Here is a 56246-nt window from a genome sequence, read left to right as displayed (position 1 = left end):
GGCCCACCCGGTGGGGGTTTCGCCCAGGACCGACGGAACCATGAGGCGGAGCCGCCCCCGTTGCTCCGGGTCGTCGTTGTCGGTCACGAACCCGCGGTACTTGCCGTAGTAGCGGTTGCGGTACTGCCGCGCCAGTTCCAGGAGCAGGTCGTCCATCTATCCCCCCAACACGCCGGCCAGAACGCCGCCGGCGCCGCTTCCCAGGTTGTCGCCGTAGGCGTTGCGCAGCAGGTTGAAGCTCTGGCGGTATCCCTCGGTGCTGAACCGGTGATTGACGGTATCCACGAACCAGATGCCGCCGTAGCGATCCCCCACGCCGTCCACCCCAACCGGCTCCCCCACCCGGAGCACGTGGCCGTAGAGGGAACCGTCCAGTTCCCCCTCCCCCTTCACCCGTAGGGAGAGGTCGTTGGCCCGGCGCTGGGCCCGGGCCCGCCACTCGTCTTCACTCATCTCCCCCTGGCGGCTCATACGCCAGGCGAAATCGGGGAGCCCGCTCCCAGCCCCCGTGGCCGCCTCGTTCCCCAAAAGGGGGAGGTCCGGATCGACCGTTTCGGAGACGGTGCCGCTCCCGGCGGTCTCGGCCCGGTCGAAGGCGACCCGGTCGGCCTGGTGCCCATCGTCCCTGACCGAGAAGCGGTAGGCACTGGTCGCCTCGCCGGCGTAGACCATGATGGTCTCCTGGGGTTCCGCGTCGAGGCGCATGGGGCCGAAGTAGACCATCCCCCCCCGGAAGAGGAGGTCGTAGCCGTTGGCCTCGGCCCGGCTGCGGAGAAACTCGATGTCGGTCCCGTCCTGGTTGATGACGAGCCCCGTCTGTCCGCTGCCGTTGGCCGGGTCCGGTGAGAGCCCGTACTTGCCGAGGATCGCCGGGACGATCACCATGTCGGTGGTGGGGGCGTCCCCTCCCCAGACCTCCCGCACATGCTCCCGATCCAGGGCCAGGGAGTCGTCACGGCACTCCACGATCACCCGGGCGCTCCCGGCATCCTCGGGGTAGTCGGCCCGGACCTCCCGGATGTACCCCCGCATCACCTCCTCGGTGGCGGAGCCGAAGGCCGCCTCGATGACTATGGGCTCCCAGGGGGCGAGGCGGCCGTCGTCCTGAACGAGCCACCGACCCTGCTCGTCGCGGCGGCTCTCGAAGGTGATGGTCGCCACCGTCGGCTCGGCCCGGCCGGCATCCACCGTCACCTCCGTGAGGAAGGGGTAGAGGTCGGTGATCTCAAGCCCGGCGCTACCCACGAGGATGATGCACTCGGCCGGTTCGCGGCGTTTTGATGTCAGAAAATCGAGGATCATCCCCTATTCCTTCGCCTTCGGTATCAGGATCACCATCCCCTCCATCTCTTCCAGCACCATGTCGCCGCCGTAGAGGAAGTCGGGGTTGGCATCGACGATCCGCCACCAGAGGCGGTCGTCGTTGTAGTAGTGGCGCGCCAGGAGGTCGAGGCGGTCGCCGGCCTTCACCACGTGCTCCACCACCCCGGTGGCGGGGCCGATGGCCCGGGGACGGATACCAGCGAAGACCGTGGTCCCGTCGGCGGACGGCGCGAATCTGTCGGTTTTCTCGTAGCGGCTCCCCTTCTGGAACATGTCAGAAAATCCCTCCGATCACGGTGCGACCCGTGTTGAGGGCGGCACCCACCACCTGCCGCACCTTCTCCACCTGGTAGAAGGGGTTGTTCCCCTCGATGACCTGCATGGTGAGGCTCGCCCGGGCCCGGTAGGGGACCAGGGACGGGAGGTGGGCCTCCTCGGTGACGCGGATGCTCGTGAGGAATACGGGGAGGATGTGGGTACCCCAGACCAGGAGAAGCACCGACGCGGACTCGCTCCGCTGGAACGCCCGCTGGCCGCCGAGGCCGAGGCTTGCGAGGGTCTGGAGGCCACCGGGCCCCTGGGCCTTGGGCTCCACCATGGTGCGCAGCGTATCCAGCTCCGGTTCGATGCCGAACTGGGTGGCGATGGGGTCACCGTCGTTCATCCGGTCGGTGGCGTCCAGAAGGATCTCGATGGTGAAGCTCTCGGGCTGCACCGTGACCCCCTGGGCCACCCGGGCCGTCTCGGTGGGGAGGGCGAAGTCGTATCCCCCCCGGGTGCCGGGAGCGCTGCCGGTCCGCAGGGTGATGGTGCGGGAGCGGGTCAGGGACTGGGGGTTGAAGTCGAAGGCCAGCACCAGCGGTGGGAGCGACAGGGCGTATTCGATGAGCATCCCCTTGACGGTGTTGAGCATGATGTTACCTCGTTTCGTTCCGTATCCCGGTATGGACCGACTGGGCCACGGCCCGGGCCACGTCGCGGTCGGTTGCCTGGGGGTGCACCTCCACCGGCGGCACCGCCAGTCGGTCGAGATGGAAATCGCTGGCCATGGGGACCGTTGCCAACTCCTCCGCGACCAGTTGGGCGATCTCCCCGGCCCGGTCCCGGAAGGCGGGGGGCAATTGAAGGCGCAGGCGATCAATAGTCAGCATGGGGCCTCCCTGGGAAGGAACGGAGCCAGGGGCCCCAGGTCGAGTGGGGAAAGTTCCCTCCCGTCCTTCCCCAGTTCCCGCCAGACCGCCAGGGCCAAGTGGCCGAGCCCCAGGGGCTTCCCGGCGCCGGCGGCCAGGTAGGCGGCGTGGAGAGCGGCATTGCGGATGCTCCCGCCGGTCAGGTTGACGGCGGCCCCGAGGAAGGCAGGGTCCACTCCCGGCTCTAAGGGTGCCCGGGGGGGGAGGAGCCGCTGCCAGAGCCGTGTGCGGGCATCGGCATCGGGGCGGGGAAAGTCCACCACCACCTGGAAGCGGCGGGCAAAGGCCGGGTCCAGGTGCTTGCGGAGATTGGTGGTGAGGATCACCGGCCCCTGGTGGGACTCGATGCGTGCCAGGAGGTGGCTCACCTCCATGTTGGCGTAGCGGTCCCGGGCCTCCCGCACCTCCCCCCGCTTGCTGAAGAGGCTGTCGGCCTCGTCGAACTGGAGGATCATGGGCTGGCCGTGGGCCGCGTCGAAGAGGCGGTTCAGGTTCTTTTCCGTCTCGCCGATGTACTTGCTCACGAGCCGCCCCAGGTCCACCCGGTAGAGGGGCCACCCCAGTTCCGCGGCCAGGACCGCCGCGGCGAAGGTCTTGCCAGTCCCCGACGGCCCGGCGAAGAGCCCTACCGGCCCACCGCAGTCGCCGCCTCCCCACTCGCCGACCACCGTGGCCTTGTGGGTGATCCAGAGGAGAAACTCCCGGAGCATGGCGACCCGATCCAGGGGGAGCACCAGATCGTCCCAGCGGGCCGGGGTTTTCACCAATACCGCCCCTGGGAGATCGCCGGTGACGGCGGGACGCCCCAGGAGCCTCGCCGTTACGCCGGGTACCGGTTTCACCGGTTGGAACGGATCCCCCCCCTCCACCTCGATGAGGCCGCCGATGCGCAGGGGGGATGACTCGGTGAGGGCACCGTAGAGGAGCGGCGTCTCCTCCGGGGCCATGGCCAGAAGCTCCTGGAGTAGCGCCGGCGTCGGGTAGGGGGTGGGGGTGCCGGGCTGAAGAGTCTGGAAGAGCCACCCAAGTCGGGGCTCCGCCTCGGGGGCCACGACGCAGGCGAGGACGTCGAACTCGATGGGAGAGAGCCCCGCCGGTGCCACCACACGCCAGCCCCCCTCTTGCCGGCGGGACGCCTCCACCTGCTGCTGGAGCGTCCGGAGCCGCTCCAGCTCCCCCGTTGACGCCTCCCGCCCCTGGCGGGACCCGGCCAGGATCTGGGCCAGGAGGCCGATCCGCTCCCACTCGGGGGAGAAGGTATCCTCTGTCATGGTCCGTGCGGCGGCTTCCATCACGCTCCCCCATGGACGGTGACGAGGAGGGGATTGCTCCGCACAGTCACTGTCACCCCGTCCGCACCCCGCACGAAGCTCCGCTCGGCGTAGAGAACCGCCTGACCGCCGTCGGAAACCAGTTCCTCCGGAAGAGCAACCTCAACGGAATCCGCATCGCCCGCTGCGGCGGGATCCAGCACAAGGTCCGTAGCCATGGTGGCCGTCGGGTCCGCCACATCCTCCCAGCCGCCGGTGCTCGTCCAGCGCTGCCAGGCAAGGGTCACGGGGGCGGCGGGCTCCCCGGCCACCCAGACCTGGGGCGTGAAATCCGCCAGTTCCTGGCTTCCGTGGGCAAAGAGGAGGCTTTGGGCGCACGTTCCGCCATCGAGCACGAAGCTGATGACCGGCGGCCAGTCGGGGCGCGAGGCATCCACCGTCGTGCGGGGAACCGGCGGCGCGGCGGCAGCGCCGCCGAAGGGGGAGGTGCGGGCGGCGGGAACGGCCCGAACCTCGGTACCGATCCGCCCCACCAGGGGGCTTTCGGGACGGCGCTCCGCGGGGAGCACCGGCGCCAGGGCCATCTCGTAGGCGATGGAGGGACGGTAGCTCACATCCCCCTGGGTGGACCAGATGTGGTTCAACTCGTCAGCCCCCAGGGGGTGAAAGACCACCTGGAGCCGGAACGTCTCGTCATCCACCGTCAGGGCCGACTGCACCGGCGTCTCGTGAAAGAGGCGCATCACCTCCCCCAGGAGGCGCAGATCGTTCTCGCCGGCGCTTATCTGCTCCTCGTCGAGGCCGAAGCCGGTGACGAGGCAGTGGAGCCTCACCCACCAGGGGTCGCCGGGGGTGTCGCCGGTGAAGAATCCGGCCGGCTCGACCCGGTAGAAGAAGAGGTTCACCCGGTGATTCGTATCGGCAGTTGCCGGCGCGGCGCTGGCCGGAGAGCCGATCATCACCTGGATCGAGTTGGCGCTGGCGTCGAGCCCCACGCTGACGAAGTCGGCGATGGCCCGGCAGACCTGGGAGAGTGATGAGCGCGGAAGGGCCATGTCAGAAATTCCTCAAGTAGTGGCGGCTGGACAGATCGGGGCGGGAGCGCTCCTCGCTCCGGGACGGGCGCTCCGCCGGCGCCGGGGTCACCACCACGACCTCGATGGTGCCGATCCTCACCTGGGGCTCTGGAGGAGCCACCTGACGTTCGGAATGACGCGGGAACTGCTCGCCGACGGCAGTTACAGGGGGCTGACGGAGCGTCACAGTGGCCGGTAATGCCCCGGAAGATGGAGCGGGATTCGTCTCCTCCACGGATTCCCTTCCCGGCGGGACGGCAGACCGTCCGGTCTTTTCCGGCACATCACCTTGCTGTAGCGACTGATCCGCCTGCGTTGCCGGCATTGGCGGATTCCCCGGCAACTGGAGGGCCGGGAACACCTCAACGTCGGCCCGGAGAGGCTCTTCCGGCAACCCCAAGGCCGGGTTTTCTACTGTTTCGCTGCCCATTAGTCCGGGAGGGGTGGTGGAGCCCGCACGGGTTTCCCCCGCTTGCTGTCTCCCCTGAGTTTCCACAGACACTTTCACAGCTTGTAACGCCGCATATCCGGACGAAGATTCCCGTACGAATGAATCGCTCGCGCCCACTGGAACCAGAGGAACATCGATAGAACCACCGTCGTGAAATGACCCCATCTGCTCAACGCGGAAATCGCCACCTGCCGTTCGGTCGCTTTCGCTTCCAGCCTGCTCTCGTTTCACAGGATCGGGAAGGGTTACCCCTTTAACCATCGCCTCCGGAATTCCCGCAACCGGGGTGTGTTCCGAAAGCGAAGGGCCCACCACCTGTCGGGCGACGGCTCCAGCCTGCGTAAGTCTCTGCCCCGCAGTAACCGGCGTACCGCCCCCCTCCTCCCGAAGTCGTATCACCGACGCATCGCTCCCCGTGACTGCGGCGGGCGCAACAGGAGCGCCTTCCGCCGCCACCGGCGCATCGGACGGAACCTCCTCGCCGCCACGGGGCACACGGGCCTCAGGGGCACGGACTGCCAGCCCCTCCCTGCGACTGTCGCGTATGACGTCGGCGAAAAATCCCATACAAAAATTCCTTATCCTACCGCGCCATCCCCCGCGCCCGGTCGATCAGCTCCAGGTAGCGCCGGCGCCGTTCCTGGGGAAGGGCCAGGATCTCCTCCTCGCTCCAGTGGTAGGTGGCGGCGAGGATGTGAATTTCCTGCAACAGTTCCCAGCCCGAATAGCGAAACAGGGCCCGGTAGGGGTCAACCTCGATGACGTGGGTTGCGCCGCAGGCCGGGCAGGCGGCCTGGACCGACACCGCCACTTCCGGCGCCACTGTCTCCAGGGCCGCCTCGATCCGGGCGAGATCAGCAGGGGTGAAGTCGCCGCCGGCCCCGCATTCGCCGGGACGGGCCATCAGGCACCGCCCCACCAGGAGCCGCACCGCCTCCCCGTCATCCATCTCCGCAATGGCCTGCTGGTCGGCACCGGTGGGAACCCGGAAGCGACACGGCCCGAGGCTCGTTTCCACCTCGGCGAAGGGATATCCCTCCCCTGCCTCCTTCACCGGCAGGTCCGAGTGATGTACGGAGAAATCGAACCGTTCGCCGCACCGGGCGCAGTCGGCCGAGAGCCAGCTCTCCCCCAGCCCGAGTCCCATGGCGAGCTGCCCCATGAGGACCTGGCGATCGGCCACCGAAAGCTCCGCCACCGTCGCAGGAAGGGGAGACTCACCCCCCACATGCTCCAGGGTTGCGGCCAGGGCCGCCGTCACCTTGGCCGGCAAGGAGGCGCCGGTCCCGGCCGCCTCGGCCAGGGCCAACTCCACCACGCCGGTCAGGGGACGAAAGGCGAAGTCCCGGAGCCGGGCGCCGTCGTGCAGGATGCCGCCGGGGAGCCGCATCAGGTCTCAGCCGGCTCGGCGACGCTGGTGTCGCGCTCCCACCCCTCATGCTGCAGGGTTATGGTCTGGATGCCGATGGTGTTCATGTTGCCGGCGTCCAGGTCCGGGAGCGCCTGGTAGTCGGAGACCCAGGCCCGGTAGAGCTTGTAGGAAATGGCCACCTTCCCCTGGAGGTTCAGGACGTTGATGATAATGTCCTTGCGGTAGTTCTTCAGGGACATGCCGGCATCCCCCTGGATGTTGTTCACCAGGTTCGCCCAGGTCTCGAAGACCGGGTCGTGAGTAAGCCCCTGCTCAAGGGTAACCGGGTCGTAGCTTGTGCCCCCCGGCATGACCCGCTCGTGGGACGGATCATTGGAGGCGCGCCACTTCACCGGCGTCGTCTTCTTCTTGAGGGCTCCCATTTTCTTCAGCCCCGCCACCACCTTGCCGTCGATGACGACCTGGAACTTGAAGGTGCGGTAGGGATCGTGACGATGGGTGTTTACAGGAAAGAGCGGTGCAGCCATCAGTATCCTCCTTTATTGTTCAGCAACCTTCTGCTGGATGCGGACAATGACGAACTCGGCCGGTTTCAGGGGAGCGAAGCCGACGATGACGATGACCTGGCCCCGGTCGATGTCACCCTGGGTCATGGTGTCACCCAGGCCGCAGCGGACGAAGTAGGCGTCGTTGGCCTTTTCCCCCTGGAAGGCGCCGGCCCGGAAGAGCCCGTCCATGAAGGAGCCGATGTTGGCCCGCAGCGAGGCCCAGAGGTTGTGGTTGTTGGGCTCGAAGACCGCCCACTGGATGCCGTTGTAGATGCTCTGCTCGATCATGATGGCGGTGCGCCGGATGGGGACGTAGCGCCACTCGGGGTCGGCCTTGGTGGCCAGGGTGCGGCTCCCCCAGATGACCGGCCCGAAGCCCGGCATCTTCCGGAGGCAGTTGACACCGAGGGGGTTGAGGGAGTCCTGCTCCCCATCCTCCACCGGGTACTGGAGGCCGGCCACGCCGAGGAGCGACGTCTCGACCCCCGCCGGGGCCTTCCAGACGCCGCGCCGGCCGTCGATCTTGGCCCACATCCCCGCCGCAAAGCCGCTGGGGGGCACGAGAAGCGTTGAGGGGACGCCGGGGTTCCTCTCGGCGTTGTAGAAGGGGTTGGCCACTTTGGCCCAGGGGTAGTAGACCACCGAGTAGGTCTTGGGCTTGAACCCCAGGTCGTTGACCGCTTTCTCGGTCCTGAGTTCGGTCCCCTCGGGGGGGTCGATGATGACCATGCGGCTCCGCATCTTCTCGGCATGGGCCACGGCGGCATCGATGATCGACTGCTCGGTAGTGGAATCCCAGGCCTGGCCCGGTAGGCAGAGGATGCTGATGTCGCGCACCTTCTCGAAGGCTGCGAAGATATCGTCGTAGGCGTTCTTGTCGGGTTCGCTGCCGTTGGTCCCTCCGGCAAGGGAGACCTGGCCGGCGATCCCCGAGAGCATGGCGTCCAGGGACTGCTGGCCGGTCCGCTCGGTACCGTCGTTGGCGAGCCCCAGCAAGAGTGTGGTGGAGGCGTCGGTGGCGTCGCCCGGCCCGGTAACCACCGCCGATGAAGTGGTAAGACGTGTGCCGGAGGTAAGGACGAGCTGGTTGCCGTCCACCGCACAGGTAAAGTCGCGCACCGCAGGGTTGGCCACCACTGCACCCCGCACCTGGGCCTGAATAATCCCGGCCACGTCGGCCAGAGTGCTAGTGGCGCTGAACTCGGTGGCGCCAAAGGTCACCGCCCGTGCGGTGCCGTCCACGGTGACGGTCATGGTCAGGTCGTTGAGCACGCTGAAGTCGGCCACGGCCGACAGGTCCTGGCTGATGCTCACCCCCAGGAGGTACTGGCTGATCGCCTGCATCTCCACGCTGATCAGCGTCGAGGCATCGTTCACCTTGCTCTCGATGAAGTCAGGAGCACCGTCGTCGGCCACGGTCAGGTCGTTGAACCGCTCCCGCTCCTTGAACTCGGTCCCGTCCATGACGCCAGCCCGCAGGGTGTAATAGCCGGGGGCATCCGCCTTGGCCTCGAACCTGATCCGCAGCTCATTCCCCCATTCACCCGGATTGGCTGCCGCGAAGCGGATAATCTGGGTGGCATCGTCGGGATTCACGAGGAACCCTTCAGCAGTGTCGGCGCTCCCCTCCGTGATGGCCCGCACGATGTAGGCGGCGGTCCCCCCGTTCTGAAAAAAGCTGTAGACCGCGAACCCCATGGGGTCGCCCGTGGCCGATTTCCCCAGATCGCGGATACCGCCGAACTGCTCCTCGTAGTCGCTCCACTTGAACAGCAGCGTCGGTTCGGCCACCGGCCCCTTCGTGGTGTAGCCGACAAACGCCGCGGTGGACGTCCCGACCCCTTCGATGGGGCGGGAACCGCTCGGGATCTCCTCCACATACACACCCGGGTGAAGATACGTAGGCATCGTCTGAACTCCTTTCGTCAGTGTTTACATACGGCAATACGGTGTAACTGCTTCTGGCATCATCGTTTTATCGCGGGGAACAGCCTCGGAAGGCGAATCGGAAAAGCCCTGTGATTCCGGATTGTTTTAAACCAAATAACAGAGTTTTATCCCGTGTCAATAAGGCTGTGCTCATTTTCCTTGTTCCTCCCCTTTACAGCTTGTCCGCGGCGGCAGACCATGCTACACAACCTACCATGCGACTCCCCACCCCCCTCTACCCCGGCACCCTCGTCCGCCGCTACCAACGCTTCCTGGCCGACGTGCAACTGGCCGACGGCACCATTGTCACCGCCCACTGCCCCAACTCGGGAAGCATGAAAGGGTGCAACCTTCCCGGCAGCCTGGTCTGGCTCTCGAAAAGCACAAATCCGGCCCGCAAGCTGGCCTACACCTGGGAACTGGTCATGGCCGACGGCTTCTGGGCCGGGATCAACACGGGGCTGCCGAACCGGCTCGTGCGAGAGGCCATCGAGGACGGCACCGTGACGGAGCTTCAGGGATACGGGAGCATCCGCCCCGAGGTGCGCTACGGGGAAGAAAGGAGCCGGATCGATCTGCTGCTGGAAGGTGAGCCGGGGCGCTGCTGGGTGGAGGTGAAGAACGTGACGCTGGTGGAAGGAGAACGGGCCCTCTTCCCCGACGCCGTGACGGAACGGGGGCAGAAGCACCTGCGGGAGCTGATGGAGATGGTGCGGCGGGGAGATCGCGGGGTGATTTTCTACGTGGTGCAGCGGGGGGACGGCGAGGCTGTTTCACCGGCCGACGCCATTGACCCGAAATATGGACAGCTCCTCCGGCTGGCCGTGGCGAACGGCGTCGAGGCCCTCGCCTACCGGGCACTGGTGACGCCGGAGGAGATCCGGCTTACGGAGCGGCTACCGGTGATTCTGTAGTCAGGGAGCCAGCCAGCGTCCGCCCTAAAACCCTAACCGACTGATTTTAATGTAAAATATTGCACATTGCGTTTTGGCTTTGCGTCGAGCCGCGTTACAATTGAGCTCCAACATACTGGCGGAGGCACCACCAATGAAAAGGGAGATGGCGACCCATCTCCCTTTTTTACCAGCCGGTAGTAGATTAAATTACCCCAGTTGGCGTACCAGGCCGAGAGGAGCGACTGTTCTCCCGTAGACCTCGTTGATGACCTGGGCCAGTCCGGCATATATGGCGGACAGACCGCAGAAAATCCCTTCATAACCGGCGATGATCTTGATGGCGTGGTTTCCGGTTGCATCACCAGCCGCGAGGAGGAAGAACAAGACCGTCAACGAGCCGAACACGACCTGGAGCGCCTTGTTCATCCTCAAGGTTCCCACAAAGAGCACACCGGTAAAAAGCCCCCACATGACGAGGTACGCGGTCATGGCAGAATTGTCGGGCGCCTGGATGAAGCCGGTGTTCGGAAGGATGATCAGCGCCACCAGGGTGAGCCAGAAGAGGCCATAGGATGTGAAGGCGGTCGCTCCGAACGTATTGTTTTTTCTCCATTCCATGATGCCGACGATGATTTGCCCCAGGCCGCCATAGAAAATTCCCATGCTCAGTATCATGGCATCCATGGGAAACATCCCGGCATTGTGCAAATTGAGCAGAACGGTCGTCATCCCGAAGCCCAGCAGCCCGAGCGGCGCCGGATTGGCCGTCGTATCGTTCAGTTCGAATACAGCAGCCGTGTCTTGCGGATTTGTGGCCATAATTAACACCTCCTTATCAGCGTCGCGTGGTTATTCACACAGGTCTATCTTCATATCCCAGTTTTTGATCTTCATGGTGCCGTTCTGGGCCAGATTCAGCTGCATTTTGAAGGCGCGATCCCACACCTGGGGCTCGTGGCCCACCTTCCGCGCCATGCACTCCTTGGTCGCAATTTCCAGATACGCGAAGAGGATCGGCTTGTAGTCGGGATGGGCGCACTTCTCGATAATGCGCCGGGCGCGCTCCTTCGGCGCCAGCCCCCGCAGATCGGCAAGACCCTGCTCGGTCACCACGCAATCGAGGTCGTGCTCCGTGTGGTCGATGTGGGAGCAGTGGGGCACGACACAGGTGATGCCGGTGGGATCGGTCTTGGTGGGGCGGCTCGACGGGGTGTGCATGATCTTGAGATAGCCGTTGCGGAGGAAATCACCGGAGCCGCCGATACCGTTGATCATCCTCGTCCCACCGACGAGGGTCGAGTTGGCGTGGGCGTAGATATCGATCTCCACCGGGGTGTTCATGGCGATAACACCGAGTCGCCGGATGGGTTCCGGTGCGTTGGAGATGGAAAGCGGACGGAGCAGGATTTTGTTCGCATACTTGTCCATGTTGGCAAAGAAGCGCGGGAACCCCTCATCCTTGGAAAGGGAGAGCGAGCAGGACGAGGCGCAGTTGAGCTTGCCCGAATCGATCAGGTCGAGCATGGTATCCTGCAACACCTCGGTGTAGACGCTGAGATCGCTGAATGGCCCCTTGGCCAGGCCGCCGATGACGGCGTTGGCGATGGAGCCGACCCCCGACTGGAGCGGCAGGAGATTTTTCGGCAGGCGGCCGGCCTTCACTTCGTGGCTGAAGAAGTCGATGATGTGGTTGGCTATGGCCTCGGATGTCTCGTCCTGTTCGGAAAAGGCCCGGCCGTTGTCCCGATACTCCGACTCCACAACGGCAATGATCTTGGATGGATCGCACGGGACAGCGGTGGTGCCGATCCGGGAATCTGCCCTCGTGATGTTCAGGACCTGCCTGTTCGGCGGGTTGTCGCAGATGATGTTGTCATGCATCCCCTCGAAGGAGGGCTGCCCGACATTGACCTCGACGATGACGTGGTCGCACATCATGAGGATTTCGGGGATGACACCGCCGGAAGAGGTCGGCACGAGCCCGCCGTCCTCCGTAATTGCCGACACCTCGATAATCGCCAGATCCAGCTTGCCGCTCGGGGTGTCCTTTGTGTAAAAGCCGTAACCGAGATCCTGGGCGAAGAGGGAGAGGTGTTTGTCCCCCATCCGGATACGTCCCTCATTGATCCCTGCGGCGATGTTCTTGCCGGTCTGGTACGGCCAGCGGCGGTCGATCATGTCCAGGGTCGCCCAGCGGTCTTCCGTTTCGGCCCCGACCGATGCCCCGGTGAAGATGCTGAAGCGCAGTTTCCCCTGGAGGTTGTTCTTCTCCACATGGTCGGCGAGGGCGATGGGGACCGCTTTGGGATACCCGGCGGGGGTGAAGCCCGACCAGCCGAGGTTCATCCCGTTCTTGAAGAAGGGGATGGTTTCTTCCGCCTTCATGACTTTGCCCAGCAATGACGTGCAGCGCACGCGCTCCTGCAGTGTTCCGTATTTTGCCATTGTAAACTCCTGTTTGTTTTCTATGTATACGGTAAAGCTACGCATTTACCGCGGATACTACAGACGGCCACCTTTAGCGGCCCACTCTTCGAGCATGGGGGTGGTTACCGATTTCGGGCGCTCGATGGCATAGCCGAGTCCCCGGTCCCAGGTGATGTTTGCCATGCAGCCGAGAGCCCGGCCGACACCGAAGAGAACGGTGTAGAAATCCCATTCCTTGACCCCGTAGTGCCACTGGATGACGCCGGACTGGGCATCGACGTTGGGCCAGGGATTCTTGGTCTTGCCGTGCTCGGTGAGGACGCCCGGAGCCACCTCGAAGATCATGGAAACCAGTTTGAAGAGGGGATCCTCCGGGAGGTGCTTCTGGCAGAACTCCCGCTGGGAAATGTAGCGGGGATCGGTTTTGCGCAGGACGGCATGGCCGTAGCCGGGGATGACCTGACCGGAGTTGAGGGTATCCCACAGCGCCCTGGTGATGAGCTCCTTGGTCGGTTCCTGGTCCTTGCAGTACTTCTCCTGGAACTTGATGGTCCAGTCGAGCACTTCCTGGTTGGCGCGGCCGTGGAGCGGACCGGCCAGGCCGTTCAACCCGGCGGCATAGGCATAGTAGGGGTCGGACAGGGCGGAATGCACCAGGTGGGTGGTGTGGGCGGAGACGTTGCCGGATTCGTGGTCGGAGTGGAGGATAAAGTACATCCGTGCCACATCCTTGTACGCATCGCCCTGGTCGATCATGTGGGCGAAATTTGCCCCCATGTCCAGCGCGGGATCGATGGCGATCTGCTTGTCGCCCTTGTACTTCAGGTTATAGATGAATGCGGCGATGACCGGAATGCGGGCGACGATGTCGCAGGCGTCCTCGTACACGGATTCCCACGCAGAGAGTTTGTTGAATTTGCCGGCATTGTAGAGGGCGGCGAACTTCGAGTCCCGCTGCATGGCGGTGATGCCCACCGAGAGCATTGCCATGGGATGGCTGTCCCGGGGCAGGGTCCGGATGGTATCGAAAACATACTGAGGAACTTCCTGGCGAACCTTCCATTCGGTCAGCACTTCATCCACCTGGGCCTGGGTGGGAACCTCCCCCGTCAGCAGGAAATACCAGAAGGATTCGACTGTCGGGTAATCAGAACCCGGCGCCTTGGGGAGGGCGGCAAAGGTCTCGGGAATGGTCTTGCCGCGGAACCGGATTCCCTCCTGGGGGTCCAGGTAGGAGATATCGGTCACGAGACTGCGAATGTCGCGGGCGCCGCCGATACACTGCTCGATGGTGACCTCATCGATCTTGACCTTGCCGAACTCTTTGACAAGCCTGGTGGTGCGGGGGCGAAATTCCTCGATTTTCTGCTTAAGCGTTTCTTTTAATCCCATCGTACTAACTCTCCTTTCCTTAATTGCATTAAAATCAACCAACGCTACACAACTTCACAACCTCCTTTCGACGATGATCAGATAAGAAACAATTCCATGAATTCATTCACGGGAGTATTCTCCAGCCGCTGCTGATCCTGGCAGCAGGCGACTATCCGCCGGAGCCGTTCTTCCGGGAAACGCGCAGAGAGGTTCGCCCGGAATTTCTCCAGCAGGAGTGGGATCCCCTCGGCACGGCGGCGGCGATGCCCCAGGGGATATTCCACCTCCACGCGCTCGGTGCAGGAGCCGTCACGGAAGAACACCTGGACGGCATTGGCGATGGAACGTTTGTCCGGCTCAAGATACTCGCGGCTGTAACGCGGCTCTTCCACCACCTCCATCCGCTCCCGCAGGGGATCGATGCGGGGATCGGCCGCAGCCTTCTCTTCGTAATGGTCGGCGGTCAGGTTCCCGAAAATGAGCCCGATGGCGGTCATATACTGGAGGCAGTGGTCCCGGTCCGCCGGGTTATGGAGTTTGCCGGTCTTGCTGATGATGCGGATGGCGGATTCGTGGGTGGTGATGACGATCTTTTCGATGTCCGAGAGTCGCTCCCGCACTTGGGGATGGAGCTTCACTGCGGCCTCAACGGCGGTCTGGGCATGGAATTCCGCAGGGTAGGAGATCTTGAAGAGGACGTTTTCCATGACGTAGGTGCCAAAGGGGCGCTGGAAGCGGAACGGTCTTCCCTTGAACGATACGTCATAGAATCCCCACGTGGGGGCGGTGAGCGCGCTCGGATACCCCTTCTCCCCCTGGAGGGTCATGAGGGCCAGCCGAACGGCCCGGCTGACGGCATCCCCCGCGGCCCAGGATTTGCGACTGCCGGCATTGGGCGCATGGCGATAGGTGCGGAGGCTCTGGCCGTCGACCCACGCCTGGGACAGGGCATCGATTATCTGCTCTTTTGTCCCGCCGAGCAGTCTCATGACAACCGCGGTCGAGGCGACTTTGACCAGCAGGACGTGGTCGAGCCCCACCCGGTTGAAGCTGTTCTCCAGGGCCAGGCACCCCTGGATTTCATGGGCCATGACCATGCAGGTCAACACCTCGCCCATGGTCACGGGAGCGTTTCCTTCGGCAACGTTGCGCCGGCTCAGGTGGTCGGCAACAGCCAGGATCGCCCCGAGGTTGTCCGACGGGTGTCCCCATTCGGCGGCCAGCCAGGTGTCGTTGAAGTCGAGCCACCGGATGATGCAGCCAATGTCAAAGGCCGCCTTGACCGGGTCAAGCTCGTAACGGGTGCCCGGCACCCGGGCGCCGAGAGGGACGACGATTCCGGGGACGATCGGCCCCAGGAGCTTGGTACACTCGGGAAACGTCAGGGCCAGCATGCCGCACCCGAGGGCATCTATCAGGGAGTAGCGGGCAGTTTCGCGGGCCTCGTGGCTCGTCACCCGGTAGCCCGTGACGTACTCGGCTATGTCGACCAGCACCTGGTCCGGGGCTGGCCGGACATTCACGTCGGCAGTCGTGCTCACCGTTTCTCCCTCCCCTCGCCGCTTTCAACGCCGTCACGGGAAGACAGCCGGTCGAGCTTCCGCTCATAGTCGTAATAGTGGAGCAGTTCGTAAAGTTCCTCCCGGGGTTGCATGGCCGCCACAACCGGCTCCTGGGTTCCGGCGCGGAGGATGGTCTCATACACCTCCAGTGCGGCCCTGCTCATGGCCCGGAAGGCGCTCAGGGGATAGAGCACCATAGCGACCCCCTGCGCAGCAAACTGCTCTTTCGTGTAGTAGGGGGTCTTCCCGAATTCGGTCATATTGGCCAGGAGCGGCACATCAACGGCATCGGCAAACCGCCGGTACATGGCAAGGTCGGTCACCCCCTCCGCAAAGATGCTCTCCGCGCCGGCCTCCACATAGAGGGCCGCCCTTTCGACGGCGGCGTCGAGCCCTGCAGTCGCCAGAGCGTCGGTACGGGCCATGATCATGAGATCCCCATCGCTTCGGGCATCCACCGCAGCCTTTATACGGTCCACCATTCTGCCTGTTGAAACAATGGACTTGTTGGGGCGATGGCCGCAGCGTTTCGGTTCGACCTGATCCTCAAGGTGAACCGCCGCCGCCCCTGCGCGAATCATCTCCTTAATCGTGCGGTCGATCCCGAATTCCTCTCCCCATCCCGTATCGATGTCGACCAGGAGCGGCAGGGGGGAAGCGCCGGTAATCCGCCTCACCTCCTCCAGGACGTCACTGCGGGAGATTATACCGAGGTCGGGAAGACCGAACGAGGCGTTCGCGACCCCGGCGCCGGAGAGGTAGATTGCCCGGTGACCGGCCTTTTCGGCCAGGATTGCGCAGTAGGCGTTGATCGTCCCCACAATCTGAAGCGGCTTTTCAGCATCAATGACCCTGCGGAAAAGCTTCCCGGCGGAAATCTGCTCAGACATTGCCACTATCCTTTGCGATGGCTTTTTTGTGCCGTTCCTCGACGCTGATGCGCGCGGTCCGTATATGGCGCCGCATGAGGAGCTCCGCCAACTCTTCATCCCGCTCCTCGATGGCGTCGACGATACGACGGTGCTCCTTGAGCGCCAGCAAGGGCCGGGGACTGTCGGTGCTGAACTGGTACCGGTACATCCGGATCAACTGGTAGAGGCCACCATCCAGAATGGCCAAGAGTCTCTTGTTGCGGCTACCCTGCAAGATCCGGTAATGGAAATCGAATTCTCCTTCCTCCTGGTAGTAGGAAAGCCCCTGATCTTCCGCAATGCTCTTCTCATGCTCATCCAGCAGCTTTTTCAACTCTGCGATCTCGCTGTCGGTCATATTCTGGACGGCAAGCCTGCACCCGAGCCCCCCCAGGACTTCGCGAACCTGATAGGTTTCAATCAGCTCCTCATAGGAAAGCGAGATGACCCGCGCACCATGGTTCGGCGCTCGGATGACGAGATGCCGTTCTTCCAGACGGCTCAAAGCCTCGCGCAATGTCCCCCGGCTCACCCCATACGTTTTGGCAAGCTCTGGTTCTGAAATCTTGCTCCCTGCGGGGATCTCACCCTTGATGATCGAATCCTGAAGGACATCAAAAATCCGGTCCGTCAGGGGAGTCGCGGACTGATTGTTATCGTTTACCTGATGCTTCATTTTGTCGACACCTTATTGTGATTTATTGTGACAAGTGAAGATTATACCCCATATTTTAGATTTTCAAGCAAAAAGTGTCGACACTTTTATTTTTGATAAAAAAATATATTGTAACTGAATCTCAAAGAGAAAAGGTTTCCGGCTCGGAAAAGGTAGTCTTCTATTTCGAGGAAACGGCGGGAGACCAAGTACGGGCACAAGGCTTTTCTCACCGGCTGCACTTGGGCTGGCATTATTGCTCTCCGCTACCAGCGTTTTGCGCTTGGGCGGAAGCGGTGCCGGGTGAGGGGGCCACCTCTACGGGGAAAAAGGAGCCGGATTGACCTCCTCCTGGAAGGTAAACCGGGGCGCTGCCCTCTTCCCCGACGCCGTGACGGAACGGGGGCAGAAGCATTTGCGGGAACTGATGGAGATGGTGCGGTGGGGATGTTAGCGGCAATGTAAAAATGACCCACCTCGGAAATTGAAAATTGACCCACTCTTCCTGATAACCTAGCCGACCTGGAGGGTCGGCATGATCGGAAAGGAAGAGTGTATGGAAGTCAGAATTCTCAAGAAACAGGGCAAAAGCATCCGGGAGATCTCGCGGATCACCGGGCTATGCCGAAACACGGTCAGGAAGTTCCTCAGATCAACGGCCGATCCCAGATACAAAGAACGGGCGAAGCGGCCGGGGAAGCTAGATCCATTTAAAGCCTTTCTCGAAGAGCGGGTGAAGGCGGCGCTGCCACACCGGATTCCTGCTCCGGTGCTTGCTCGGGAAATTGCCAGCTTTGGCTACGATGGCTGCGAGCGCACCGTAAGAACGTTTTTGGCGACACTTTACTCCCGTGTCACTCCGGAGCCGGTTGTCCGGTTTGAAACGGAGCCCGGCAAGCAGATGCAAGCCGACTGGTGCGAATTGCGCAGGGGTAAACACCCATTGTACGCGTTCGTTGGAACCCTTGGTTTCAGCCGCGATTCGTTCGTCGTCTTCACCACCAGCCAGGCCTTTGATGTCCTTCGTGAGTGCCATGAGATGGCATTTTCCTTCTTCGGCGGCGTCCCGCGTGAAGTGCTCTATGACAACATGAAGACTGTGGTTCTGGAGCGAAACGCCTTCGGCGAGGGCAAGCACCGCTTCCACTCCGGCCTGTGGGACACAGCCAAGCATTTCGGGTTTATCCCCCGGCTGTGCAAGCCGTACCGCGCCAAGACCAAGGGAAAGGTCGAGCGGTTCAACCGCTACCTGCGGTACAGCTTCTACTATCCGCTGGTCTCGCGCCTTAAGCAGGCAGGATTAACTCTCGATGTCGCGACCGCCAACATCGAGGTCCGTAACTGGCTTAATGACGTAGCCAACTGCCGAATCCATGGCGAGACCAGCGAGCGCCCCTGCGATCGTCTCAAGATCGAGCGCGCGGCAATGTCGCCGCTGCCGCCAAGGGTTAAGGTTGAGCAGGGCAAGCCGGAAGTCATCACTCCCATGCCGTGGCCGGTGATCCCACTTCAGCGCCCCGCCTCCTTCTATGATCAGATCCTTCAGGAGGGGCGGCTATGAGCGACATCCAGCACCAGCGTATGGTCACCCTCTGCGACGACTTGAAGTTTCTGGCGGTGACCGATGTGTACGCCGACCTTGCCGATGCTGCGGCAAAGCAGGAGTCGTCATACATCGACTATCTCGAGCAGGTACTCAAGGCCGAGAACGACGTCCGGCAGGGGCGCTCGCGCCACACCATGGCAAAGCTCGCGGGCTTTCCCGCGATCAAGACCCTTGAGGATTATGACTTCGATTTTGCCACCGGCGCCCCGAAGCAGCGAATCCTGGACCTATCGGCAATGGCGTTTCTGGAGCGTCGGGAGAATGTAATCCTGCTCGGTCCCAGCGGTACCGGCAAGACTCACCTCGCCATTGCCCTCGGCTACCGGGCAACCCAGTGCGGCGTGAAGGTGCGCTTCATTTCCGCTGCGGACCTGATGCTGCAACTCGAAAGCGCCCAGCGCCAGGGGCGGTACAAGGAAGTAATGCGGCGCAGTGTCCTGGGGCCGAGACTACTCATCATCGACGAGATTGGATACCTTCCGTTCAGCGAAACACAGGCAAACCTGTTCTTTCAGGTGATCGCCAAAAGGTACGAAACAGGTTCCGTCATCCTCACCTCGAACCTGAGCTTTGGGGAATGGGAACAGGCTTTCGGCGGCAACACGGCACTCACATCAGCAATGCTCGACCGGTTGCTGCACCACGCCCATGTCATTCAGATCAGGGGTGACAGCTACCGATTGAAAGAGAAGCGCCGAGCTGGCATTCTCGGGCAGCAACTGCCGACACCCCAGATGGATGATTAACCCAGGAAGGTGGGTCATTTTTCAATTGCCGATCAACCGGTAAAGTGGGTCAATTTTCGATTGCCGTTGACAGGGAGATCGCGGGGTGATTTTCTACGTGGTGCAGCGGGGGGACGGCGAGGCTGTTTCACCGGCCGACGCCATTGACCCGAAATACGGACAGCTCCTCCGGCTGGCCGTGGCGAGTGGCGTCGAGTCCCTCGCCTACCGGGCCCTGGTGACGCCGGAGGAGATCCGGCTTACGGAGCGGCTACCAGTGATCCTCTAAACCGAAATCACGAAGCGTGCAAGGCTGAGTTTTACGGGGAAAGGTCACTCGGCTTGGTTAGCCTTACGATTTCGGCGTATAGCATTCACCCTTTCCTGTATGCGCCTCGTCGCTTCGGCCAAGGTGCCCAATCCCATTTCCCTTCGCAAACTGTCAACTTCTACAGGATTCTCCATCGGCAACGGGAAGGCCGTACCGCTTTCATCGACATCGTGTTGCGTACCATAAATTTGAGGTTTCCAAGACATAGTGAGTACTCTGTCTTGTAGGTAAGCAAGGTGGCTCCCCTCCGCTTCCCCCCTTTTAACAGCCTCTCGAAGATGTGCCAAGCATGATTCCATGAATACAGTGTCAAGTACCGCATGCTGGACGATGAGCCAAGCAGCCTCGGCAGCTTCCTTACCTACCAGGCTAATCCCTGGCCATCCCTGCTGTCCGATGATTTCCTTTATGCGCTTGTTATTTCGCTCGTGGACGTCCTTAATTGTTGGATGGTATTCGACCGTACCCAATTCGCCAGAATCGATCAGCTCCTGCAATGTTTTCTGATCTTCATGTTGCATTGAGAGCAGCTCATCCCGAAGCTCATTGTTCAAGGTTGGCCTTCCTTTCTTTCAGGCTAACGGTAGAGAGCACAGCAGCGGAGCGAAGCGCAGACTGCTGCTGCGCTTTGTTATTTTTTATATAGCAAGTATCGCCTCTTCAATAATATCTGGATGAGCGTACCCGTGTTCAAAAGAAAAGCCCGAGTTGACAGACCATAGATAGCGAAATAATGTTTTCCTGTCGTCGTACTCTTGGCCTAGAGACTTCACGTACATGGAAACGTGCCTAATATGATTAATTTGCGAGAAGACTTTTTCAGTCTCAATATCAATCGTGTGTACCGCAAGCAGTATCTCGCTTATGAGTATATCAAATTCAACTGAAAGCTCTCTGAAGCAGTAATCATTAAAATTATTGACTACCCTGCTCCATCGTGTTTCACTTTCAGAAACTTTGGTTTCAAAATACTGTCTGAAACTTTTCTTGTCCATGAGCTCTTCTATTAAATTTCCTGCATATGTAGCACCCTGAGCAGACACAAGTATTCGAATTGTTTCATATCTGAAGGCTTCGTACTGGCGAAGTAAGTGGTTTCGTATTCTTATCCTTTTCTGGCGCTCGGGAAGCCGTGAAACAAGGACGTACACAAAAAGGCCGACCAGCATGCCAACGGCAAGATTGAAGATTAGTTGATTGCCATTTTCGAATTGTAGTATTGCACGGCCGATACAGGTTTTATTAAGGCTCGACGGGAGATAATCATCGCTTGCCTTAACCATAAAGAAGGCACTAATACTGGCGATTATCACCAAAATTACGTCAATCTTGAAAAAGCGCCTCGTTTTATCTTGGATCATAATTCACTCTTGAAAATAACTACTTATTAATAGGTTTTCCTATATATAGGAAACCGCAATAGGTATCCTATATAGGAAACTTACAGCATCTGGTTCCACTTCTGAAGTCCTCTGAAATTATCGTCTCAAGCTCAGTTCCACGAATCAATCAATACGGCATCAGCCACAATGTTGCCTGTGCGTCCCATGTCAAAATTTTCCATGCAATTCGGCTTGCCAACGCTTTAAACAAAGGCATTTCCAGCTGAAATATACGCAGTCTTCGGCAGGGTGTAAATTAAAATTCTCAAGGAAATAGATGACAATGTTTCGGTTTTTTGCCACCTGACCACAGGCTAAGAGTCTGGCTTCACGCACCGTGGAATCGATGATGCCAAGGTCGCGGATTGATCTTGAGAAGTGGTTGCTCTTGGGGGAAACCGCCAGGGTTAGCTCGCTATCTCATCCACCACCGTCCCATCCGGCGCCAGGAGCAACACCTGGAACGGCATTCTGCCGTAGACGTGAGTGGCGCAGGAGAGGCACGGGTCGTAGGCGCGGATGCCGTGCTCGATCCGGTTCAGAATCCCCTCGCTCACTTTCCCCCCCTTGATATGCGACCTGGCCACCTCCAGGATGGTCCGGTTCATGGCCAGGTTGTTCTGCCCGGTGGCAATGAGGAGGTTGAGGCGCAGAATGAGGCCGTCGTCGTCCACCTCGTAGTCGTGGAAGAGGGTCCCCCGGGGGGCTTCGCAGAAGCCGACGCCGTGTCGGCGGTTGACCCCCGCCTCGCTCCGGACGTGACGGTCAAGGATGGCGGGATCGTCCAGCAACTCGCCAATCCGCTCCAGGGCGTGGAGGATCTCTATGAGCCGGGCATGGTGGTAGTGGAAGCTGCCGGTGACCACCCCTCCCGTGCCCCGCAGCTGCCGGAATGTCTGCAGTTCCCGGTCAGCCTCGGGGGTGCCGGCCCGTTCGCAGAGGTTAAGACGGGCCAGGGGCCCCACCCGGAACATCCCTCCCCCATCACGCCCGGCATGGTTGCGGTAGAAAGGGAATTTCATGTAGCTCCACGGTTCGCTCCTCTCGCCGATGGCGAGGTCGTAGTGGTCAGGGGGGACCTCCTCCACCACGGCACCGGAGCTGTCGGTAAAGCGGAGCATGCCGTCGTAGTGCTCGAGTCCTCCGTCCTCCCCCACAAGGCCGGCGAACAGGGAGGGAAAATCGCCGTAGGTGCCGACCTCGGCGCCATGGCGTCCGTAGATCTCGTCGAGCAGCTCGAAAGCCGAGCGGATGATGGCAATTCCCTCGGGGAGTAGTTCGACGACCTTCCGGCGCCGCTCGGCATCAAGGGGCTCCCGGACCCCACCGGGGACGGCCCAGGAGGGGTGGACCCTCTCACCCGCCAGGTTGCTCACGATCTGCTGGCCGATCTGCCGCAGCCTGATACCGCGCCGGGCCACGTCGGGGCGACTCTCCAGAAGCCCCCAGAGGCTGCGGCGGGACGGGTCGTGGTCCATCCCCAGGAGGAGATCGGCGGCGCAGAGGTGGAAAAAGCTGAGGGCGTGGCTCTGGATGAGGGAGGCCAGGTTGGCGATGCGCCGCAGCTGCTCTGCGGCCGGGGGGATATCCACGCCGAGGATGGCGTCGCCGGCCCGGGCGGAGGCGATGGAGTGGCTGATGGGGCAGATGCCGCAGATGCGGGCCGTTATGCCCGGCATCTCCCAGATGCTCCGCCCTACGCAGAAGGCCTCGAAGCCCCGGAACTCGGTGACGTGGAGCCGGGCGTCCGCCACGGAGCCGGCATCATCGAGCCGGATGGTGATGGTGGCATGCCCCTCGATGCGGGTGACGGGGTCTATGGTAATGGTGCGTGACATGGCAATCCTATCCGAAGGTGAGCATATCTGATTCGAGATGAACCGGTTCCCCCCGCAGGAGGCACCCGATGGCGGTCCAGATCCTCTCCGGGTCCGGGGGGCAGCCGGGGAGAAACCCGTCCACCGCGATCACCTGATGGAGGGGGAGCGCCCGGGGGAGAAGCTCCGGCACTGCATTGTAGTCCATGGCGGGAACGCTCCCTTCCCCACAGCTCAGGAAGGTTGCCAGGACGTCGGCCACCGGCAGTTGGTTCCGCAGGCTCGTCACGTTGCCAGTCACGGCGCAGTCGCCCAGGCTCACGACAATGCGGCTCCGTTCCCGCAGCATCAAGGCCATGGCCAGGTTGGCCCGATTAGTGACTGCCCCCTCCACGAGGGTCACGTCCACCTTCCGGGGGAATTCCTTCGCATCCATAAAAGGGCCGTAGACCATGTCGGCCAGGCCGGCCAGCTCCACGAGCCGCTCGTCCAGATCGAGAAAGCTCATGTGGCACCCCGAGCAGCCACCGAGCCAGACCGTGGCGAACCGGATCCTTCCCCGCCTACCCATTGCCGCCCCCCGTCATTCCTGCCATCCCTTCTTGTCCCGTCCCTCGATAACCCGCGTGAGCATGCCGGCATCCTTCACCATCTCGCCCACCGCTGCCCCTTTGGTGAAGAGGGCGCCGGTGGGGCAGACCTGGACGCACTTGCCGCAACTGGTGCAGGTTTCGCTCCGCCCCCAGGGATGGTTCAGGTCGGCGATGACCCGGCTCCGGACTCCACGGCAGGAGACATCCCAGGTATGGACCCCTTCGACCTCGTCGCAGACCCTCACGCAGCGGGTGCAGAGGATGCAGCGGTTGTGGTCGATGCCGAACCGCTCGTGGGAGAGGTCCATGGTGAGCCGGGGGGAGAGGTACTCGTAGCGGACATGGTCGACCCCCAGAGTGGCTGCCACCGTCTGGAGCTCGCAGTTTCCGGCGGAGACGCAGACGGCGCAGTAGTGGTTGCGCTCGGCAAAGAGGAGTTCCACGATCATGCGGCGGTAGCGGATGAGCCGGTCGGTGGCGGTCCGGACCACCATCCCCTCCCGGGCGGCGGTGCTGCAGGCGGGCATGGGGCGGGGGCTTCCCTCCACCTCCACGATGCAGAGCCGGCATCCCCCCCGCTCGGAAAGCCCCTCCAGGTGACAGAGGGTGGGAAGCGCCAAGCCGTGCTCGCGGATCACCTGGAGGAGCGTCTCCCCCCGCCGGCCGCTCACCAGCTCGCCGTCGATGGTCAGGGTCACGACCGACATCACGCCTCCTCCCCGGCACCACCCATGGCGTGCAGCAGCGCCTCCTGCTCGGGGCCGGCGGGCACTTCCGCCATGGAGCAGACGCCGGCCGCGCAACGGTGCCGGCTGATGTGTTCCACGTACTCGTCCCGGAAGTAGCGGAGCGTACTCAAGACCGGGTTGGGGGCGGTCATGCCGAGGCCGCAGAGGCTCGCGGCCCCCACCAGCTCGCAGAGTTCCTCCAGCTTCGCCAGGTCGTCCATGGTGGCGGTCCCCCCCGTGATCCTCCGCAGCAGCCGGTGCATCTCCACAGTGCCGACCCGGCAGGGGACGCACTTGCCGCAGCTCTCGTCCCGGCAGAAATCCAGAAAGAAGGAAGCCACGTCGGGCATGCAGCTCGTCTCGTCCATTATGATGAGCCCCCCTGACCCCATGATGGTGCCGACCCGCTGCATGCTCTCGTAGTCGAGGGGAGTGTCCAGCTCCCCGGACGGGATGCACCCTCCCGACGGCCCCCCCGACTGGGCCGCCTTGAAGCGCTTCCCGCCGGGAATGCCGCCGCCGATGTCAAAGACCACCTCCCGCAGGGTCGTCCCCATGGGGACCTCGATGAGCCCCGCGATCTCCACCTGGCCGGCAAGGGCGTAGACCTTGGTCCCCTTGCTTCCGGCCGAGCCGATCCCCGCGTACCAGTTCCCCCCTTTCCCCATGATGGCCGGCACGGTGGCGAGGGTCTCCACGTTGTTGATGAGGGTGGGGCATCCCCAGAGCCCCTGCTGGGCCGGATAGGGGGGGCGCTGTCGCGGCTGGCCCCGTCTCCCCATGATGGAGGCCATGAGCGACGTTTCCTCGCCGCAGACAAAGGCGCCGGCGCCGGTGCGGATATCGATCCGGAAGTTGAAATTGCTCCCGAAGACCCGGCTCCCCAGGAGCCCCGCGCGTTCCGCGGCTCGGATGGCCGCCTCCAGCCGCCTCCCCGCCAGGTAGTACTCGCCCCGCACATAGATGAACCCCTGTTCGGCGCCGATGGCGTATCCGGCCAAGGCCATCCCCTCCAGGATCCGGTGGGGATCCGACTCCATGATGGAGCGGTCCATGTAGGCGCCGGGGTCTCCCTCGTCGCCGTTGGCCACCACATACTTCCGCTCGCCGTTGGCCTTGCGGGCCAGGTTCCACTTGACGCCGGTGGGGTAACCGGCGCCCCCCCTCCCCCGGAGGCCCGAGACGGACACCTCGCGGCAGACGTCGTCGGGGGTCAGCTCGTGGAGGGCATGGGCCAGGGCGCCGTACCCCCCGGCAGCCACGTATTCCTCGACCCGCTCGGGGTTGATGGAGCCGCTGTTGGCCAGCACCACCTTCATCTGACGAGCCAGGAACGGGAAATCCGGCGGCAGGGCCGACACTGTCGGCGGCCGGCGCCCCTTGGCGAGGGAAAGGAGTATCTGCCGCGCCAGCTCGGGGGTGACCCGCTCGAAGATGATCTCCTTCTTCCCCTGCTGGCGTACCTTGACGAGGGGCCCCCTGCTGCACGGCCCCATGCACCCGCTGGCCACTGCCTCGATCTCGGCGTCAAGGCGGCTCTCGGCCAGCGCCTTCCGCAGGGAATCGAGAACCGTCTGGGCCCCCGCCGACAGGCACGGCGTACCGGCGCAGACCATGATCCGGCAACGGAACCGCTCCTGACGCTCCTGCTCCGCCTCGGCCATATGCCTGAGATCAGCCCTGTTCATGGGGTTCTCCCCCCTCCCCCCTCCTGCCGCACCCCTCCCTCATCGTTCGGCCGGGGCCGGCCGCTCTCCTGAAGCGCCTTTACCGCGACAACGGCCGAATCGGGGGTGCATTGTCCCACCGTCTCCCCGTCAAGAACCATGACTGGCGCCTGGCCGCAACTACCAAGGCACCGGATTGTGGAGAGCGTGAGGCCACCGTCTTCGGTGGTCTTGCCGGCCTTGACCCTGAACTCCTGCTCAAGGCGCACAAGGATCTCGGCGGATCGCTTCACATAGCAGGCCGTGCCGGTGCAGACGACGCAGGTATGGGCGCCGCGGGGTTCAAGGGAAAAGAAGTGGTAGAAGGTGGCGACCCCGTAGACCTGGCTGAAGGGGATTTTCAACTGCCTCGCCACGTGGGCCATGAGCTCGTCGCTCAGGTAGCCGAAGGCCTCCTGGGCCACGTGGAGCACCTCAATGAGGGCGTCGGCCCGGCACTGGAACTGCTTGATGGTCCGTTCCACCGCCTGGAAACGGGGATCGGATGTCAATTCTGTAGGAGTAGAGGGGGTCTGAGAGATGCTCTCGGGGGTGATTTCCGATGATTGGAGGGTAAAGCGGCTGGTGCGTCCCATGGGTCTTACCTCCTCTTCAGAAGTAAACCACGGGCTCCGGCAAAAACAACTCTGTTTACTTTACTTCGTCAGTATCCCCATTCCAGGCTCTCGATCTGCGCTACTTTGCCATTCTCGAAGATAACCCGGTACATGAACTCGTTGGGTCCAAAGTTATAGGTCCAGTCGTCCACCGAAACTTTCGTGTAGGTGCGGCTGACGCCGGGCTTTACGCTGCCGCCGACTTCCACCTGCTCCCGCTGGGAAGAGAAAGCGGGGGGGCCGCACTTCTGCAGCACCTCGGGGATGGCGTCGCCGATGGAAACGATCCCCCCTCTGCAGATCATGGTGCCGGTCTCGGTGGCGCCAGCATTCCACGGAACCAGCGCCAAAAGGATGATGCCGATGAACCCTGTTTTCCCGTTCATGAACTACCCCCTCACGAATCCGCCCAACCTTTGGTGACGTCGGCGTACATGTCGGCCAGCTGCCCGATCTTCACCCCCTTGTCGCTCCCTCCCCGGGAGCCGGCGGCGTCGGCGTCGCAGACCTCCAGAAGGAGCGGAAAGAGGGGGTGCTCCATGAACCGGCGCTGCTTGGGCGAAAGCCGTGCGCCGGGGGTCAGGTTCCAAGAGAAGTGGAAGGTGTGATGCTTGACGAGCCACGTCACGTCGGCAGCAAGGTGCGGGAAGCCGAGCCGCGTCATGATGGCAGACACCTCCCCGGCCCCGGCTTCCGCATGCCCCCAGGAGCGCCACCGTCCCTTGATGAAGGCGGTGGTTTCGGCCTTTCCGATATCGTGGAGGAGCACCCCCCAGAAGACGCGGGGGTCGGCGTCGTCAGGGACGGCTTCCATGGCGAGCATGGTGTGGGTCCAGGCGTCCCCCTCGGCATGGTACTGCTCGGGCTGGAGAACGCCGCGCAGTCGGACCACTTCAGGGAGCCGCGCATCGAAGCTCCCGTCAGCGAGCCACCGCTCGACCAGCTCCCGGCAGTGACGGGCGGATTCCATCCCCCCGCTGCCGTTATGGAGCCCCCCGGCGGTCATCAGATCCTTTTCACGAGCGCCGCGAATTTGTCCACCAGTACACCGACCTCGTCGGCGATCCGCCCGTCGGGAGCCCCAACGGCCACGGGACCGTAGTGGCCGGCCGAGGTGAGCCCCTGGACGACGCAACCGTGGATCAGGAATGCCTTGAGGATATCGAGGACCACCGTGTCGCCGCCCCCCCCGATCATCCCCTCGGAGGTGAAGGCGGCCGCCGCCTTGCCGTCGAGCTTCTTGAAGTACTTGACGCTCTCGTCCACGAACTTCTTCACCGGCCACGCCATGGTGCCGAAGTAGTTGGGGGAACCGACGATGAAGCCGTCGTAGGAGGGGAGCGTGTCGAGCTCCACCTCTTCCACCTTCCTGAGGTCAACGGCTACATCCTTCGTGGCGAGGCCGTCGGCGATCATCCGCGCCATCTTCTCGGTGTTGCCGCTGCGGGAGTAGTAGGTTACGAGAACTTTCTTCATGGTTTCCTCCTGTTGATTGTGGTGTGTCAGTGGGCGCCCAAAACCGCTGTCCCCTTCGAGGGTACCGTCGGCGCCTCGAAGAGCCGCGCTGCGGCAGCCAACTGTTCCGGCGTGCCGAGAAGCAGCACGATGTCACCCTCCTGCAACACCCAGACCGGATCGGGGTTGGGAGTCACTTCGTCACCCCGCTTGATGACCAGGAGTGTTGCTCCCGAGCGGCTCCGCAGCGTGCCCTGGCGGAGGCTCTCACCCTCCAGGGGCGCCCCCTTCTTGACCCGGAAGCTCCCGATCTCGGCGCCGGTCAGGTAGCCGGCGATGCCGACGGCGTGGCTGTGGCGACGGCTCATGGTGCGGAACATGTCGTAGGAATCCCGCCGGATCTCGGCAACGCAGTGGTCGATCTGGTCGTGGGGGACGAGGAAATTGCGCAGGACCCGCGAGAAAATCTCGATGGAGGTTTCGAACTCCTCGGGGATCACCTCATTGGCCCCTATTTTGTACAAGGGCTCCATTTCAAGGATATAACGGGTGCGAACGATGATGTGGATCGTCGGGCTCATCTGCCGCGCCTGGGCCACGACCCGGCGGCTGGCGGCGGCGTCGGAAATGGCGATGACGATGATGCGGGCATGCTCCACGGCGGCATGGGTCAGGACCTCGGGCCGCGAGGCGTCGCCGAACATGATGCGAGTCCCCTTGCTCTTCTCGGCGGATACCGTAAAGGGGTTGGTCTCGATGATAACATGGCGAATTTTTTGTGCCTTCAGCACCCGGGAAAGGTTCTTGCCGTTGACCCCGAAGCCGACCACGATCACATGGTCCGAAAGAGTGACCTTCTTCTCCTTCCCGCGCAGGACTCCCCTTCCCCGCGTCAGTGGAGCCGGCAGAATCCGCACCAGCCATGCGGCAACCGGGGCGCCGATCTTCAGACAGAGCGGGGTGAGGGCCATGGTGGCCACTGAAGCAGCCAGAAAGACCTGATAGTGCTCCTTGGAGAGCAGGCCGTGCTGCACACCTGTCTGGCAGAGGATAAAAGAGAATTCGCCGATCTGGGCCAGGGCAAGCCCCGTAACGATGCCGACGCGGGCAGGAACTCCCAGGGCCACGGCAGCTCCACCTGTGACCAGGAACTTGACCACCAGGATGATTACAACGAGAGAGCCCACCAGGAGCGGCTGCTTCAGGATGACCGAGGGATCCAGGAGCATCCCGACAGAGATGAAGAAGAGGCTCATGAAGGCGTCGCGGAACGGGATGATGTCCCCCAAGGCCTGGTGGCTGTACTCCGATTCGGAGATGGCGAGGCCGGCAATGAATGCCCCGAGGGCAAGGGAGAGTCCCACCTGTGCCGTAAGCCAGGCAGTGCCGAAGCCGATGAAGATGATGGTCAGGATGAAAAGTTCGCGGCTGCGGCTCTTGACCACCTGCTCGAAGAGCCAGGGGACCGCGAACCGGGAGCCGAAGTGGGCGATCACCACCACGGCCACCGCCTTGGCCGACACGAGGAGAATTCCCGTCCAGCCATTGCCGGCCCCAGCCAGGAAGGGGGTGAAGAGCATGAGCGGCACCACGCAGAGGTCCTGAAAGATCAAGATGCCCAGGGCCATCTTGCCGTGGGGGGTGTCCATCTCCCCGCTGTCCATGAGGAGCTTCATGAGAATGGCGGTGCTGGAGAGGGCCACCAGGAAGCCGTAGAAGGTGGCCTGGGGGAGCGTCGAACCGAAGGCGACGGCCAGGGCGGCCACGATGAGGATGGTGACCCCCACCTGCATCCCGCCCCCCCAGAAGACCAGATGCTTGATCCGCATCAGCTCCTTGAGGGAGAACTCGATGCCGATGGTGAAGAGAAGGAGCACCACCCCGATCTCGGCCATCTGCTCCACCTGATGGGTGTCCTCGATGAGCCCGAGGGCGTAGGGGCCGGCCAGGATGCCGGTGGCGAGAAAGCCAATGATGGAGGGGAGCATGAACCGGCGCAGGAGCACCACCGTGAACACGGCCAGGCCGAACAGGATCTCCAGATCTTTGAGGACTTCGTAACTCATCAGAGGCAGCGCCTCAGGCCGCGCCGCTCCAGCTCCTCCACCACTTTCTTCACGTCCTGGGCCCTGTCCTTGGCGCAGACCAGGAGGGCGTCGGGGGTATCGACCACCACGAGATCCCGAACCCCGACCAGTGCCATGAGCTTCTCGCCACGGAGGATGCAGCCGGCGGCATCGGCAATGACCGTTTCCGGCGCGCCGATGACCACGTTGCCGGCCGCGTCGGGCTCCATCACCTCGGGGAGCGCGCTCCAGCTCCCCACGTCGCTCCACCCGAAGGAAGCCGGGATCATGGCCACACTATCGGCCTTCTCCATGACGCCATAGTCGATGGACTCCCCTTTGACCATGGCGTAAACCGCCTCGATCTGGGGGGCCAGGTCGGCCGGTTCCCAGATGTCGGGGGAAAAGGTGATGCCGGCAAAGGCCTGAGCCAGTTCCGGCATATGGGCTGCCATCTGGCCAAGGATCACGTCGGCACGCCAGAGGAACATGCCGCTGTTCCAGAAGAAGGTGCCGGCGGCAAGGAACTCCAGGGCCCTCTCGCGGTCGGGCTTTTCCACGAACCTCTTTACCGGGTAGGGCCCGTCACCCCGCAGCGATGTCTCGGCCTCGATGTAGCCGTAACCGGTCTCGGGGCGGTCAGGGGTGATTCCCAGGGTGACCAGGTAGCCGTTCAGGGCCGCCTCCCTCCCCTTCTGGATGGTGGCACAGAATGCATCCTCGTCACGGATGAAATGGTCAGCGGGGAGCACCGCCATCACCGCTTCGGGGTCGTGGCGGGCAATGAGGGTGGCGGCGAGGCAGATGGCGGGGGCCGTGTTGCGCCCCAGGGGTTCCTCGATCACCTCGATCCGGACGCCCCGCAGATACTCCAGCTGGCGCCGGGTTTCCTCGGCCTGGAGGTGGTTGGTGATCACGAGTATTCGCTTGGGGTTAAGGGGGAGAACCCGTTCCGCGGTTCGCTGGAGCATCGACTTGCCGCCGAAGACCGACATGAGTTGCTTGGGATGGAGTTTGCGGGACAGGGGCCAGAAACGGGTGCCGGAGCCGCCGGCGAGGATGACGACGTACATGGGGAGAACCTCCTGAGTTTAAGAATCCAGGAGTCAGGAGTCAGAATTCAGGATTCAGAAGCCAGGCGGTTTACCCATTCTGAATTCTGACTCCTGGTTTCTGAATTCTTCAAGAAAGTGGCTGGTAGGCGACTTCGAGCACCGTAAAGACCGCTTCCCCGGCCGGCCGGCGGACAGGGACCTCGTCCCCCTCGTTCCGGCCGAGAAGCGCTTTCCCCATGGGGGAGTCGATGCTGATGAATCCTTTTGAGGCGTCGGTCTCGTCGGGGCCGACGACGCGGTAGATCACCTCGTCACCCTCCTCGGTTTCGAGCCTGATCCAGGCGCCGAAAAAGACCTTGCCAGTGGCGGGAGGGGGATCCTCGACCACGGTGAGGTGGTCGAGGCGCTGGGTGAGGAAGCGGATGCGGCGGTCGATCTCCCGCAGCCGCTTCTTGCCGTAGATATACTCGGCGTTTTCCGAACGGTCCCCCTCGGCGGCGGCGTCGGAAACGCCCTGGGTGACACGGGGGCGTTCCTCCTTCCAGAGCCAGGCAAGCTCGTCGCGGAGTTTCTTCGCCCCCTCGGGGGTGATGTAGTCGGACTGCTTTGCCACTTACCTCTTCTCTTCGATCTTGGCCTTGAGGAGGTCGCCGAAAGAGCCCATGGATTCCTTCGAGGAAGACGTGGCCTGCTGGCGGAAGGAGGCGACGCTCTTCTCCTCCTCTTCGGCGGCACGGCTCACCTCGGCAAGGGCCAGGGAAAGGCGGCGGGCTTCACGATCGACACCGTCCACCTTCACTTCGACGGTCTCTCCCTCTTTCAGCACGTCGCTGGGGTGGTTGATCCGCTTCCCCTTGCCGAGCTTGGAGATGTGGATCAGCCCGTCGATGCCAGGGGCGAGGGTCACGAAGGCGCCGAAGGCGGCAAGGCGCGCCACGGTGCCGGTGTGGTAGGACCCCTCGGGGAACTGCTCGGCCACGGTGGTCCAGGGATCGGCCAGGGTATCCTTGAGGCTGAGGGAGATCTTGCCGGCTTCCCAGTCGATTTTCTTGATGACCACGCTCACCTGCTCGCCCACGGAAAGGACGTCGCGGACGTGCTTGACGCGGGTCCACCCCACCTCGGAAACGGGGATGAGGCCATCGACCCCGCCCAGGTCCACGAAGGCGCCGAAGTCGGCAAGACGAGTCACGGTGCCGGTGACGGTCATTCCCTCCAGGAGAACCTCCTTGAGGGCTTCCCGCTTGACCCGCTGCTCCTCCTCGAGGATCTGGCGGTGGGAAAGGACGATGTTGCGGCCCCGCTCGCTATACTCAGTGACCTTGAAGAGGAGGTGCTTTCCCACGAACTCGGCCGGATTCTCGGCGCGGCGGAGCGAGATCTGGGAGAAGGGGCAGAAGGCGCGGGTGGTGCCGCTGAGCCTCACTTCAAATCCGCCCTTGATCTCCTTGACGACGAACCCTTCCACGGGAATGCCGGAGCGATGGGCTTCCTCAAGCTGGGCATTGGCCGCGGCGCCGGCCCCCAGTTTGGTGGTGAACCGCATCTCGTTGCGCACGCTCCCCGTGAACCAGGCGGTGATGGTGTCACCCTCGGCAACGGTCAGGTTCCCTTCGGCGTCCTGGAGCTCCTTGCGCTCCATGACCCCTTCGCCCTTCTTGCCGATATCGATGAAAACCCACTCGGCGCCTATCTTGAGGATCTTCCCCTCCACCTTCGAGCCTGGGCGCAGACGCTGGGTCTCGCTATTGCTTTTCTCGAAAAGCTCGGCAAAGCTCTCCTCTTCGGTTTCAACTACGTCTTTCTCGTCCATGTCCATGTTCTATGACTCCGTCGTGAAATGGCAACAGTTGGTAAAAAGTTGCGAATAGTACAAACTAATCGAAATAGCGCGTTAAGTCAAGCTTGTGAAGCCTTTTCTCAGCCGTGATGTGAAGAACGTTCCCGCTTACATCGGAACCGGGTAATTCTGCACAAGGAAAGTTTCCCTGCCAAGATTCCACGAAGTGTCCGTGAACACCTCCTGACGGGTGACTTTCAGCTTTGTGAAGAGCCTGTCGCACATGGCGTTATCGGGCTCATGGTGCCATACCCACATGTTCCCGTATCCGAGCCAGTGATAGGTCACGTAAAATCCGTTCGATTTCTTGCCAAAGAGGTTGGTCTCCGTTCCGGCGCGGTATTCAACCCAGTAGTTGCGGTTTTTACTCTCATAGGCCTGTTTGTCCGCTTCGGTATAGCGGGGGAGAAAGGCGGGATCATCCGATGACGTCATGTGGTGCCACTTGATCTTCACCAGATCCTTCCAGACGGAAATTTCCATAAGCCGGCTTGCCTCCCGTCTCAGGTCGCCGTCTTCCTCCGGCCAACAGCGGGAGCCGTCCTCCCGCTCAAGGGCCATTCCCATCTCCGAGAGTTTGCCCCAGTCGGAATAAACGGCGCCCTGCATCTTCTGGATGGAGGTGATGAGTTTGTTGAAGAGGTCAGCGAGACCGTCGCGGGCGTTAACGAGGGCCACTGCCAGGGTGGCAGCGTTCGGCCCCTGGTCCTGCAGCATCCAGCTGAACAGGGCGCCGAGGGCACCGGATACGACCCCGGAGCCGGGAAACGGCAGCGCTCCCACCCCCTTGGCCACCAGGCTGAACATCCCCTGGATGAGGAGGTTGACTCCCTGGTTCTTGTCGAGCTTCACCAGGCCGCCGACGGTTTCCACGACGCCGCTGTTGGCGATGAACACGTTCTGCACGAAGTGCGTCAGCGCTTCAAAATGCGACTTGCACAGGAACCGGTAGTGAATCTCAAGCCGCAGCTGATCGCAAACCTGCTGCCAGGCGGATTCGGAAAAATCATTGGGGCGGTGCAGCCGATCGAGGGCCGCTTCGTCGAGCCGGTCGCCGTGGGGATCGAACCTGAGTTGCTGGGCGATGACGTCGAAGGCGCGCTTCGCCTCTCCTTCGAACTGGGGAAAACCGACGGTGCTCGACGTTTGCAGAAGCGTCGTCGTGTTCATGTCGATCGCGAAGAAGCGCCGCTTCTCCTCGATGCTCTCCATGAGCTCGACCGCCATTGCGCGCCCCCTGGCCGACCGCGAGGCGTCATGGAGGGGTGACACGGTAAGTGATCTCATGGCGCGGGCGGTTTCCGCCAGAAGGGTAAGACGAAACCCCATGCACCCGTCATGGGCAACCACGACCGGAAGCTGCACCGCCGGTGCGAGGGGCGCTCCCTTCACTCCGCGAACCGCGCCTGCATGTTCCATGGGCACGGGTTCGGCAAGCATCGGGCACTGCTTTCCCTTTGCCCATTCATCCGGCGCCGCGAAGCGGAACAGATGCCGCACGCGGCTGACGGGAACCGTCACGAACCGTTTCGGCGCACCGTCCTTCCCCACCTCCACATCGAGGTACTCACCGTTGGCAGCCTTCACCAGCCAGGCACCATTGAGCATCAATTGAGAAACGGGTCGTTTTTCCATTCTCTTCCTCCCTGGCGTTCCACGCCTGAACCAACAGAGCCGATTTCCCGCAAACTCGTCACACCAGCGACCACTCGTCACCCGTCTCATCGTGGCAGATGACGTAGGTTCGCCAGTCGCTCCCCTTCACCCGGAAGCAGCGCCGGCGCCGCTTCGAGAAATGGTTTTCCTCCGTCCAGAGGTCGAGGAGCTTCATGACATCCACCTGCACCCCGCCCACCACAAAGGCCCGCGGGCACTCCTCGCCCCGATAGCCCGCATAGGCAATCACCTCGATTCGACCGCTCGCCATGGGATCCCCCTTTGTCAGGAAAAAAGTGAAAACGGCAGATCCAGCGCCTGGGCCAGGGCACGGTGGACCACGGCGCCGCGCCAGGTATTGAGGGCGCCGGCCAGGGCCGGATCGGCCCGAAGCGCATCCTCGATTCCCCGGTCGGCCAGGGCCTTCACGCAGGGGAGCGTTGCATTGGTGAGGGCCAGGGTCGAGGTACGAGGATAGGCGCCGGGCATGTTCGCCACGGTATAGTGGATGACGCCGTCCACAATGTAGACCGGGTCGTCGTGAGTGGTGGGGCGGCTCGTCTCGGCGCAGCCCCCCTGGTCGATGGAGACGTCGACAATGACTGACCCGCGCTTCATAGTGCCGAGGGCCGACCGGTCGATGAGAAGAGGGGTCCGCCCCCCCGGCACGAGCACTGCGCCGACCACCAAGTCTGCCCGCGAAAGTTCCTCCGCCAGGGACTCCCGGTTCAGGGCCACGGTCCGGGCCCTTCCGGCCAGAATTTCGTCGAGCCGCTGAAGCCGATCGATCCCCCGGTTCATAACCACCGTTTCCATGCCGAGGCCGGCGCAGACCCTCGCAGCGCCGCTCCCCACCACGCCGGCCCCCAGGATGAGGGCGCGGGCGGCGGGCACCCCCGGCACCCCCGAGGGAAGGACCCCCGTCCCCCCGAGAACCCGCTGGAGATGGTATCCCCCCACCAGCGGCGCCATGCGGCCCGCCACCTCGCTCATGGGGGCCAGAAGCGGCAGCGTCCCTCCCTTCTCGAAGGTCTCGTAACCGATTCCCGTGACCCCCCTCTCCAGGAGCAGCTCCGCGAGGGGACGGTTGGGGGCCAGGTGCAGGTAGGTGAAAAGGGCCTGCCCTTGTCTCAGCAGGCCGTACTCGGACGGAAGCGGCTCCTTCACCTTCACGAGGAGCTCCGCCGGGCCGAAGACCTCTTCCCTGCCGCAGACCCGGGCTCCAACCCGCAGGTATTCCCCGTCGGCAAAACCGCTCCCCTCTCCGGCTCCGGTTTCCACGAGAACCGTGTGTCCCCCCCGCGCCAACTCTGCAATACCGGCCGGCGTCATGCCGACCCGGTACTCGTGGGTCTTGATCTCCCGCGGCACTCCGACGATCATGGTGTTACCCTCCGCGCATGGCATTAGGATTGATGCATTAGATGCAAGTATACCCGCCCGGGCATCGTCGTCCACCGGGGTACCGCGCGGATTCGGCAAATCCTCGCGACAAGCGGGGCGGTTTCGGGTATAACAACACCTTCAAGCCCAAAGGAGCCCCCATGGACTACCGGATCAACGAGCTCATCGAACGGATCAAGGCTCTCGAAGAAGAACTTGAAACCGAATTCGAAAAAAAACGTGAGGAGTTCCATCTCATCGTCGAGGAGAAGCGGGTCCGCTTTGCCCGGGAGGTGGTGGAACAGCAGCGGCGGCTCAAGACGGGGGCGCTCCGCTACATCGCCGAAGCCCAACCCCTGGCCCTCCTGAGTGCACCGATCATCTACGCCGGCTTTATCCCGTTTCTCCTCCTTGACTTCTTCATCACCACTTACCAGGCGATCTGCTTCCCCATCTACGGCATCCCCAAGGTGCGCCGTCGCGACTACCTTGTCTTCGACCGAGAAGACCTCCCCTACCTGAACGTGATCGAAAAGTTCAACTGCTTTTACTGCTCGTACGCTAACGGCCTTGCCACCTATCTGCGGGAGGTGGCGGCCCGCACGGAGCAGTACTGGTGCCCCATCAAGCACGCCCGGCGCATCCTGGCCCCCCACACCCGCTACAGCCGCTTCTTCGAGTACGGCGACGCCGAGAGTTTCCGCAAGGGACTGGAACGACTGAGAGCCGAATTTGAACGGAACAACGGCAAAAACGGCAAGAAGGGGGAAAGATAGCCATGTTCCTGCTGGCCTACCTGGCCCTCGGCGCCTTTGCCGGCGTCCTGGCGGGGCTTCTCGGCGTGGGGGGAGGAATCGTCATCGTGCCGGCCCTCACCTTCCTCTTCACCGCCCAGGGGCTTCCCGCTCCCTACATCGCCCACCTGGCGCTGGGGACCTCCCTCGCCACCATCATCTTCACCTCGGTGTCGAGCCTGCGAGCCCACCATGGCCGGGGAGCCGTAGAGTGGCGGGTGGTGCGCCGCATCTCCGCCGGCATCGTCGCCGGCACCCTGGCCGGGAGCTGGGTGGCGGCACAGCTGTCGACCCGCTCCCTCAAGGTCTTCTTCGTGGTCTTCCTCTACTACGTGGCAATCCAGATGCTCCTCAACATCCGGCCCAAACCCTCGCGCCAACTGCCGGGCACGGGAGGGATGCTCGGCGTCGGGGGGGTCATCGGAGCGGTTTCCAGCCTCGTGGGGATCGGCGGCGGGAGCCTGTCGGTCCCGTTCATGGTCTGGTGCAACATATCAATGCACAATGCCATCGGCACCTCGGCCGCCATTGGCTTCCCCATAGCCCTGGCCGGAGCTGCCGGCTACATGGCGAACGGCCTCGTGGTCACGTCCCTTCCCCCCTGGTCCGTCGGTTTTGTGTACCTCCCGGCCCTGGCCGGCATCGCCCTGGCGAGCGTCATTACTGCCCCCTTCGGCGCACGCCTTGCCCACAACCTTCCCGTATCAGGCCTCAAGAAGATCTTCGCCCTGCTCCTCATCGTCATGGGGACAAAGCTCCTTTCAGGGCTCCTGTAAGAACGTGATGGCTCCCCCAATATCGCCCTGAAATATCTCCCGCTCCCCCGACTAAGAGAAAAATAATTGTTGCCGCCGCACCCGGCCATCCAAGGAAAAAACGGACACTTCGCCATATAACCGTTTTTCAGCCACGACCACGCCAAAACGTGTCACTATCTCCAAGAGATAAAACAGTCGCAACCATCTATTTTTTCGATTAATTAATCACCCATCCGTCGTGAGTCACACCCCGCCACTACCGAATTTCGTCAAAAGACCATTTATAACACACTCAAATTATTATTAATTCACAATTCAATATAATAAAATACTCGTACTTTCAATAAGTTGCCATCAAACCTCCAACCACATCACGTCTGAATCTTTAAGTCAATTGACGGCAATGCTTTTGCTCTTTCCCTGACAAAGACAAAACTTCCGGACCACTCTCAGGGAGGACCCAATGGAAACGCTCTATACCGTCATGGCATTCATAACCGTATCCGTGGCAGCCATTCTCATACCTCGCATGATGATCGACTGGCAACGGTGCCGGGAGTTCCTCCGGGACAGCGACGGGGAGGCGCTGCGCCGGTTTGTGGCCGAACAAAGGCAATGGATCGTGCGGCACGGCATGTGCGCCGCGGGAGCAATCGGCATGGTCGCCGTCATCACCTGCGCCCCGGGAATGGCCGCCTACGAAAGACTGGCCGGTGTAATGACCGCCTACGGCATGATGACCCTCACCTTCATGTTCATCGAATCGCTTCTGGCCCAACGGGCCGAGAGCCTGCTCCAGGCACGCTCCGCTTCCGTGGAACAGGCCCGGGAATTCGGCAACTAGCGTTGCCAAAACAAAAGGCGGAACGTTTCCGTTCCGCCTTTGACAGTTGTTATGCCCTGAATGTGTCGATCTGCCTATCCCTTACCCGCACCTTACCGGTCGCGGGTTTTTGTTTGTCGATCATAGGCCTCCCTGAGCCGGCTCACATGGATCTTATCGTCCATCATCAGGGCGTTGAAAAACTTTCTGCACATCTCGTCCTCGAAGTCCACCACATACTGTACATGCATCCCTGACAGATCCTCCTCCAGCTTGATTGCCGAATGGAAGGCCTCCTCCAGCGTGGGGCAACTCAGTTTCACTCTGTCGATGGCAAACTGGAGTTCCTTAAGGATGTATTCAACCCGGCAGGGGTCAAGGTTTACCTCCCTTATGACTCCGTCCCTCATCTTCAAAGCAAGCCGGAACTGGTTGGCGTGGTCCTCCTCCTCGCGGGCGGCCCGGCGCCACATCCGGGCAACATCCAGATCGTGCGTGAAACAGTCGGCATAGAGATCATACAGTTCCATGCTCTTGAGCTCGATCTCGGCACACTTGTGAAGCACCGTCATCATATCGACTGACATTCTTGCCATGGTTTCACCCTCCATCCTCTACGACTACAGCCGCACCGGTCGATGCCTCTGCCGAATTATTCATTCCCAGCATTCTATCTGCAAATCCGGTTCCCATCTTTTGTGGCCACGAACACCGTCTCCCACCTCCGGCAATTGACAAGGGCTCTTTATGGGGTATTTATCTATAAGCACCTGTAATTCAATGCACATTCCATTCACTTCCCACTAATCCCCCCCCCATTTGTCTCGGCCCCTCCAGAAAGATCGGGAAACATCAAACAGGACGGTGTCGAAAGTCGGCGCAACGTCGCCGATGCCACCTCAGAGCGAAAGGAGAGTTCACCATGGATGGAAAGAACCGACCAAGCACACGGAGAATGGTCCTGTTGGCAGGAGCGGTTGCCTTGGCAAGCGCCACGGTCACCCTGGCTGAAGAACGGATTGTCGGCAAGACGAGCTATGCGCCGGTCGCAGGCACCGAAGCATTTTCGACCGTCAAGGAAACCATGGAGAAGCAGAAGACTGCCGTGATGAAGCGCCAGATGGACCTCCTCGGGATGCGGTACGATCTGGCTGACAAAGCGATGCAGGGGGTTACCATGTCCCGGGGCAAGGGGGTGCAGGAGGGGGTGCGGGTCAAGCTTCCCGCGGGGACAACCTGGCAGCAGCTTGCGGCCATGTCCCCGGAAACCATCAGGGAGAAGGGACTGTTCCCCAAGGGGTTCTTGCCGCTCCCCCACCCCAATCATCCCGAGGGGGGGATGGTCTTCCCCAAGTTTCACATCGATGAAGTCAAAAAACAGACCGCCAGAGACCTGACCCGCTTCGATCTCGACTTCGACATCCCCGACCACTTCCTTCCCGAATTTCCGGCTCCCATCTACCTGACCACCCGCCCCGACCTGGGGGACGTCTCCCAGGGGAAGCTGGTGACCACCCAGAACTTCTTCGAGCTCTTCAACGGCATTCTCAACCCGAAGCAACTGGAGGGGCTGCGGCTGCTTCTCACCCCCTTCCCCCAGCAGCAGTTCAACGCCACCACTGACCGCCGCTCGGCCGAGCCGAGCCTGGGGGTTGCCTGCTTCGACTGTCACGCCAACGGCCACACCAATGCCTCGACCCACCTGGTGGGGGACATCCGGCCCCAGGAACTGCGTCACCGTCTTGACACGCCCCCCCTGCGGGGAGTCAATATCCAACGGCTGTTCGGCTCCCAGCGGGCGATGAAGAGCGTCGAGGACTTCACCGAATTCGAACAGCGGGCCGCCTACTTCGACGGCGACCCGGTGATCGCCACCAAGAAGGGGGTGAACATCCTGGAGCGAGGCAGCCAGGTCCACTTCATGGCCGAATTCCAGAATATCCTCGATTTCCCGCCGGCTCCCAAACTGACGGTCTTCGGCAAGCTCGACCCGGAAAAGGCCGGCGAGGCCGAACTGCGGGGCCAGGAGATATTCTTCGGCAAGGCCCGCTGTGCCGAGTGCCACCCCGCCCCCTACTACACCGACAACCTGATGCACAACCTGCGGACAGAGCGCTTCTACAGGCCGGAGACCATGAACGGCAGGCTGGCAAGCGCCGACGGCCCCATCAAGACATTCCCCCTCCGCGGCATCAAGGAATCCCCCCCGTACCTGCATGACGGGAGGCTCCTGACCCTTGCGGACACCATCGAGTTCTTCAATCTGGTTACCGGCGTCAAGCTCACCGACGAGGAGAAGAAGGACCTCCTGGCCTTCATGCTGACCCTGTAAACCCCGTCGATGGCACAGCCCATTCGACCCATGAAAACAGGAAAGGGCGGGGATTATCCCCCGCCCTTTCCGATACCAGCGCCGTCACCGCACAGCCGCTACGGCTTCACCGCCGCTGCCATGGCCTCGCGCTTCTGCCGCGCCCGGGCATCGATCTCCCGCGCCAGTTCGTCGTAGGCCACCAGGTTCTTGATGATCGGCAGATCCTTGCGTGCCGTTTCCTCGAAGAGGGTGAGCCTGTTATTGAACGCTCCGGCCTGGCTCGTGAGCCCCTCGATGCTCGAGGCCAGATAGCTTTTGTCTTTCTTGTAGGCGTCGTTGCGGGTGATGAAGGCCTTGGTCCTGGCCCAGTATTCGTCACTCCCTCCCACATAGCTGTCCAGGGTCTTCAGGAACGACAGGGTGGAGGCGGAGATGTCGGCGGAGGTCCGCAGCTTGGCCTGGACATCGGTCATGGACCGCAGGAATTCCCCGTCGGCAAAGCGGACAGCGGCGGAGACCCGGGCGGGATCGGGGCGTTTCGGGTCGATGCCGCCGGCCAGGGCCAGGTACTGGTCGGAGATTTTCAGGTACGTGGCAATGGAACCCGAGGCGGCATTGAGGGAGAGGACCCCCTGGGAGACGAACTTGGTCAGCATCGACGCCTGCCCCGCGTAGGGGATGGGGAGAACCTTGGCGGCTCCGGCCACCACCGAGCCGGCCTGGATGTACTTCTCGTATCCCGCAAGGCTTGAGCTCATCCAGGTGACGAAGGTCCTGAAGTCGGTCATGGTCTGGCGCTGGGCGCGAGTATTGGCCGCCAGGCTCTGGAGATGGTGGAGATTTCTCGCCAGGAGCTCATCGCTGGAAACGACCGGGGCGCACTCCATATCCCGGATCTTCTGCTCCAGCCGGGACTGTTCCGCCTTGAGGGCAGCAAGGGCCTCATCCTGGCGCTTGAGCGTCTCTTCGCAGAGGGGAGGAGACGGCTGGGGGAGCACTTCGTCGTCGGCGCGCGACGTTGGTGAACAGACAAGAACCAAAGCCATGCAGGCCAAGGCGATCAGCGGGGTTTTCACGGGGGGGGTTCCTTTCTTCAGGTGATGCGCAACAACGTGGGATAGTACCCCTCCCCCAGCCTCTCTGTCCAGCGTTTCATGGCAGCCGGGCAGGTTGAAGCAGGGAGCGCCCGTGGTAGTATGGATAGGTCGGGAATCGCCCCAGTGGGGCCAACGAGGAGCCAAACCATGAGCGAGACGATCAAAAAAGCCAAATCCTTTGCCAAGAGCTTTCGGGTGGAAGAGGGTAAGAAGTTCAGGCTCAAGGACCACGACCCCAACGAGACTCTCGGGCTCAAGCACGAGGAGGGGATCAAGGACCGGTCCGCCGAGTTCCTCCAGCAGGGGGTCGAAATTCTTGCGGAGATGCAGGAGATGCTCTATGCCCAGGACCGGTGGGGACTCCTCCTCATCTTCCAGGCCATGGATGCGGCCGGGAAAGACGGCGCCATCAAGCACGTCATGTCCGGTGTCAACCCCCAGGGATGCCAGGTTTTCAACTTCAAGGCCCCTTCAGCGGAGGAACTGGATCACGACTTCCTCTGGCGGAGCGGCAAGTGCCTCCCCGAGCGGGGGCGGATCGGCATTTTCAACCGTTCCTACTACGAAGAGGTCCTGGTCGTCAGGGTCCACCGGGAACTCCTCGAAAAGCAGAAGCTCCCGCCGCAACTGGTGACGAAAGATATCTGGAAGGAGCGTTACGAGGACATCAACGCCTACGAGCGCTACCTGACCCGCAACGGCATCGCCATCCGCAAATTTTTTCTCAACGTGTCGCGGGGGGAGCAGAAGAAGCGCTTCCTGGAGCGGCTCGACAATCCGGACAAGAACTGGAAATTCTCGGTGGCCGATGCCCAGGAGCGCCGGCACTGGGACAAATACATGGACGCCTACGAGGATATGATCCGTCACACCGCCACTGAATACGCCCCCTGGTATGTGGTGCCGGCGGACAACAAGTGGTTCAGCCGCCTGGTGGTGGCGGGAGGCATCATCGAGGCCCTCGACGGGCTGCAACTCGCCTACCCCGAGGTGGACGAGGCGAAACGGAAGGAGTTGGCCGCGGCCCGGGCGATGCTTGAGGGGTGAAACAGGGCATGGCGGGAAAGGGGCATATTCCTCGAAAGACCTTGACAGCCGTACCCGAACTTCCTATCTTTTGAACAATTACTGCGCCTCGGCGCCTCACAATGAACGCCATGAAAACCGTTATCCTTTCCCATAGAGTCCTCGCCGCGGCCCTGGTTGTGATCCTTCTGCTCCTCTCCACGTCCGGCTTCGGCCTTGCGCTCTCCCTTCACCTGAAGGATCAGACCCCCTCCAAACACGCGAACTGCGGATGCATCACCGCCGATTCCGACGGGGGAGAGTCGGGAGGCCCCGCATCCGAGGCGTTCCACGGCGACTTCAACCCTTCCTGTATCGCCCCCCTTGTCATGCCGGCCTATGCGCCGCCGGTGGAGAATCTCCATCCTTTCGAGCCGTTCCGGGCGCCGCCCCAGGTCTTCTACGATCTCTTCGTCCCACCTCAAAACCACTGCTGATGAAGGGGTGCGTGCAGCGCGCAATGACCGGTGACGGACGATCTCGTCACGTCCATGACTGCTTGGCGCAAACACTGCCGCACCTCCTCTCTGCTGTCACTGAACCCTGAACGGTGATCCGGCCGGAATCACGGTGCCACTGTGCCGTGACCACGGCCCTCACGGATCCGGCTGCCGCCATCCCATGGCGATAGCCGGGCAACTGCCGCGCCCGGTTGCCTGACGCCACGGCGCGCAGGGAGGTGTAACCTTGAAGGTGAACGATTCGTCACAAAGACTCTGGATATTTTCTTTTGATGGTGTACTGACGACAGCGGGGACCGACCGGACCAGGGCCCGCCTGCACCGGCTCACCCGCCAACTTTTGGAGGAACTCGCCGGCACCCCCGGCGAACGGGTTGCGGTCCTCTCCAGCCGCTCCCTTGAAGACCTCGTCTCCCGGGTCGCCATACCGGGAGTTTTTCTCGGGGGGGGATGCGGGACTGAATGGCACATCCCCGGCGGGGACTCCATGACCCTTTCCGGCCGGCCCAAGGATCTCCTCATGGAAAAGCGGGACATCCTCCTGCCGGTGCTGCGGGACCTTGCCGAACTGCCGGGGGTAACCTTCGAGGACCGCCGCTGGTCTGCCGTCTTCCATGTCGCCGGCGCGGCACCAAAGACAAAGCGGACCCTCGATGACCGGCTCCAGGAAGCCTGCCGCGACGGGCGCGGCGCCCTCTATCGGTACCCCGACATGGTGGAAGCCCTCTTTCTCCCCGAAATCACCATGGAATTCGGCGTGCGCGCCCTCTGCCACCTTCTCAGGCACGAGGGAGCAATCATATGCGCCGGCAGCGACGCCAACGATGCCACGGCTCTCGGCTGGGTGGTGCGCCAGGGGGGAACGGCCTTCTCCGTCGGCAGACGCCCCCTTGTGTCCGGCTCGACAGCCGTAGTAGACTTGCGGTCGCTGGTGCGCCAAGTCCGGGACCTTGCGGGGACAAGCCCCCCCCTCCCGGCACGATGGCCCGAACGGCGTTACAATAAGGCAGCATAAATTTTGTCGCACCTCAGCCGGCGGTGTCGCCGCGGAGACAGGGCTCCTCCCCTACCCTCCCGGCACCGCCGGCTCTCAGGAACAGGATTGCATGAGAAAACCGATCAATCTACTGAGGGAGTTCTCCGTCCCCCTCATCGCCGGAGTCATAACAGCCCTCGCTTGGGCAAACCTCGATCCCCGGGGGTATGATGCCCTTATCCATCAGCCTTCTTTCGGGGGGGTCAGCCTCCATTTCCTGGTCAATGAACTCTTCATGGTGCTCTTTTTCGGGATCGCAGCCGCCGAGATCACCCAGAGCTGCCTTCCCGGCGGGGACCTGAACCCGCCCCGCAAGGCCGTCAACCCTCTGCTGGCGACCCTCGGCGGCGTCATCGGCCCAGTGCTCGTCTACCTGAGTCTCAATGCCGTCATCGGTGACCCGACCCTGACCAAGGGGTGGGGAATCCCCACCGCAACCGACATTGCCCTGGCCTGGCTCGTGGCGCGGCTGGTCTTTGGCGCCGGCCACCCGGCGGTATCGTTCCTCCTGCTCCTGGCCGTGGCTGACGACGCCATCGGGCTTGCCATCATCGCCGTCTTCTACCCCGATCCAGTCCACCCCACCGAGCCGATGTGGCTTTTCCTGACGGTGGCCGGCATCGTGGCCGCCTACATCCTGCGGGGCGCCAGGGCGAAGAGCTACTGGCCCTATGTACTTGTGGGGGGAGGGCTCTCCTGGACCGGCCTGTTCAAGGCCCACCTCCACCCGGCCCTGGCCCTCGTCTTCATCATCCCCTTCCTCCCCCATCCTCCGCGGGAATCGGCGCACCTGTTCGAGGAAAATCCCCGCGACACCTCCCCCCTCGCCCGTTTCGAGCACGACTGGAAGATCGTCGTCGACTTCGGCCTCTTCCTCTTCGGCCTCGCCAACGCGGGAGTCCGCTTCTCCTCAGTGGGAACGGCCACCTGGCTCGTGCTGACAGCGCTCCTGGTCGGCAAGACGGCAGGCATCTTAACCATGGGCTCACTGGGAAAGGCCCTCGGCTTCCCCCTCCCGGACAGGGTTGGGTTCAAGGAACTGGCGTTGACGGGGCTGGTGGCCGGCATGGGGCTCACCGTAGCCCTCTTCGTGGCGGGGGTCGCCTTTGTGGATCCCGACATCGAGGGTGCGGCCAAGATGGGGGCGCTCCTCTCGGGGGGAGTACTCCCGGTGGCCGTGGCGCTCGGCAGAATCCTGAAGGTACGGAGAATCCCCTGAGCTGGAGAGACGTGTGCCTTGACATACAGAATCGCTTCATTATACTCGCCTAAAACATCCCCATCAAAAGAGCGGAGGGAGCACCATGCATGACAGATCCATTGTGACGAAACTGAAGGGTTCGGGACACAGGAGCATCATCGTTGTCGCTATCCTTGCCGGCTGTCTGGCAGCCGCCGGCTGCAAGCAGCAGGAAAAGCCCGTCCAGGCCCCGGCCGAAAAACCGGCCACGGGAGCGGTCCCTCAGACAACCATGGGAGGCCCCATGAGTGACCAGCAGACGCAGGCCATGGGGAAAGCCATCTTCAAGAAACAGTGCGCCGGTTGCCACGGCGAAGAGGGTAAAGGGATGAGCGCCCCCTCTCTCCAGAAGGCCGACTTCAAGTACGGTCGCACTCCCGAGGCGATCAAGGAGACCATCACCAAGGGACGCCCCGGCGGCATGCCCGCTTTCGGCAACCTCCAGGAAATCGAGGTGGAAACCCTCGTTGCCTATGTCCTGGGCCTTAAACGGTAACCAGTTCACGACAAGTTTCACATAAGAGTTGACACACACAAACAAATCGGTTACACAATAGCAACACTTTCATCAGCGAATCTGGCTGAAGATAGCGATACTACTAAACCATCCGCGAGGATGGGGCGGAAAGCCTACAGGGTCTCATCGAGACAGCCGGGTTGCCGAACTATCACAATAGATAGGCGGCGACCCGGCTTTTTTGTTTTTCCCGGATTGCCTTGAAAATTTCCGTGGACGCAGACTTGTGCCGCGGCAATAGCTTCAGGCGATAGCGATACTACTAAACCATCCGCGAGGATGGGGCGGAAAGCCTACAGGGTCTCATCGAGACAGCCGGGTTGCCGAACTATCACACCACAGATAGGCGGCGACCCGGCTTTTTATTTTGACAGGCTGGCAGCGGAAGGAGGTGATGACATCTCACAGAGATCAAACTTCATGGCTATCTCCCTTAACGACAAACATTAACTGAATTCACGGAAACAACGGAGGACATCATGAAATTCAGAACTTTCACATTGACGGAAATCCTGACCCTGGCCATTGCCTTCGCGGCATATGGCGTCATCTGCATAACAGGAACAGCCACGGGAAGTACCGGCGGAGCCAGCCTCACAACGGGACATGGCCAGACACTCTCCGACACATCTTCCGCCGGCACCCCTGCCGCAACCGAGGACTTCAGGGGATCTGCCGATTTCCCCGAGCCGTCGCCCGTCCGCAAGACCGCGAAGAAAACAGTGGCCCAGCGGTCCATGCCCGTGGATGGCGCATCGCTCTACTACACCAGCAACTGTGCCGGTTGCCACGGCACCATGTCCAACCTGAGGGGGGCCACCGCGGAGATGATCCAGTCCGCCATAGACAGTAACGCAGGGGGCATGGGATTCCACGTCACCCTCTCCCCGGAAGAAATCCACTCCATCGCCGACGCGCTGAAGTAGCGTTGGCGCAAAAAAAGGGGGCCCCCTCACGGGAGCCCCCCAGCAGATCCTTCATGTGGTGAGGAGGCGGCATGGAGCCGCCTCCTATTTTTCTCTGTACCTGATCGAGTAGCGGAAACCCTGCGGATCGTAAAAATCGACCGCCTTCCCCCCTACCTCGGCATAGGGATAGCCGAAGGTGTTCAGAGGCGGCCCATCCTGGGGCGGATTGAGGACCAGGTCGCGCCCCACGGCCAGCGCGATGCGGTAGGGGTCGATCCCCCCCCAGAAATACTCCCGGCATTCCTTTGTCGTCGCATCGTCCAGCTTCAGGTTCTCCACCAGTATCGCCTTGCGGACGTCTGCCGGGTCCACCGGCACCCACCCGTAGCCGGGGAGATAGAACTCGACCCAGCAGTGCTGCCATCCGGTGATATCCTCCTGGGCCTTCTTGCCGAGGCGGATGCCGAAGATCTCACGGGCCGGCACGCCGGCCGCGCGGGAGAGGGCGACGAAGACCGAGGAGATGTCAGTGCACTTCCCGCCCGGCTTCTGGAGCAGGGCGCAGACGTCACCCTTGCCGCACCCCTTGGTATTGGGGTCTCGATAGGTGTTCTCGCAGGTCCAGTCATAGATGGCCCGGGCTTTCTCCAAGACCGTCTGCTTCCCTTTGGTTATGGAATCGGCCAGCTTCTTCACCTCGCCGCTGGTGGGGCCGAGGCTCGTGGGGGCCAGGTACTGCCGGTAGTCGGCCGGATCCCAGGCCGTCTCCTTCTTCGGGAACGCACGCCGGACAACCTCCTGCCGCTCGGCGGCAAAGGTAAAGGAGAGCTTGCGGCTGGTGGCGTCGTCCTTCCACCGGGTATAGAGGATGGGCGTCCCGTTGGCCCGGTCGGTGTAAACGCCGGACTCGGCGTAGTCTCCCGTGACGCTGATGCCGGTGATTGACTGATTGGCGTCGCTGACCGGATAGGGGAGCCAGAGTTTCACCTCTTTCCCCTTTTCCTGGGCCGACAGGTCCACATCGACGGTCACGACCCCGGCCCGGCTCGCCGCGCCGAAAGCGGTAGATACGGCAACGGACATAAGGATTGCCACAGACATAACATATCGTTTCAACACAGTTTACTCCCTTGCAACTACTATAATCTGACCACCGACCCTGCCCCCAAGAGGCTCTCGGCAATGGTGAACATGTTGGTGACCGATCCGGCCACGAGCTTCTCCTTGCGGTGGAAAAAGTCGAGACAGACACCGCAGGAGAGGACCTCAACCCCACGATTACCAAGGCTTTGCAGGGCCTCCAGCACCTCGGACCCTTCCGTGGTGAGAAGAACCCCGGTATTGACGAAGAGCATCCGGTCAGGAAGCTCCGCAAGGTCAAGGAGGGTGATGATGAAGTTCTTCATGAGGAGCCGCCCCAGCTCCTCGGGGCCGTCCCCGAGCCGGTCGGAGGCCACGAGCATTACGGTCTTGCCCCCCTTCCCCGCCACGGTCCGGACCGGCTCGACCGGGGCACTCCCCGGCGAGGTGATAGTGAGGGCGAAACCGTTGTCAGCCTCGACTTCACTGACGGCAAAACCGCGGTTTTCGGCAAAGCGGATCACGTTCTCCCGGGGGGCTCCAGGGTCCACGAGGACCTGCACCGTCTCGCCACCCGCCTCCTCAAGTGCCCGCTTGGTGGTAACCACCGGCGCGGGACAGGCCATATTCCTGCAGTCGATTATTTTCATCCAAAACCCCTTCATCCGAAGTTCATCAGGCGTCATAGCGAATTCTGGTAAAGTATTGCGTATTTGACAGAACAAGGTCAAATTGATAATTTTGATAAACTAAATAGTTCATATCGTAAATACCGATAACAGGAGAACCCCCATGAACCTCAAGCAGCTGGAAGTTTTCCTTGCCGTGGCCGAAAGCGGCAGCTTCTCCCGGGGAGCCGAGGCCACGTTCATTACCCAATCGACGGTGAGCCAGCATATCGCGGCCCTGGAAAATGAACTGGGGGTAAAACTCCTGGACCGCACGGGGCGTGGGGCGCTCCTGACCGAGGGGGGAAAGCTCCTTCTGGAGCACGCCCGCAGGGTGGTGGCGGGCGCCCGCGAGATCGAGCCGGCCATGCGGCGCTTCCGGGGGGTGGAAGAGGCGGAACTTCGCGTGGGGGGAAGCAACATTCCGGGCGACCACATGATCCCGGAGATCCTGCCCCTCTTCCTTGCGCGGCATCCCGGTGTCCGCCTGACGCTTCTCCAGGGGGACAGCCGGGAGATTCTGGACAAGGTGGCGCGGGAAGAGGTGGAGATCGGCATCATCGGGAGCCGTTTCGACGACGAGGGGTTCGCCTTCACCCCCCTGGGGCGAGACGAAATCAGGCTCATCGCCGGCAGCGCCCACCCCCTGGCCGGCAGAGGACCCGTCGGTATCGACGTCCTAGCCCGCCAGGAGTTCATCATGCGCGAACCGGGCTCCGGCACGGCCCGGACCATCGCGCACGCCCTGGCCGGCGCCGGCGTCGCGCCGGCCACCCTTGCCGTGCGGGCGAGCCTTGGGAGCAACGAGGCGGTCAAGCATGCCGTGGCCAGCGGATTGGGAGTATCGTTTCTGTCGGAAATCTCGGTGAGAAAGGAACTGGGACGCGGCGAACTCGTGGAGATTCCAGTCGACGGGCTGAAGATTTCCCGCACTTTCTACCTTGTGCAGCGGGACGGGCGGGAGCTTTCCCCGGCGGCCCGCGCCTTTGCCGACCTGATGAGGGAACAGTACCGCTAAACTGCCGACGCGGGTACCCTCCCCCCGAATCGCCCCTTCTCCTTTGGTATCCCTCTTGCAATCATTTCACAGTTTTCATCCATTCTCTGTTATCGAGGACATTCCTGTAACAAACGCTTTATGCGAAAAATCACAGTAAACGTTATCGCGCTGAATATTCTCTTTGTCATCGGCGCTACCGTGATCACCACGTTCCTCTTCCTGGCGGCAATGCGCGATGAATCGGAACGGCTGGCAAAGGTGGAGCAGGAACAGGGGATCCAGACCTTCTGGAGGCTCCTCAGGGCCAAGGGGACCGATTTCAGGATTGTCGACGGCAAGCTCATGGCGGGGGACTATGTCCTGAACGGCAATTTCGAACTCCCTGACATGATCCAGTCGATCTTTGGCGGCACCGCGACGGTCTTCATGGGTGATACGCGGGTTGCCACCAACATCCGCAGGGAAGACGGGACCCGTGCCGTCGGTACCAAGTTGAACGGACCCGCCTACGACGCCATCTTCAGGCACAACAAACCCTTTCGCGGTGAGGCATTGATTTTCGGCATCCCCTATTTCACCGCCTACGACCCCATCAGAAACAGCCGGGGCGAAATCATCGGCGTACTCTACGTGGGTGCCAGGAAGAACGAATTCCATTCGCGGTACGAGCACTATAAGGTCAATGTCATCGCCGGCGCAGCGGTCATATCCACTATCTTTACGGTTCTGGCCTTCGTGGTTCTCAGGGACAGAAAACGCCACCTTGAGGCACTTCAGGACAACGAAACCAAGTACCGGACCCTCTTCGAGAGTTCCTCAGAGGGAATTCTCCTGTTCGATGGCGTTATTTTTGACTGCAACGAACAGCTGTGTCGACTGTTTGGCAGCAGCCGCAATGAAATCATCGGGAGATCTCCTGTTCACTTCTCTCCGGAACTGCAGTCCGACGGCACCCCCTCCGCCGAAAAAGCCCGACACATGCTTAACACTACCCTGGGTGGGGAAGCCGGGATCTTCCCCTGGCAGCACCGGAGACAGGACGGCACCTTGGTCGACACCGAGGTTTCCCTGAAGGCGTTGACCATCCAGGGACGCACGGTTCTTCAGGCGGTGGTGCGAGACGTTACCGAATGGGAAAAGGCCGAGGAATCGCTACGGATGATCCGCCTACAGCAGCAGGCCATACTCGACAACATTCCCGACCTGGTCTGGCTCAAGGACATCGAAAGCAGATTCATCACCGTCAACGCGGCGTTTGCCCAGGCATGCGGCACCCTCCCCGCCGACCTGGTGGGGAAGACTGACCTGGACATCTGGCCCAGCGACCTGGCCACCCTCTATCGCGAGGACGACGCCCGGGTCATAGCGTCGGGCAAGCAGGTCCGCACCGAGGAGCCCCTCGCCGACGTCAACGGAAAGGGAGTCTGGATCGAAACCATCAAGATGCCCATTTATGACGAGGCGGGAACGGTCATCGGCACCACGGGCATCGCCCGGGACATTTCGGAGCGGCGGGAGGCGGAACTGAAGCTACGGGAGAACGAGGCCCGGCTCGCAAGGGCCCAGCAGATTGCCCATGTGGGGAACTGGGAATGGGATATTCTCAACAACTCTGTTCAATTTTCCGATGAACTTCTCCGGATATTCCGCATCCCCCCCGGCCAGCCCAACATGACCTACGAAACATTTCTGGAAGCGGTCCATCCCGACGACCGGCAAGCCGTAAACGATACCATCAATGCAACTCTGCACGAACAGGCACCCTACGGTAAAACGTATCGCATTATCTGCCCTGACGGGGAGATCAGGCATCTCCGGGCAGAGGGAGAGGTCGAGTTCGATGCGGAAGGGGCTCCGGTGCGGATGCAGGGGGTCGTCAAGGACATTACGGTAAGTACCCTTGCCGAGGAGGCCCTGCGTGAGAGTGAAGCCCGCTTCCGGGAGATCTTCGAACAGAATGAGGACGCCATCATCCTGATGGCTCGGGAAACCCTGGACATCATCGATGCCAACAGGGCCGCGGAGACACTGATCGGCCGCGACAAGGAGTCACTCAACTGGCTCGGCCCCTGGTCGTTCATCGTGCCCGACGACTACAACCCGTTCATCGCGGCCATCCCCCCCGTCGATGATACGACCCCCTTCCACCTTAACCGCATCGGCGTTGTCAGGTCCGACGGAACCCGTCTCATCTCTTCGATCTGGGGCAAAATCATCCGGCTGCGGGACACGGAGGTGGTCTACTGCTCCATCCGCGACCTCACCCAGAGGATCCGCATGGAGGAAGAGGCACAGATCACCCATGCCCACCTTATCCACACCAACAAGATGGCCTCCCTCGGCGTCCTCGTCTCCGGCATAGCCCACGAGATAAACAACCCCAACACCTTCATCCAGGGGAACGCATCGCTCATCGAAAGTTTCTGGCGCGACACCGTCCCGATCCTCGACCGCCATCGCACCGAAAATGGTGATTTCATCCTCGGCGGCCTCCCCGTCGCGGAGGTAGAGCGAATCTTCCCCCGCCTTCTCCACGGGGTAAAGGAGGGTTCGCGCCGCATCAGCGCCATCGTCAACAACCTCAAGGACTTCGCCCGGGAGGATACCGCGAAGGCTTTCGTGCCGATCGCCGTCAACAACATCGTTGAAAATGCAAAGATGATTCTCAGCTACCAGATTCACCGCTACACCGACCATTTCCGCATGGAACTGGCCGAAGGCCTCCCGCTGGCCCGGGGGAAATTTCAGCAGATAGAACAGGTGGTCATCAACCTGATCATGAACGCCCTGCAGGCGCTTCCCGGCAAGGACGCAGGGGTCACCGTCTCCACATCCGCCGACCCCGTTGCCTCGGTGGTCACCATCAGCGTACGCGATGAGGGAGAAGGGATGCAGTGGGAGGTTCTGGAGCGGATCACCGAGCCCTTCTTCTCCACCAAGCTTGAACAGGGAGGGACCGGTCTCGGACTCTCCATCTCCGCAGCCATCATCAGAGAACACGACGGCACGCTGACATTCGAATCGACTCCCGGCAAGGGAACCACCGCCACGGTAACCCTGCCGCTCGCCTATCCCGCCGGAGAACGAAACCATGCCTGATCAACAGACTTTTCCCATCCTGGTGGTGGACGATGAGGAGGAAATCCTCTTCACCACCAGCATCACGTTGCGGAGCGCCGGCTTTCCCCCGGTGCTGACGGAAAGCGACAGCCGCAACGTCATGGGAATCCTTGCCCGACAGGAGGTGGCCCTCGTTCTCCTGGACCTCTACATGCCGCACCTGCCGGGATACGAGCTCCTGAAGGAGATCACCGCGAACCATCCTGAGATCCCGGTCATCGTGGTCACGGCCGCAAACGAGGTGGGAATGGCCGTGGAGTGCATGAAAGCAGGTGCGTTCGACTATTTCGTCAAGCCGATGGAACCGCCGCGGCTCCTGGCAACAGTCAGGAGAGCGCTGGAGATGCACTCGCTCCGCTCCCAGGTGAATTCCCTGAGCAGCCACATCCTCACCGGCGGGCTCGACAACGAAGAAGCTTTCGCCCCGATCATCACCCGCAGTCGAAAGATGCACTCCATCTTCCAGTATCTGGAGGCGATTGCCCCCAGTAACCAGCCCCTTCTGATTACCGGCGAGACGGGGGTCGGCAAGGAGCTTATCGCCCGTACCGTTCACAACATCAGCGGCTGTAGGGGTCCCTTCGTGGCGGTCAACATCGCCGGCCTTGACGACATGGTCTTCTCCGACACCCTGTTCGGCCACCTCAAGGGGGCATTCACCGGTGCCGACCGGCAGCGGGAGGGTCTCATAGCCAAGGCAGCGGGCGGCACCCTCTTCCTCGACGAGATCGGCGACCTGCAGCCGTCATCCCAGGTGAAGCTGCTCAGACTCCTCCAGGAGCAGGAATACTACCCCCTGGGTGCGGACACGCCGGTCCACGCCGCCGCCCGGGTTGTCGTCGCCACGAACCGGGACCTGAAAGCGATAATGGCGGACGGAAGCTTCCGGAAAGACCTCTACTACCGCCTGAGCGCCCATCAGGTTCTGATCCCCCCCCTGCGCGACCGGCGGGAGGATATCCCACTCCTGGTGGATCACTTCTTCGATGAGGCCGCGGCCTCCCTCTCCCGGCAGAAACCGACGATCCCTCCGGAACTCGCCTGTTACCTCGGCACCTACGCGTTTCCGGGCAACATTCGAGAGTTGCGGGCCATGGTTTTCGACGCCATGGCCCGCCATGAAAAAGGGGTGCTTTCCCTGGCCGGCTTCAGAGAGGTGATCGGCAATCCTCGCTCCCCGGCTGAAACATCTCCCCTTCCCTTCATTGAAGGACTGAGGGAAGAGTCCGGCAATGCCGGCCGCATGCCGACCCTGAAGGAGGCGGAGGATGCCCTTATCGCCCATGCCCTGAGCATCGCCAACGGCAACCAGGGGATAGCCTCGGCCCATCTGGGGATAACCCGCCAGGCCCTCAACAAGCGCCTCAACAGAAAAACCGCCGACGAATAACCCCTGCGCCATTTGTTGCACCGGCAACCAATGGCGCATATCCCCCGGAAACCCGCGCCAACCGCCTATTTCCCCAACAATCACCCCGCCAGCTGCAACTTCCGTCGCACCCCTTCCCCCCAACACATCTCCCAACACAGTGTAATTGCTCAATTTTATTCTCGTACGCTCTGGCATTCCGGCTGCAATGCGTATCGTATAAACCGGCACTCTTTTCAGCCGGCCGACAATGCCAAGGAGGCCCACCATGCCAGAGAACGCCCCGGGAACGCTGACCATAAGACTGACCGGCGACTGGTCCATGACCGGCGTCACGCAGCAGCTCCTCCCCCTGACGGAGCACCTGGCCGCCCTTTCCGGAGTGCATCCGCAGCAGGTGCAGCCGGTCATCGACATGGCGGAGGTCGCCCTGTTCGATGCCTGCGGCTGCCAGCTCCTGACGATACTCCTGCGCCATCTGAGGCTCCTGGGCTTCTCTCCCGTTCTGGCCAATATCCCGGCAGAACTCCGCGGCAGCATCGAGCTCCTCGGCTTCGGCCACGAATTCGAGACGATGCTTGACGTCACCAGAGGACACGCATGACCGCCCCGGATCACCACAACACCTCCATCGACCTCGATCGCTTCAACGCCGTCTTTTTCGAGGAATGCGCCGAGCACCTGGCCGATATGGAGCACATCCTCGTGGCCCTCGACCCGGAGAGCCCCGACAGTGAGGAACTGAACGCCCTGTTCCGCGCGGCCCACTCCATCAAGGGAGGGGCCGGCATTTTCGGCTTCAGTGACCTTACCGTGGTAACCCACGAGCTTGAATCGCTCCTGGACAAGGTGCGCGGCAACGAACTCCGCCTGACCGCCACCATGATCGACCTGTTCCTGGAGGCCCGCGACGCCATTGCCATGCAGCTGGCGGGGCACGGGGACGGCAGCCCTGTTGACCAGGCGGTTATCGAGGATATCTGCCGCAGACTTCGCGGCCAGATCGAAGGAACTGCTGCAGTTGCCGAAAAGTCCCCTTCGCCCCAGGTCCTGCCCACCGAACCCATGACCGGCTTCCGACGGTTGGAGATCGTCTTTTCCCCCGACAACGATATCTTCCAGCGGGGCGTGCGGCTCGAAAACCTCTTCAACGAACTGGCGCAGCTGGGGGACCTCTCGGTGAAGGCAGAGATCCCTGATGCCCCCCCCTTTGAGGCATTCGATCCCGAGGTCTGCCACGCCCGGTGGATTTTCACCCTCGACACGGTCGTCGCCGATGAGGAGATCCGGGACATCTTCGAGTTCGTGGCCGAACGGGAGCAGCTGACGATCAGCACCAGGGACGAGCAGGCAACCGCCGCGCCATCACCCGTAGAAGAAGACATCCCTGCCCCCGCCAGCGCGCCGGCAGAGGGAGCCATCGTCCCCATGGGGCGCCGCGCCTACGACCGCGATGAAACGGCGCCCGGAGCCTTCGGCCGCCGGGGGGGCGAAATCGAGTCGTCAATCCGTGTGGGAGTGACCAAGGTGGACCAGCTCATCAACCAGGTGGGCGAACTGGTCATCACCCAGTCCATGCTGGCCCAGATGGCAGGAGTGCTCGATCCGGTCCTCTTCGAGAGCATTCACCGGGGGCTCCTGCAACTGGAGCGCAACACCCGCGATCTCCAGCAGAATGTCATGTCGATCCGGCTGGTCCCCATCAGCATCGTCTTCAGCCGTTTCCCGCGCCTGGTGCGCGACCTGGCAGCCAAGCTCGGCAAGCAGGTGGAGCTGCACACCGTGGGGGAGACCACCGAACTGGACAAGGGGCTCATCGAGAAGATTGCCGATCCCCTCACCCATCTGGTGCGGAACTGCCTCGACCACGGGCTCGAATCCCCCGAGGCGCGCATGGCCGCAGGGAAGGATCCCGTCGGCGCCATAATGCTGCGGGCCTCCCAGGTGGGGGGACGGATCGTCATCGATGTCATGGACGACGGCGCCGGCCTCAGCCGGGAGAAGATTCTCCGCAAGGCGGCCGAACGGGGCATCCCGACCGGCGACGCCAT

General features: G+C 62.1%; 56 protein-coding genes, 2 pseudogenes and 2 riboswitches (2 of these 60 running past the window's edge). Of the genes and pseudogenes, 20 read left to right on the top strand and 38 right to left on the bottom strand.

Annotated elements, in window-relative coordinates; all coding sequences use genetic code 11:
* The 11 genes in view from GMET_RS05700 to GMET_RS05650 are tightly spaced (at most 16 nt apart) and all read right to left on the bottom strand, a layout consistent with a single transcriptional unit that may run on beyond the window.
* Window positions 1-156: the beginning of a phage baseplate assembly protein V gene (locus GMET_RS05700; protein WP_004513402.1), read on the bottom strand. The gene continues 657 nt to the left of window position 1, outside the view; 156 of the gene's 813 nt are visible here — the first part of the coding sequence; its start codon is at window positions 154-156; its stop codon lies off the left edge, out of view.
* Window positions 157-1302, bottom strand: a complete 1146-nt coding sequence (locus tag GMET_RS05695; protein ID WP_004513401.1) for a phage late control D family protein — start codon at window positions 1300-1302, stop codon at window positions 157-159.
* Window positions 1303-1305: 3 nt separating this feature from the next.
* On the bottom strand, window positions 1306-1596 hold the full coding sequence (locus tag GMET_RS05690) for a LysM peptidoglycan-binding domain-containing protein (protein ID WP_004513400.1): 291 nt from the start codon (window positions 1594-1596) through the stop codon (window positions 1306-1308).
* 1 nt (window position 1597) lies between these two features.
* The gene (locus GMET_RS05685) at window positions 1598-2236 is read right to left on the bottom strand and encodes a hypothetical protein (protein ID WP_004513399.1); all 639 of its coding nucleotides are present in this window, start codon (window positions 2234-2236) and stop codon (window positions 1598-1600) included.
* A gap of 4 nt (window positions 2237-2240) precedes the next feature.
* Window positions 2241-2474 (bottom strand): hypothetical protein, encoded by a 234-nt coding sequence (locus GMET_RS05680; protein WP_004513398.1) that lies wholly within the window; start codon window positions 2472-2474, stop codon window positions 2241-2243.
* Window positions 2468-3805, bottom strand: a complete 1338-nt coding sequence (locus GMET_RS05675) for an ATP-binding protein (RefSeq protein WP_004513397.1) — start codon at window positions 3803-3805, stop codon at window positions 2468-2470. The genes GMET_RS05680 and GMET_RS05675 overlap by 7 nt, the downstream gene beginning before the upstream one ends.
* Window positions 3805-4839: a DUF4255 domain-containing protein gene (locus GMET_RS05670; protein WP_004513396.1), complete on the bottom strand. Its 1035-nt coding sequence runs from the start codon at window positions 4837-4839 to the stop codon at window positions 3805-3807. Before GMET_RS05670 ends, GMET_RS05675 begins: the two co-directional genes overlap by 1 nt.
* A gap of 1 nt (window position 4840) precedes the next feature.
* Window positions 4841-5878, bottom strand: coding sequence for a hypothetical protein (locus GMET_RS05665; protein WP_004513395.1), 1038 nt, complete (start codon window positions 5876-5878; stop codon window positions 4841-4843).
* 16 nt (window positions 5879-5894) lie between these two features.
* Window positions 5895-6701 carry a hypothetical protein gene (locus tag GMET_RS05660; protein WP_004513394.1) on the bottom strand — a complete coding sequence of 269 codons (807 nt, stop codon included), beginning with the start codon at window positions 6699-6701 and terminating at the stop codon, window positions 5895-5897.
* On the bottom strand, window positions 6701-7210 hold the full coding sequence (locus GMET_RS05655) for a phage tail protein (RefSeq protein WP_004513393.1): 510 nt from the start codon (window positions 7208-7210) through the stop codon (window positions 6701-6703). The genes GMET_RS05660 and GMET_RS05655 overlap by 1 nt, the downstream gene beginning before the upstream one ends.
* Window positions 7211-7222: 12 nt before the next feature.
* Window positions 7223-9139, bottom strand: a complete 1917-nt coding sequence (locus tag GMET_RS05650) for a phage tail sheath subtilisin-like domain-containing protein (protein ID WP_004513392.1) — start codon at window positions 9137-9139, stop codon at window positions 7223-7225.
* A gap of 236 nt (window positions 9140-9375) precedes the next feature.
* On the opposite strand from GMET_RS05650, the gene sfsA reads away from it, so the two are divergent.
* The gene (gene sfsA, locus GMET_RS05645; protein ID WP_004513391.1) at window positions 9376-10074 is read left to right on the top strand and encodes a DNA/RNA nuclease SfsA; all 699 of its coding nucleotides are present in this window, start codon (window positions 9376-9378) and stop codon (window positions 10072-10074) included.
* A 189-nt stretch (window positions 10075-10263) separates the two neighbouring features.
* Here the strand turns inward: sfsA and GMET_RS05640 are convergent, their stop codons facing one another.
* The 6 genes from GMET_RS05640 to GMET_RS05615 form a co-directional block, all read right to left on the bottom strand.
* Entirely contained in the window at window positions 10264-10875 is a 612-nt protein-coding gene (locus tag GMET_RS05640) for an acetate uptake transporter (protein WP_004513390.1), read from the bottom strand.
* A 30-nt stretch (window positions 10876-10905) separates the two neighbouring features.
* Window positions 10906-12501 carry an acetyl-CoA hydrolase/transferase C-terminal domain-containing protein gene (locus GMET_RS05635; protein WP_004513389.1) on the bottom strand — a complete coding sequence of 532 codons (1596 nt, stop codon included), beginning with the start codon at window positions 12499-12501 and terminating at the stop codon, window positions 10906-10908.
* Between the two features lie 57 nt (window positions 12502-12558).
* The gene (locus tag GMET_RS05630) at window positions 12559-13875 is read right to left on the bottom strand and encodes a citrate (Si)-synthase (protein WP_004513388.1); all 1317 of its coding nucleotides are present in this window, start codon (window positions 13873-13875) and stop codon (window positions 12559-12561) included.
* 77 nt (window positions 13876-13952) lie between these two features.
* Window positions 13953-15398: a bifunctional 2-methylcitrate dehydratase/aconitate hydratase gene (locus GMET_RS05625; RefSeq protein ID WP_004513387.1), complete on the bottom strand. Its 1446-nt coding sequence runs from the start codon at window positions 15396-15398 to the stop codon at window positions 13953-13955.
* Window positions 15395-16309, bottom strand: a complete 915-nt coding sequence (prpB, locus tag GMET_RS05620; RefSeq protein WP_004513386.1) for a methylisocitrate lyase — start codon at window positions 16307-16309, stop codon at window positions 15395-15397. The genes GMET_RS05625 and prpB overlap by 4 nt, the downstream gene beginning before the upstream one ends.
* Window positions 16302-17006 (bottom strand): GntR family transcriptional regulator, encoded by a 705-nt coding sequence (locus GMET_RS05615; RefSeq protein WP_004513385.1) that lies wholly within the window; start codon window positions 17004-17006, stop codon window positions 16302-16304. Before GMET_RS05615 ends, prpB begins: the two co-directional genes overlap by 8 nt.
* Before the next feature lie 306 nt (window positions 17007-17312).
* On the opposite strand from GMET_RS05615, the pseudogene GMET_RS18255 reads away from it, so the two are divergent.
* The 4 genes and pseudogenes from GMET_RS18255 to GMET_RS05600 all read left to right on the top strand — a co-directional run.
* Window positions 17313-17433 (top strand): annotated as a pseudogene (locus GMET_RS18255) (DNA/RNA nuclease SfsA); the annotation flags it as partial.
* An 87-nt stretch (window positions 17434-17520) separates the two neighbouring features.
* Window positions 17521-18546, top strand: a complete 1026-nt coding sequence (gene istA, locus GMET_RS05610; RefSeq protein ID WP_004514801.1) for an IS21-like element ISGme4 family transposase — start codon at window positions 17521-17523, stop codon at window positions 18544-18546.
* The gene (istB, locus tag GMET_RS05605) at window positions 18543-19337 is read left to right on the top strand and encodes an IS21-like element ISGme4 family helper ATPase IstB (RefSeq protein WP_004514800.1); all 795 of its coding nucleotides are present in this window, start codon (window positions 18543-18545) and stop codon (window positions 19335-19337) included. The genes istA and istB overlap by 4 nt, the downstream gene beginning before the upstream one ends.
* 70 nt (window positions 19338-19407) lie before the next feature.
* Window positions 19408-19605: pseudogene (locus tag GMET_RS05600) on the top strand (DNA/RNA nuclease SfsA); the annotation flags it as partial.
* 44 nt (window positions 19606-19649) lie between these two features.
* Here the strand turns inward: GMET_RS05600 and GMET_RS05595 are convergent.
* The 17 genes from GMET_RS05595 to ald all read right to left on the bottom strand — a co-directional run bounded on the left by GMET_RS05595 (window position 19650) and on the right by ald (window position 35945).
* On the bottom strand, window positions 19650-20201 hold the full coding sequence (locus GMET_RS05595; RefSeq protein WP_004513771.1) for a DUF6624 domain-containing protein: 552 nt from the start codon (window positions 20199-20201) through the stop codon (window positions 19650-19652).
* Window positions 20202-20285: 84 nt separating this feature from the next.
* Entirely contained in the window at window positions 20286-21008 is a 723-nt protein-coding gene (locus GMET_RS05590) for a hypothetical protein (protein WP_004513770.1), read from the bottom strand.
* Between the two features lie 428 nt (window positions 21009-21436).
* Entirely contained in the window at window positions 21437-22867 is a 1431-nt protein-coding gene (locus GMET_RS05585) for a Ni/Fe hydrogenase subunit alpha (protein ID WP_004513769.1), read from the bottom strand.
* A 7-nt stretch (window positions 22868-22874) separates the two neighbouring features.
* Entirely contained in the window at window positions 22875-23417 is a 543-nt protein-coding gene (locus GMET_RS05580) for an oxidoreductase (protein ID WP_004513768.1), read from the bottom strand.
* Window positions 23418-23429: 12 nt separating this feature from the next.
* Window positions 23430-24146: a bidirectional hydrogenase complex protein HoxU gene (hoxU, locus tag GMET_RS05575; protein WP_004513767.1), complete on the bottom strand. Its 717-nt coding sequence runs from the start codon at window positions 24144-24146 to the stop codon at window positions 23430-23432.
* Complete coding sequence (locus GMET_RS05570) at window positions 24146-25855, bottom strand: NuoF family protein (RefSeq protein ID WP_004513766.1); 1710 nt, start codon at window positions 25853-25855, stop codon at window positions 24146-24148. Before GMET_RS05570 ends, hoxU begins: the two co-directional genes overlap by 1 nt.
* Window positions 25852-26469, bottom strand: a complete 618-nt coding sequence (hoxE, locus tag GMET_RS05565; RefSeq protein ID WP_004513765.1) for a bidirectional hydrogenase complex protein HoxE — start codon at window positions 26467-26469, stop codon at window positions 25852-25854. The genes GMET_RS05570 and hoxE overlap by 4 nt, the downstream gene beginning before the upstream one ends.
* A 68-nt stretch (window positions 26470-26537) precedes the next feature.
* On the bottom strand, window positions 26538-26876 hold the full coding sequence (locus tag GMET_RS05560; RefSeq protein ID WP_004513764.1) for a DUF2845 domain-containing protein: 339 nt from the start codon (window positions 26874-26876) through the stop codon (window positions 26538-26540).
* Window positions 26877-26887: 11 nt separating this feature from the next.
* Complete coding sequence (locus GMET_RS05555; RefSeq protein ID WP_004513763.1) at window positions 26888-27496, bottom strand: HD domain-containing protein; 609 nt, start codon at window positions 27494-27496, stop codon at window positions 26888-26890.
* A complete protein-coding gene (locus tag GMET_RS05550) occupies window positions 27496-27966 on the bottom strand; it encodes a flavodoxin family protein (protein ID WP_004513762.1) in 471 nt (156 codons plus the stop codon). Before GMET_RS05550 ends, GMET_RS05555 begins: the two co-directional genes overlap by 1 nt.
* Before the next feature lie 26 nt (window positions 27967-27992).
* Window positions 27993-30011: a monovalent cation:proton antiporter family protein gene (locus tag GMET_RS05545; RefSeq protein WP_004513761.1), complete on the bottom strand. Its 2019-nt coding sequence runs from the start codon at window positions 30009-30011 to the stop codon at window positions 27993-27995.
* Window positions 30011-31084: a mannose-1-phosphate guanylyltransferase gene (locus tag GMET_RS05540; protein ID WP_004513760.1), complete on the bottom strand. Its 1074-nt coding sequence runs from the start codon at window positions 31082-31084 to the stop codon at window positions 30011-30013. Before GMET_RS05540 ends, GMET_RS05545 begins: the two co-directional genes overlap by 1 nt.
* A gap of 109 nt (window positions 31085-31193) precedes the next feature.
* Window positions 31194-31679: a transcription elongation factor GreB gene (gene greB / locus GMET_RS05535; protein WP_004513759.1), complete on the bottom strand. Its 486-nt coding sequence runs from the start codon at window positions 31677-31679 to the stop codon at window positions 31194-31196.
* The gene (gene rpsA, locus GMET_RS05530) at window positions 31680-32885 is read right to left on the bottom strand and encodes a 30S ribosomal protein S1 (protein ID WP_004513758.1); all 1206 of its coding nucleotides are present in this window, start codon (window positions 32883-32885) and stop codon (window positions 31680-31682) included. It abuts the gene before it with no gap.
* Window positions 32886-33014: 129 nt separating this feature from the next.
* Window positions 33015-34541 (bottom strand): hypothetical protein, encoded by a 1527-nt coding sequence (locus tag GMET_RS05525; protein WP_004513757.1) that lies wholly within the window; start codon window positions 34539-34541, stop codon window positions 33015-33017.
* A gap of 58 nt (window positions 34542-34599) precedes the next feature.
* Window positions 34600-34833, bottom strand: a complete 234-nt coding sequence (locus GMET_RS05520; RefSeq protein WP_004513756.1) for a hypothetical protein — start codon at window positions 34831-34833, stop codon at window positions 34600-34602.
* Between the two features lie 14 nt (window positions 34834-34847).
* Window positions 34848-35945, bottom strand: coding sequence for an alanine dehydrogenase (gene ald / locus GMET_RS05515; RefSeq protein WP_004513755.1), 1098 nt, complete (start codon window positions 35943-35945; stop codon window positions 34848-34850).
* A 161-nt stretch (window positions 35946-36106) separates the two neighbouring features.
* Here ald and GMET_RS05510 point away from each other — a divergent pair, with 161 nt between their 5' ends.
* The 3 genes from GMET_RS05510 to GMET_RS05500 all read left to right on the top strand — a co-directional run bounded on the left by GMET_RS05510 (window position 36107) and on the right by GMET_RS05500 (window position 38341).
* Complete coding sequence (locus GMET_RS05510) at window positions 36107-36721, top strand: hypothetical protein (RefSeq protein WP_004513754.1); 615 nt, start codon at window positions 36107-36109, stop codon at window positions 36719-36721.
* Between the two features lie 2 nt (window positions 36722-36723).
* The gene (locus GMET_RS05505) at window positions 36724-37515 is read left to right on the top strand and encodes a sulfite exporter TauE/SafE family protein (RefSeq protein WP_004513753.1); all 792 of its coding nucleotides are present in this window, start codon (window positions 36724-36726) and stop codon (window positions 37513-37515) included.
* Window positions 37516-37960: 445 nt separating this feature from the next.
* A complete protein-coding gene (locus GMET_RS05500; protein WP_004513752.1) occupies window positions 37961-38341 on the top strand; it encodes a hypothetical protein in 381 nt (126 codons plus the stop codon).
* A gap of 92 nt (window positions 38342-38433) precedes the next feature.
* Here GMET_RS05500 and GMET_RS05495 read toward each other — a convergent pair whose 3' ends face one another.
* The gene (locus GMET_RS05495) at window positions 38434-38916 is read right to left on the bottom strand and encodes a ferritin family protein (protein ID WP_004513751.1); all 483 of its coding nucleotides are present in this window, start codon (window positions 38914-38916) and stop codon (window positions 38434-38436) included.
* Between the two features lie 359 nt (window positions 38917-39275).
* On the opposite strand from GMET_RS05495, the gene GMET_RS05490 reads away from it, so the two are divergent.
* The gene (locus GMET_RS05490) at window positions 39276-40652 is read left to right on the top strand and encodes a cytochrome B6 (RefSeq protein WP_238379016.1); all 1377 of its coding nucleotides are present in this window, start codon (window positions 39276-39278) and stop codon (window positions 40650-40652) included.
* 98 nt (window positions 40653-40750) lie between these two features.
* On the opposite strand, the gene GMET_RS05485 is transcribed toward GMET_RS05490, so the two are convergent.
* A complete protein-coding gene (locus GMET_RS05485; RefSeq protein ID WP_004513749.1) occupies window positions 40751-41710 on the bottom strand; it encodes a hypothetical protein in 960 nt (319 codons plus the stop codon).
* A 168-nt stretch (window positions 41711-41878) separates the two neighbouring features.
* On the opposite strand from GMET_RS05485, the gene GMET_RS05480 reads away from it, so the two are divergent.
* The 6 genes from GMET_RS05480 (at window position 41879) to GMET_RS05455 (ending at window position 46976) form a co-directional block, all read left to right on the top strand.
* Window positions 41879-42778: a polyphosphate kinase 2 family protein gene (locus GMET_RS05480; protein ID WP_004513748.1), complete on the top strand. Its 900-nt coding sequence runs from the start codon at window positions 41879-41881 to the stop codon at window positions 42776-42778.
* A gap of 110 nt (window positions 42779-42888) precedes the next feature.
* Window positions 42889-43233 carry a hypothetical protein gene (locus GMET_RS05475; RefSeq protein ID WP_238378981.1) on the top strand — a complete coding sequence of 115 codons (345 nt, stop codon included), beginning with the start codon at window positions 42889-42891 and terminating at the stop codon, window positions 43231-43233.
* 256 nt (window positions 43234-43489) lie between these two features.
* Window positions 43490-44272, top strand: coding sequence for a trehalose-phosphatase (locus GMET_RS05470; protein ID WP_011365772.1), 783 nt, complete (start codon window positions 43490-43492; stop codon window positions 44270-44272).
* Between the two features lie 91 nt (window positions 44273-44363).
* Window positions 44364-45512 (top strand): Na+/H+ antiporter NhaA, encoded by a 1149-nt coding sequence (locus GMET_RS05465; RefSeq protein WP_011365771.1) that lies wholly within the window; start codon window positions 44364-44366, stop codon window positions 45510-45512.
* 85 nt (window positions 45513-45597) lie between these two features.
* Window positions 45598-46029: a c-type cytochrome gene (locus GMET_RS05460; RefSeq protein ID WP_004513744.1), complete on the top strand. Its 432-nt coding sequence runs from the start codon at window positions 45598-45600 to the stop codon at window positions 46027-46029.
* A gap of 92 nt (window positions 46030-46121) precedes the next feature.
* A riboswitch (cyclic di-GMP riboswitch) is annotated at window positions 46122-46198 on the top strand.
* Window positions 46199-46301: 103 nt separating this feature from the next.
* Window positions 46302-46378: riboswitch (cyclic di-GMP riboswitch) on the top strand.
* A 151-nt stretch (window positions 46379-46529) separates the two neighbouring features.
* Window positions 46530-46976, top strand: a complete 447-nt coding sequence (locus GMET_RS05455; protein WP_004513743.1) for a c-type cytochrome — start codon at window positions 46530-46532, stop codon at window positions 46974-46976.
* An 84-nt stretch (window positions 46977-47060) separates the two neighbouring features.
* Here GMET_RS05455 and GMET_RS05450 read toward each other — a convergent pair whose 3' ends face one another.
* Together GMET_RS05450 and yedF are read right to left on the bottom strand one after the other, a co-directional pair.
* Window positions 47061-48059, bottom strand: a complete 999-nt coding sequence (locus GMET_RS05450; protein ID WP_238378980.1) for a transglutaminase domain-containing protein — start codon at window positions 48057-48059, stop codon at window positions 47061-47063.
* 38 nt (window positions 48060-48097) lie between these two features.
* Window positions 48098-48688 (bottom strand): sulfurtransferase-like selenium metabolism protein YedF, encoded by a 591-nt coding sequence (yedF, locus tag GMET_RS05445; protein WP_004513741.1) that lies wholly within the window; start codon window positions 48686-48688, stop codon window positions 48098-48100.
* Window positions 48689-48830: 142 nt separating this feature from the next.
* Here yedF and GMET_RS05440 point away from each other — a divergent pair, with 142 nt between their 5' ends.
* From GMET_RS05440 to GMET_RS05420, 5 genes are all read left to right on the top strand, one after another.
* Window positions 48831-49724, top strand: a complete 894-nt coding sequence (locus GMET_RS05440; protein WP_004513740.1) for a selenium metabolism-associated LysR family transcriptional regulator — start codon at window positions 48831-48833, stop codon at window positions 49722-49724.
* Between the two features lie 120 nt (window positions 49725-49844).
* Entirely contained in the window at window positions 49845-52805 is a 2961-nt protein-coding gene (locus GMET_RS05435; RefSeq protein WP_004513739.1) for a PAS domain S-box protein, read from the top strand.
* Window positions 52798-54216, top strand: a complete 1419-nt coding sequence (locus tag GMET_RS05430) for a sigma-54-dependent transcriptional regulator (protein WP_004513738.1) — start codon at window positions 52798-52800, stop codon at window positions 54214-54216. Before GMET_RS05435 ends, GMET_RS05430 begins: the two co-directional genes overlap by 8 nt.
* A 247-nt stretch (window positions 54217-54463) precedes the next feature.
* Entirely contained in the window at window positions 54464-54799 is a 336-nt protein-coding gene (locus GMET_RS05425; RefSeq protein WP_004513737.1) for an STAS domain-containing protein, read from the top strand.
* Window positions 54796-56246, top strand: the 5' portion of a protein-coding gene (locus GMET_RS05420) for a chemotaxis protein CheW (protein ID WP_004513736.1). It continues 598 nt past the right edge of the window; 1451 of the gene's 2049 nt are visible here — the first part of the coding sequence; it begins with the start codon at window positions 54796-54798; the stop codon falls past the right edge of the window. Before GMET_RS05425 ends, GMET_RS05420 begins: the two co-directional genes overlap by 4 nt.

This window comes from Geobacter metallireducens GS-15, assembly GCF_000012925.1.
Taxonomy (GTDB): domain Bacteria; phylum Desulfobacterota; class Desulfuromonadia; order Geobacterales; family Geobacteraceae; genus Geobacter; species Geobacter metallireducens.
The sequence above is the reverse complement of the archived record's forward strand: the minus strand, read 5'-3'. Positions and strand labels throughout refer to the sequence as shown.

Coding starts and splice junctions, on each gene's coding strand:
- GMET_RS05695 (WP_004513401.1), bottom strand. CDS start 1,302: ATGATCCTCGATTTTCTGACATCAAAACGCCGCGAACCGGCCGAGTGC.
- GMET_RS05690 (WP_004513400.1), bottom strand. CDS start 1,596: ATGTTCCAGAAGGGGAGCCGCTACGAGAAAACCGACAGATTCGCGCCG.
- GMET_RS05685 (WP_004513399.1), bottom strand. CDS start 2,236: ATGCTCAACACCGTCAAGGGGATGCTCATCGAATACGCCCTGTCGCTC.
- GMET_RS05680 (WP_004513398.1), bottom strand. CDS start 2,474: ATGCTGACTATTGATCGCCTGCGCCTTCAATTGCCCCCCGCCTTCCGG.
- GMET_RS05675 (WP_004513397.1), bottom strand. CDS start 3,805: ATGGAAGCCGCCGCACGGACCATGACAGAGGATACCTTCTCCCCCGAG.
- GMET_RS05670 (WP_004513396.1), bottom strand. CDS start 4,839: ATGGCCCTTCCGCGCTCATCACTCTCCCAGGTCTGCCGGGCCATCGCC.
- GMET_RS05665 (WP_004513395.1), bottom strand. CDS start 5,878: ATGGGATTTTTCGCCGACGTCATACGCGACAGTCGCAGGGAGGGGCTG.
- GMET_RS05660 (WP_004513394.1), bottom strand. CDS start 6,701: ATGCGGCTCCCCGGCGGCATCCTGCACGACGGCGCCCGGCTCCGGGAC.
- GMET_RS05655 (WP_004513393.1), bottom strand. CDS start 7,210: ATGGCTGCACCGCTCTTTCCTGTAAACACCCATCGTCACGATCCCTAC.
- GMET_RS05650 (WP_004513392.1), bottom strand. CDS start 9,139: ATGCCTACGTATCTTCACCCGGGTGTGTATGTGGAGGAGATCCCGAGC.
- sfsA (WP_004513391.1), top strand. CDS start 9,376: ATGCGACTCCCCACCCCCCTCTACCCCGGCACCCTCGTCCGCCGCTAC.
- GMET_RS05640 (WP_004513390.1), bottom strand. CDS start 10,875: ATGGCCACAAATCCGCAAGACACGGCTGCTGTATTCGAACTGAACGAT.
- GMET_RS05635 (WP_004513389.1), bottom strand. CDS start 12,501: ATGGCAAAATACGGAACACTGCAGGAGCGCGTGCGCTGCACGTCATTG.
- GMET_RS05630 (WP_004513388.1), bottom strand. CDS start 13,875: ATGGGATTAAAAGAAACGCTTAAGCAGAAAATCGAGGAATTTCGCCCC.
- prpB (WP_004513386.1), bottom strand. CDS start 16,309: ATGTCTGAGCAGATTTCCGCCGGGAAGCTTTTCCGCAGGGTCATTGAT.
- GMET_RS05615 (WP_004513385.1), bottom strand. CDS start 17,006: ATGAAGCATCAGGTAAACGATAACAATCAGTCCGCGACTCCCCTGACG.
- istA (WP_004514801.1), top strand. CDS start 17,521: ATGATCGGAAAGGAAGAGTGTATGGAAGTCAGAATTCTCAAGAAACAG.
- istB (WP_004514800.1), top strand. CDS start 18,543: ATGAGCGACATCCAGCACCAGCGTATGGTCACCCTCTGCGACGACTTG.
- GMET_RS05590 (WP_004513770.1), bottom strand. CDS start 21,008: ATGATCCAAGATAAAACGAGGCGCTTTTTCAAGATTGACGTAATTTTG.
- GMET_RS05585 (WP_004513769.1), bottom strand. CDS start 22,867: ATGTCACGCACCATTACCATAGACCCCGTCACCCGCATCGAGGGGCAT.
- GMET_RS05580 (WP_004513768.1), bottom strand. CDS start 23,417: ATGGGTAGGCGGGGAAGGATCCGGTTCGCCACGGTCTGGCTCGGTGGC.
- hoxU (WP_004513767.1), bottom strand. CDS start 24,146: ATGTCGGTCGTGACCCTGACCATCGACGGCGAGCTGGTGAGCGGCCGG.
- GMET_RS05570 (WP_004513766.1), bottom strand. CDS start 25,855: ATGAACAGGGCTGATCTCAGGCATATGGCCGAGGCGGAGCAGGAGCGT.
- hoxE (WP_004513765.1), bottom strand. CDS start 26,469: ATGGGACGCACCAGCCGCTTTACCCTCCAATCATCGGAAATCACCCCC.
- GMET_RS05560 (WP_004513764.1), bottom strand. CDS start 26,876: ATGAACGGGAAAACAGGGTTCATCGGCATCATCCTTTTGGCGCTGGTT.
- GMET_RS05555 (WP_004513763.1), bottom strand. CDS start 27,496: ATGACCGCCGGGGGGCTCCATAACGGCAGCGGGGGGATGGAATCCGCC.
- GMET_RS05550 (WP_004513762.1), bottom strand. CDS start 27,966: ATGAAGAAAGTTCTCGTAACCTACTACTCCCGCAGCGGCAACACCGAG.
- GMET_RS05545 (WP_004513761.1), bottom strand. CDS start 30,011: ATGAGTTACGAAGTCCTCAAAGATCTGGAGATCCTGTTCGGCCTGGCC.
- GMET_RS05540 (WP_004513760.1), bottom strand. CDS start 31,084: ATGTACGTCGTCATCCTCGCCGGCGGCTCCGGCACCCGTTTCTGGCCC.
- rpsA (WP_004513758.1), bottom strand. CDS start 32,885: ATGGACATGGACGAGAAAGACGTAGTTGAAACCGAAGAGGAGAGCTTT.
- GMET_RS05525 (WP_004513757.1), bottom strand. CDS start 34,541: ATGGAAAAACGACCCGTTTCTCAATTGATGCTCAATGGTGCCTGGCTG.
- GMET_RS05520 (WP_004513756.1), bottom strand. CDS start 34,833: ATGGCGAGCGGTCGAATCGAGGTGATTGCCTATGCGGGCTATCGGGGC.
- ald (WP_004513755.1), bottom strand. CDS start 35,945: ATGATCGTCGGAGTGCCGCGGGAGATCAAGACCCACGAGTACCGGGTC.
- GMET_RS05510 (WP_004513754.1), top strand. CDS start 36,107: ATGGACTACCGGATCAACGAGCTCATCGAACGGATCAAGGCTCTCGAA.
- GMET_RS05505 (WP_004513753.1), top strand. CDS start 36,724: ATGTTCCTGCTGGCCTACCTGGCCCTCGGCGCCTTTGCCGGCGTCCTG.
- GMET_RS05500 (WP_004513752.1), top strand. CDS start 37,961: ATGGAAACGCTCTATACCGTCATGGCATTCATAACCGTATCCGTGGCA.
- GMET_RS05495 (WP_004513751.1), bottom strand. CDS start 38,916: ATGGCAAGAATGTCAGTCGATATGATGACGGTGCTTCACAAGTGTGCC.
- GMET_RS05490 (WP_238379016.1), top strand. CDS start 39,276: ATGGTCCTGTTGGCAGGAGCGGTTGCCTTGGCAAGCGCCACGGTCACC.
- GMET_RS05480 (WP_004513748.1), top strand. CDS start 41,879: ATGAGCGAGACGATCAAAAAAGCCAAATCCTTTGCCAAGAGCTTTCGG.
- GMET_RS05475 (WP_238378981.1), top strand. CDS start 42,889: ATGAAAACCGTTATCCTTTCCCATAGAGTCCTCGCCGCGGCCCTGGTT.
- GMET_RS05465 (WP_011365771.1), top strand. CDS start 44,364: ATGAGAAAACCGATCAATCTACTGAGGGAGTTCTCCGTCCCCCTCATC.
- GMET_RS05460 (WP_004513744.1), top strand. CDS start 45,598: ATGCATGACAGATCCATTGTGACGAAACTGAAGGGTTCGGGACACAGG.
- GMET_RS05455 (WP_004513743.1), top strand. CDS start 46,530: ATGAAATTCAGAACTTTCACATTGACGGAAATCCTGACCCTGGCCATT.
- GMET_RS05450 (WP_238378980.1), bottom strand. CDS start 48,059: ATGTCTGTGGCAATCCTTATGTCCGTTGCCGTATCTACCGCTTTCGGC.
- yedF (WP_004513741.1), bottom strand. CDS start 48,688: ATGAAAATAATCGACTGCAGGAATATGGCCTGTCCCGCGCCGGTGGTT.
- GMET_RS05440 (WP_004513740.1), top strand. CDS start 48,831: ATGAACCTCAAGCAGCTGGAAGTTTTCCTTGCCGTGGCCGAAAGCGGC.
- GMET_RS05435 (WP_004513739.1), top strand. CDS start 49,845: ATGCGAAAAATCACAGTAAACGTTATCGCGCTGAATATTCTCTTTGTC.
- GMET_RS05430 (WP_004513738.1), top strand. CDS start 52,798: ATGCCTGATCAACAGACTTTTCCCATCCTGGTGGTGGACGATGAGGAG.
- GMET_RS05425 (WP_004513737.1), top strand. CDS start 54,464: ATGCCAGAGAACGCCCCGGGAACGCTGACCATAAGACTGACCGGCGAC.